The 57671-nt window shown below is 36.0% G+C and carries 58 protein-coding genes, 1 tRNA gene and 1 pseudogene (1 of these 60 running past the window's edge); 42 read left to right on the top strand and 18 right to left on the bottom strand.

What is annotated here, in order from left to right:
* The 5 genes from JML65_RS18575 to clpB all read right to left on the bottom strand — a co-directional run.
* On the bottom strand, nucleotides 1–252 hold the start of the coding sequence (locus JML65_RS18575; protein WP_047496813.1) for a hypothetical protein. The gene continues 393 nt to the left of window position 1, outside the view; the window shows 252 of its 645 coding nt (coding positions 1–252); its start codon is at nucleotides 250–252; its stop codon lies off the left edge, out of view.
* Nucleotides 253–277: 25 nt separating this feature from the next.
* On the bottom strand, nucleotides 278–796 hold the full coding sequence (locus JML65_RS18570) for a hypothetical protein (protein WP_202271681.1): 519 nt from the start codon (nucleotides 794–796) through the stop codon (nucleotides 278–280).
* 197 nt (nucleotides 797–993) lie between these two features.
* Nucleotides 994–1146 carry a hypothetical protein gene (locus JML65_RS18565; protein ID WP_156126151.1) on the bottom strand — a complete coding sequence of 51 codons (153 nt, stop codon included), beginning with the start codon at nucleotides 1144–1146 and terminating at the stop codon, nucleotides 994–996.
* A gap of 104 nt (nucleotides 1147–1250) precedes the next feature.
* Nucleotides 1251–1904, bottom strand: a complete 654-nt coding sequence (locus JML65_RS18560) for a hypothetical protein (protein ID WP_047496808.1) — start codon at nucleotides 1902–1904, stop codon at nucleotides 1251–1253.
* Nucleotides 1905–2073: 169 nt separating this feature from the next.
* Complete coding sequence (gene clpB, locus JML65_RS18555; RefSeq protein ID WP_084087792.1) at nucleotides 2074–4668, bottom strand: ATP-dependent chaperone ClpB; 2595 nt, start codon at nucleotides 4666–4668, stop codon at nucleotides 2074–2076.
* A 341-nt stretch (nucleotides 4669–5009) separates the two neighbouring features.
* Here clpB and JML65_RS18550 point away from each other — a divergent pair, with 341 nt between their 5' ends.
* The 22 genes from JML65_RS18550 to JML65_RS18445 all read left to right on the top strand — a co-directional run bounded on the left by JML65_RS18550 (nucleotide 5010) and on the right by JML65_RS18445 (nucleotide 26297).
* Nucleotides 5010–5618, top strand: coding sequence for a TetR/AcrR family transcriptional regulator (locus tag JML65_RS18550; RefSeq protein WP_228406277.1), 609 nt, complete (start codon nucleotides 5010–5012; stop codon nucleotides 5616–5618).
* A 347-nt stretch (nucleotides 5619–5965) separates the two neighbouring features.
* Nucleotides 5966–7282 carry a phenylacetate--CoA ligase family protein gene (locus JML65_RS18545; RefSeq protein WP_202271680.1) on the top strand — a complete coding sequence of 439 codons (1317 nt, stop codon included), beginning with the start codon at nucleotides 5966–5968 and terminating at the stop codon, nucleotides 7280–7282.
* Nucleotides 7282–8367 (top strand): 2Fe-2S iron-sulfur cluster-binding protein, encoded by a 1086-nt coding sequence (locus JML65_RS18540; protein ID WP_047496800.1) that lies wholly within the window; start codon nucleotides 7282–7284, stop codon nucleotides 8365–8367. The genes JML65_RS18545 and JML65_RS18540 overlap by 1 nt, the downstream gene beginning before the upstream one ends.
* Before the next feature lie 92 nt (nucleotides 8368–8459).
* Nucleotides 8460–9398: a 1,2-phenylacetyl-CoA epoxidase subunit PaaA gene (gene paaA / locus JML65_RS18535; protein ID WP_047496798.1), complete on the top strand. Its 939-nt coding sequence runs from the start codon at nucleotides 8460–8462 to the stop codon at nucleotides 9396–9398.
* Between the two features lie 87 nt (nucleotides 9399–9485).
* Nucleotides 9486–9767, top strand: coding sequence for a 1,2-phenylacetyl-CoA epoxidase subunit PaaB (paaB, locus tag JML65_RS18530; RefSeq protein ID WP_039364405.1), 282 nt, complete (start codon nucleotides 9486–9488; stop codon nucleotides 9765–9767).
* 73 nt (nucleotides 9768–9840) lie between these two features.
* The gene (gene paaC, locus JML65_RS18525) at nucleotides 9841–10590 is read left to right on the top strand and encodes a 1,2-phenylacetyl-CoA epoxidase subunit PaaC (protein ID WP_047496794.1); all 750 of its coding nucleotides are present in this window, start codon (nucleotides 9841–9843) and stop codon (nucleotides 10588–10590) included.
* Between the two features lie 30 nt (nucleotides 10591–10620).
* Complete coding sequence (gene paaD, locus JML65_RS18520) at nucleotides 10621–11085, top strand: 1,2-phenylacetyl-CoA epoxidase subunit PaaD (RefSeq protein WP_202271679.1); 465 nt, start codon at nucleotides 10621–10623, stop codon at nucleotides 11083–11085.
* Between the two features lie 194 nt (nucleotides 11086–11279).
* Nucleotides 11280–12080, top strand: a complete 801-nt coding sequence (locus JML65_RS18515; RefSeq protein ID WP_084087795.1) for an enoyl-CoA hydratase/isomerase family protein — start codon at nucleotides 11280–11282, stop codon at nucleotides 12078–12080.
* Between the two features lie 36 nt (nucleotides 12081–12116).
* Entirely contained in the window at nucleotides 12117–12470 is a 354-nt protein-coding gene (locus JML65_RS18510) for a four helix bundle protein (protein WP_202271678.1), read from the top strand.
* A gap of 40 nt (nucleotides 12471–12510) precedes the next feature.
* Nucleotides 12511–13641: a 3-hydroxyacyl-CoA dehydrogenase NAD-binding domain-containing protein gene (locus JML65_RS18505; protein ID WP_202271677.1), complete on the top strand. Its 1131-nt coding sequence runs from the start codon at nucleotides 12511–12513 to the stop codon at nucleotides 13639–13641.
* Between the two features lie 74 nt (nucleotides 13642–13715).
* Nucleotides 13716–14027, top strand: coding sequence for a hypothetical protein (locus tag JML65_RS18500; RefSeq protein ID WP_202271676.1), 312 nt, complete (start codon nucleotides 13716–13718; stop codon nucleotides 14025–14027).
* Between the two features lies 1 nt (nucleotide 14028).
* Nucleotides 14029–14442, top strand: a complete 414-nt coding sequence (locus tag JML65_RS18495) for a PaaI family thioesterase (protein WP_202271675.1) — start codon at nucleotides 14029–14031, stop codon at nucleotides 14440–14442.
* A 31-nt stretch (nucleotides 14443–14473) separates the two neighbouring features.
* Complete coding sequence (locus JML65_RS18490; RefSeq protein WP_202271674.1) at nucleotides 14474–15169, top strand: DUF6624 domain-containing protein; 696 nt, start codon at nucleotides 14474–14476, stop codon at nucleotides 15167–15169.
* Between the two features lie 51 nt (nucleotides 15170–15220).
* On the top strand, nucleotides 15221–16426 hold the full coding sequence (pcaF, locus tag JML65_RS18485; protein WP_202271673.1) for a 3-oxoadipyl-CoA thiolase: 1206 nt from the start codon (nucleotides 15221–15223) through the stop codon (nucleotides 16424–16426).
* Nucleotides 16427–16604: 178 nt separating this feature from the next.
* The gene (locus JML65_RS18480) at nucleotides 16605–17198 is read left to right on the top strand and encodes a transferase hexapeptide repeat family protein (protein WP_047496769.1); all 594 of its coding nucleotides are present in this window, start codon (nucleotides 16605–16607) and stop codon (nucleotides 17196–17198) included.
* Between the two features lie 19 nt (nucleotides 17199–17217).
* Nucleotides 17218–18045: an alpha/beta hydrolase gene (locus tag JML65_RS18475; protein WP_084087800.1), complete on the top strand. Its 828-nt coding sequence runs from the start codon at nucleotides 17218–17220 to the stop codon at nucleotides 18043–18045.
* Nucleotides 18046–18164: 119 nt separating this feature from the next.
* Complete coding sequence (paaZ, locus tag JML65_RS18470) at nucleotides 18165–20660, top strand: phenylacetic acid degradation bifunctional protein PaaZ (RefSeq protein ID WP_202271672.1); 2496 nt, start codon at nucleotides 18165–18167, stop codon at nucleotides 20658–20660.
* A gap of 136 nt (nucleotides 20661–20796) precedes the next feature.
* The gene (locus JML65_RS18465; RefSeq protein ID WP_202271671.1) at nucleotides 20797–21417 is read left to right on the top strand and encodes a transposase; all 621 of its coding nucleotides are present in this window, start codon (nucleotides 20797–20799) and stop codon (nucleotides 21415–21417) included.
* A gap of 81 nt (nucleotides 21418–21498) precedes the next feature.
* Entirely contained in the window at nucleotides 21499–22032 is a 534-nt protein-coding gene (locus JML65_RS18460) for an SMI1/KNR4 family protein (protein ID WP_047496754.1), read from the top strand.
* 51 nt (nucleotides 22033–22083) lie between these two features.
* A complete protein-coding gene (locus JML65_RS18455; protein WP_202271670.1) occupies nucleotides 22084–22860 on the top strand; it encodes a DUF4241 domain-containing protein in 777 nt (258 codons plus the stop codon).
* 7 nt (nucleotides 22861–22867) lie between these two features.
* Nucleotides 22868–23554 carry an SMUG2 DNA glycosylase family protein gene (locus tag JML65_RS18450; protein ID WP_202271669.1) on the top strand — a complete coding sequence of 229 codons (687 nt, stop codon included), beginning with the start codon at nucleotides 22868–22870 and terminating at the stop codon, nucleotides 23552–23554.
* 58 nt (nucleotides 23555–23612) lie between these two features.
* Nucleotides 23613–26297 (top strand): DEAD/DEAH box helicase family protein, encoded by a 2685-nt coding sequence (locus tag JML65_RS18445; RefSeq protein ID WP_202271668.1) that lies wholly within the window; start codon nucleotides 23613–23615, stop codon nucleotides 26295–26297.
* A 78-nt stretch (nucleotides 26298–26375) separates the two neighbouring features.
* Here JML65_RS18445 and JML65_RS18440 read toward each other — a convergent pair whose 3' ends face one another.
* Both JML65_RS18440 and JML65_RS18435 read right to left on the bottom strand, forming a co-directional pair.
* Nucleotides 26376–27203: a T9SS type A sorting domain-containing protein gene (locus JML65_RS18440; RefSeq protein ID WP_202271667.1), complete on the bottom strand. Its 828-nt coding sequence runs from the start codon at nucleotides 27201–27203 to the stop codon at nucleotides 26376–26378.
* Nucleotides 27204–27240: 37 nt separating this feature from the next.
* Nucleotides 27241–27783, bottom strand: a complete 543-nt coding sequence (locus JML65_RS18435; protein WP_115921003.1) for a phage tail protein — start codon at nucleotides 27781–27783, stop codon at nucleotides 27241–27243.
* A 281-nt stretch (nucleotides 27784–28064) separates the two neighbouring features.
* Here JML65_RS18435 and JML65_RS18430 point away from each other — a divergent pair, with 281 nt between their 5' ends.
* Entirely contained in the window at nucleotides 28065–28829 is a 765-nt protein-coding gene (locus JML65_RS18430) for an enoyl-CoA hydratase/isomerase family protein (RefSeq protein WP_202271666.1), read from the top strand.
* Between the two features lie 68 nt (nucleotides 28830–28897).
* Here the strand turns inward: JML65_RS18430 and JML65_RS18425 are convergent, their stop codons facing one another.
* Nucleotides 28898–29422, bottom strand: coding sequence for a hypothetical protein (locus tag JML65_RS18425; protein WP_202271665.1), 525 nt, complete (start codon nucleotides 29420–29422; stop codon nucleotides 28898–28900).
* Nucleotides 29423–29563: 141 nt separating this feature from the next.
* On the opposite strand from JML65_RS18425, the gene JML65_RS18420 reads away from it, so the two are divergent.
* The 9 genes from JML65_RS18420 to JML65_RS18380 all read left to right on the top strand — a co-directional run bounded on the left by JML65_RS18420 (nucleotide 29564) and on the right by JML65_RS18380 (nucleotide 35003).
* Complete coding sequence (locus tag JML65_RS18420) at nucleotides 29564–30181, top strand: hypothetical protein (RefSeq protein ID WP_202271664.1); 618 nt, start codon at nucleotides 29564–29566, stop codon at nucleotides 30179–30181.
* A 59-nt stretch (nucleotides 30182–30240) separates the two neighbouring features.
* Nucleotides 30241–30531 carry a winged helix-turn-helix domain-containing protein gene (locus JML65_RS18415; protein ID WP_047496737.1) on the top strand — a complete coding sequence of 97 codons (291 nt, stop codon included), beginning with the start codon at nucleotides 30241–30243 and terminating at the stop codon, nucleotides 30529–30531.
* 71 nt (nucleotides 30532–30602) lie between these two features.
* Nucleotides 30603–30899: a hypothetical protein gene (locus JML65_RS18410; RefSeq protein WP_202271663.1), complete on the top strand. Its 297-nt coding sequence runs from the start codon at nucleotides 30603–30605 to the stop codon at nucleotides 30897–30899.
* An 18-nt stretch (nucleotides 30900–30917) separates the two neighbouring features.
* Nucleotides 30918–31403 (top strand): Coq4 family protein, encoded by a 486-nt coding sequence (locus JML65_RS18405; RefSeq protein WP_202271662.1) that lies wholly within the window; start codon nucleotides 30918–30920, stop codon nucleotides 31401–31403.
* Nucleotides 31404–31414: 11 nt separating this feature from the next.
* Nucleotides 31415–31708 (top strand): hypothetical protein, encoded by a 294-nt coding sequence (locus JML65_RS18400; protein ID WP_202271661.1) that lies wholly within the window; start codon nucleotides 31415–31417, stop codon nucleotides 31706–31708.
* A 38-nt stretch (nucleotides 31709–31746) separates the two neighbouring features.
* Entirely contained in the window at nucleotides 31747–33117 is a 1371-nt protein-coding gene (locus tag JML65_RS18395; RefSeq protein ID WP_202271660.1) for a DUF4153 domain-containing protein, read from the top strand.
* Nucleotides 33118–33123: 6 nt separating this feature from the next.
* Nucleotides 33124–33813: a DUF1361 domain-containing protein gene (locus tag JML65_RS18390; protein WP_202271659.1), complete on the top strand. Its 690-nt coding sequence runs from the start codon at nucleotides 33124–33126 to the stop codon at nucleotides 33811–33813.
* A gap of 79 nt (nucleotides 33814–33892) precedes the next feature.
* Nucleotides 33893–34432 (top strand): hypothetical protein, encoded by a 540-nt coding sequence (locus JML65_RS18385; RefSeq protein ID WP_202271658.1) that lies wholly within the window; start codon nucleotides 33893–33895, stop codon nucleotides 34430–34432.
* A gap of 58 nt (nucleotides 34433–34490) precedes the next feature.
* The gene (locus JML65_RS18380; protein WP_047496711.1) at nucleotides 34491–35003 is read left to right on the top strand and encodes a hypothetical protein; all 513 of its coding nucleotides are present in this window, start codon (nucleotides 34491–34493) and stop codon (nucleotides 35001–35003) included.
* A gap of 60 nt (nucleotides 35004–35063) precedes the next feature.
* Here the strand turns inward: JML65_RS18380 and JML65_RS18375 are convergent, their stop codons facing one another.
* The 3 genes from JML65_RS18375 to dtd form a co-directional block, all read right to left on the bottom strand.
* Complete coding sequence (locus JML65_RS18375; protein ID WP_202271657.1) at nucleotides 35064–36716, bottom strand: S8 family peptidase; 1653 nt, start codon at nucleotides 36714–36716, stop codon at nucleotides 35064–35066.
* Nucleotides 36717–36977: 261 nt separating this feature from the next.
* Entirely contained in the window at nucleotides 36978–37574 is a 597-nt protein-coding gene (locus tag JML65_RS18370) for a hypothetical protein (protein ID WP_156126150.1), read from the bottom strand.
* A gap of 8 nt (nucleotides 37575–37582) precedes the next feature.
* Nucleotides 37583–38032 carry a D-aminoacyl-tRNA deacylase gene (gene dtd, locus JML65_RS18365; RefSeq protein ID WP_084087816.1) on the bottom strand — a complete coding sequence of 150 codons (450 nt, stop codon included), beginning with the start codon at nucleotides 38030–38032 and terminating at the stop codon, nucleotides 37583–37585.
* Nucleotides 38033–38342: 310 nt separating this feature from the next.
* On the opposite strand from dtd, the gene JML65_RS18360 reads away from it, so the two are divergent.
* Nucleotides 38343–39176: a GLPGLI family protein gene (locus tag JML65_RS18360; protein WP_047496703.1), complete on the top strand. Its 834-nt coding sequence runs from the start codon at nucleotides 38343–38345 to the stop codon at nucleotides 39174–39176.
* 34 nt (nucleotides 39177–39210) lie between these two features.
* Here JML65_RS18360 and JML65_RS18355 read toward each other — a convergent pair whose 3' ends face one another.
* Entirely contained in the window at nucleotides 39211–39666 is a 456-nt protein-coding gene (locus JML65_RS18355; RefSeq protein ID WP_047496701.1) for a hypothetical protein, read from the bottom strand.
* A 110-nt stretch (nucleotides 39667–39776) separates the two neighbouring features.
* On the opposite strand from JML65_RS18355, the gene greA reads away from it, so the two are divergent.
* The 9 genes from greA (at nucleotide 39777) to JML65_RS18310 (ending at nucleotide 49297) form a co-directional block, all read left to right on the top strand.
* Nucleotides 39777–40247, top strand: a complete 471-nt coding sequence (gene greA / locus JML65_RS18350; RefSeq protein WP_047496698.1) for a transcription elongation factor GreA — start codon at nucleotides 39777–39779, stop codon at nucleotides 40245–40247.
* A gap of 57 nt (nucleotides 40248–40304) precedes the next feature.
* Nucleotides 40305–40694, top strand: coding sequence for an HIT family protein (locus tag JML65_RS18345; RefSeq protein WP_047496696.1), 390 nt, complete (start codon nucleotides 40305–40307; stop codon nucleotides 40692–40694).
* Nucleotides 40695–40757: 63 nt separating this feature from the next.
* Entirely contained in the window at nucleotides 40758–41945 is a 1188-nt protein-coding gene (gene clpX, locus JML65_RS18340; protein ID WP_047496693.1) for an ATP-dependent Clp protease ATP-binding subunit ClpX, read from the top strand.
* A gap of 74 nt (nucleotides 41946–42019) precedes the next feature.
* Complete coding sequence (locus JML65_RS18335) at nucleotides 42020–43981, top strand: T9SS type A sorting domain-containing protein (protein ID WP_202271656.1); 1962 nt, start codon at nucleotides 42020–42022, stop codon at nucleotides 43979–43981.
* Nucleotides 43982–43986: 5 nt separating this feature from the next.
* The gene (locus tag JML65_RS18330; RefSeq protein ID WP_047496688.1) at nucleotides 43987–44199 is read left to right on the top strand and encodes a hypothetical protein; all 213 of its coding nucleotides are present in this window, start codon (nucleotides 43987–43989) and stop codon (nucleotides 44197–44199) included.
* Between the two features lie 61 nt (nucleotides 44200–44260).
* A complete protein-coding gene (locus JML65_RS18325; protein WP_202271655.1) occupies nucleotides 44261–45553 on the top strand; it encodes a TlpA family protein disulfide reductase in 1293 nt (430 codons plus the stop codon).
* A gap of 44 nt (nucleotides 45554–45597) precedes the next feature.
* Nucleotides 45598–45671: transfer RNA gene (locus JML65_RS18320), tRNA-Met, on the top strand.
* A 519-nt stretch (nucleotides 45672–46190) separates the two neighbouring features.
* On the top strand, nucleotides 46191–47927 hold the full coding sequence (locus tag JML65_RS18315; protein WP_202271654.1) for a hypothetical protein: 1737 nt from the start codon (nucleotides 46191–46193) through the stop codon (nucleotides 47925–47927).
* Nucleotides 47924–49297, top strand: a complete 1374-nt coding sequence (locus JML65_RS18310) for a hypothetical protein (RefSeq protein WP_202271653.1) — start codon at nucleotides 47924–47926, stop codon at nucleotides 49295–49297. The genes JML65_RS18315 and JML65_RS18310 overlap by 4 nt, the downstream gene beginning before the upstream one ends.
* 61 nt (nucleotides 49298–49358) lie before the next feature.
* Here the strand turns inward: JML65_RS18310 and JML65_RS18305 are convergent, their stop codons facing one another.
* From JML65_RS18305 to JML65_RS18280, 6 genes and pseudogenes are all read right to left on the bottom strand, one after another.
* On the bottom strand, nucleotides 49359–50657 hold the full coding sequence (locus JML65_RS18305; RefSeq protein WP_084087822.1) for an HlyD family secretion protein: 1299 nt from the start codon (nucleotides 50655–50657) through the stop codon (nucleotides 49359–49361).
* Nucleotides 50658–50711: 54 nt separating this feature from the next.
* Nucleotides 50712–52904, bottom strand: a complete 2193-nt coding sequence (locus JML65_RS18300) for a peptidase domain-containing ABC transporter (RefSeq protein ID WP_047496643.1) — start codon at nucleotides 52902–52904, stop codon at nucleotides 50712–50714.
* 83 nt (nucleotides 52905–52987) lie between these two features.
* The gene (locus JML65_RS18295; protein ID WP_156126149.1) at nucleotides 52988–53140 is read right to left on the bottom strand and encodes a hypothetical protein; all 153 of its coding nucleotides are present in this window, start codon (nucleotides 53138–53140) and stop codon (nucleotides 52988–52990) included.
* Nucleotides 53141–53238: 98 nt separating this feature from the next.
* Complete coding sequence (locus JML65_RS18290) at nucleotides 53239–54747, bottom strand: vitamin K epoxide reductase family protein (RefSeq protein ID WP_202271652.1); 1509 nt, start codon at nucleotides 54745–54747, stop codon at nucleotides 53239–53241.
* Nucleotides 54748–55502: 755 nt separating this feature from the next.
* On the bottom strand, nucleotides 55503–56546 hold the full coding sequence (locus tag JML65_RS18285) for a DUF3810 domain-containing protein (RefSeq protein ID WP_202271702.1): 1044 nt from the start codon (nucleotides 56544–56546) through the stop codon (nucleotides 55503–55505).
* 4 nt (nucleotides 56547–56550) lie between these two features.
* A pseudogene (locus JML65_RS18280) lies at nucleotides 56551–57671 on the bottom strand (MFS transporter); the annotation flags it as partial.

Below are 57671 nucleotides of genomic sequence, written 5' to 3'. Positions count from 1 at the left end.
TGCGGCGTATAACCAGTAAAAAAATATAAACTGGATAGGCATCAAAAAGTAATTATAATAGTAAGATTTGGAAAAATAGGGGAATTTTCCCCATCTGCCATAGGCTTCTCCAAGAAAAATAAAAACCAAATAGAATATGAAGAAAATCCAATACTGGTTTTTTACACGATTATAATACAAAAGCGATACAACCGCGGCAAGTCCTTCGGCCCAAAGCATACTTTTGCTTACAAATTCTTGGAAATCGGTCATATTCTATAAAATCATCAATTAAGTATTAAAAATATTCAGCTATTGGATTGGATGGAGGAATAAGTTGTCCGTTATTTTCTCCAATAGGATCTTCCTCTTTACCTCCTCTTCTGGCAGTTAATGCTAAATTGATAGATTGATCCAAGGTGTTGAAATCATAGTGGTGGACTTCTCCTTCTTCATCTGTTTTCTTTACCGTAGGAATCATGACCAGGGTATGTCTTCCGGCATACTCTTCAGATACGGGATGGGATTCCATTATATTCCAGTTTTCAAGCTTTGGATAAGCGGCATAATAAAATCTGATTCCTAAATCTTCCTCAGTTGCTTCGGGAGTCTTTTTCATGGCTTCTTCTTCTATCATCGCAATGAACTTTTTTAATTTAGGAAGGTCAAACCAGATTGAATGGGCATCTTGTATCCCCAAAGTCTCGTTAATTGCACTCAAATGATTCTGGCGGTAATTCTCTATTAAAGTCTTAATTAAACCATTTGACATTCTGCCGGATTTTGGTCCATATTCATTAGTAGATTCTGCTTCCATAACTTAGTATTTATAAAAAATGTTAGTGTATCTGCAAATTTCGGAAAAAATATGGTAGAAAAAATACTAATAAATAAGGGATTATACTGTTATTTTTACCGGGTTTTTACGGGTTGCATATGAATGATACTATGCGTAAATAATATCGAAGTCGTCATAAGGGTACAAAAAAACCGGAGATAATCTCCGGCTTAGATTTATATACAAGGATATTTCGTTCGGTCCTTGCAAACCAGTCCTGCCGTGCAGCATAAACCGGTAGGGCAATTCCAGAATTCGTCACACATGATGATGGAAGTAAGGACTCCACCGTCAATTTTCTTTAATTCATCTCTTTTTAATTTTTTCATGTTGATTTTGGTTTAGTTAGATTATTATGGTAAATGTAATGATAATTCACATTGTTTGGATAAAAATAAACAAAAAGATGGTTTTTTGATCTTTCCCTGTGATTTTACAAGAGGCCAGGTTTCTGTTTTCCCCGTATCAGCGAAACTGAAAACAGAATGTACATGATAATAAGAGAAATTTGAAAATAAGAATAATAAATATCCCAGATTTCTTTATACTGCCTTATCTGAGCATAAAAAGTCCAGAATGGCATGGTTCCGATGTAGAATAAAGTAACTCCCAGATTGATGTAAAACATTCTGTTTCTGCTAAAGTTGATAATCTCGGAAGAATTCACCTGATGATAATATTCCATAATCACAAGAATCATTAAAATAAGACATCCCAGCGTATAATTGATGGAAAATATTTCCTTCTTGGTATCAAGAAAAATTTCATTGGGGATAAATGACAGCAGGTAGAGCAGAGATAGGATATAAAAAAGTTTGGGCTTTCCAAAAGTCTTTGCAGCATAGAGCCAATAAAAAAATATAAACTCCAGGGGAATCACAAAATAATTATAAAATTTTGGACTGTCGTAGTCTATAAAACGTGGACTGTATTTTCCGAACACCTCACACAGGAAAATGATGATAAGATAGAGGCAAAAATACTTCCAATGCTGCTCTTTTTCACGATGATAATAGAATAGTGCGATGAGTGCCGTGGCTCCTTCTACCCAAAGGATGGTTTCATAAAGTATTTGGGGAATTGTCATGTATGATGTGAAAATATTTTACAGATTCTTAGATTGGGCTTAAGTTAATCATTAGTATTTGGTTGTTGAAGATAATAAAATTAGATCAAAACCAGGATAAAAAAATAAGTGCTGCAGAGAATTCTACAGCACTTACTTACAAAAATAATGTATATGAAAAAAAACTATTTTATTGTTCGGTAGGTCTGAAAACAAGACCTGTTTCTTCAAAGAAATCTAATGTGATTCTATCTCCGTCATTTACATTTCCGGCAAGGATCTCTTTAGATAGTTTATTCAGTACATCCTGTTGGATAACTCTTTTTAGAGGTCTTGCTCCGAAAGCAGGATCGTAACCTTTCTCCATCAGATAATCTACCGCATCCTGAGTAAATGTCATGATGATGTTGCGTTTTGCCAACATGTCATTGAATCCTCTCAGCTGATACTGAACGATTTTTCCGATCTCTTTTTTTCTTAGAGGCTGGAAGAGTACAATCTCATCAATTCTGTTCAGGAATTCCGGGCGTAAAGTTTGTTTCAGTAAATCAAAGACCTCGTCTTTCGTTTTATCTACAATTTCGTCCTGGTTTTCCTCTGTAATATTTTCAAAATTCTCCTGGATCAGATGTGAACCCAAATTGGAGGTCATGATGATAATAGAGTTTTTAAAATTCACTACACGGCCTTTATTATCTGTAAGACGCCCATCGTCCAAAACCTGTAACAGGGTATTGAAAACATCAGGATGTGCTTTTTCTATCTCATCCAGAAGTACTACAGAATAAGGTCTTCTTCTTACCGCTTCTGTCAGCTGTCCTCCTTCATCATAACCTACATATCCCGGAGGCGCTCCCACTAATCTTGAAACACTGTGACGTTCCTGATATTCACTCATATCAATTCTGGTCATGTTGTTTTCATCGTCGAATAAGAATTCCGCTAATGCTTTTGCCAGCTCAGTCTTACCAACACCTGTGGTTCCTAAGAATAAGAATGATCCGATAGGTTTTTTGTCATCGCTCAATCCTGCTCTGTTTCTTCTGATGGCATCCGCTACAGCCTGGATCGCTTCATCCTGACCTACAACTCTATGGTGAAGTTCAGCTTCAAGATTCAATAATTTAGCTCTTTCCGATTGTAACAGCTTGGTGACAGGGATTCCTGTCCATTTTCCAATGACTTCAGAAATATTTTCAGCGGTAACTTCTTCTTTGATCAGCTCATTCTGATGGTTCTGCATTTCAAGTTCCAGTTTTTCCAGCTGCTCTTCTTTTTCACGGAGTTTTCCATATTGTATTTCCGCTACTTTTGCATAGTCTCCAGTTCTGGATGCTCTTTCCGCTTCTAATTTTAAAGATTCAATCTCTTTTTTAACCTGAGTTAAATCCTCACTTTTCTGCTTCTCTTTCAGCCATTTGGCATTGATTTCATTTCTCTGTTCAGAAATTTTAGCAATATCCTCTTTCAAATGATTGATTTTGGTCTCATTGCCTTCTCTTGAGATGGCTGCCAATTCAATTTCCATCTGCATTAATTTTCTGTCCAGTACATCCAGTTCTTCCGGTTTGGAATTGATCTCCATCCTCAATTTAGCAGAAGCCTCATCAATAAGGTCGATTGCTTTATCCGGTAAGAATCTGTCTGAAATATATCTTTGAGACATTTCCACAGCAGCAATAATCGCTTCATCTTTGATTCTTACCTTGTGATGCGCCTCATATTTATCTTTAATACCCCTAAGAATGGAAATTGCAGATTCTGTATCCGGTTCTTCTACCATTACCTTCTGGAAACGTCTTTCCAACGCTTTATCCTTCTCAAAATATTTCTGATATTCATTTAAGGTAGTGGCTCCGATAGCTCTCAATTCTCCTCTTGCCAAAGCCGGTTTCAGGATATTGGCAGCATCCATTGCACCTTCGCCACCTCCGGCACCTACCAATGTGTGGATCTCATCGATGAAAAGGATGATCTGTCCGTCAGATTTGCTGACTTCATTTACTACAGATTTTAAACGCTCTTCAAATTCACCTTTATATTTGGCCCCGGCGATCAATGCTCCCATGTCCAGTGAAAATAATGTTTTATCCATTAGATTTTCAGGGACATCACCACTGATAATTCTGTGAGCGATTCCTTCAGCAATGGCTGTTTTACCAACTCCCGGTTCACCGATAAGGATCGGGTTATTTTTTGTTCTTCTGGAAAGAATCTGTAAAACCCTTCTGATTTCTTCATCACGTCCGATCACTGGGTCGAGTTTTCCTTCAGCTGCTAATTCATTAAAGTTTTTAGCATATTTATTTAAGGACTGGTATGTTTCTTCCGAGCTGGCAGAAGTAGCTTTGCTCCCTTTTCTTAATTCTTTAATACCTCCTTCCAGCAATTTTTTGGTAACACCCATATCCTTCAACATTTTGGATACTTCCGAGCTCGTCTCTAAAAGAGAGAGCCATAAATGTTCAATGGTTACATATTCATCGTCCATTTTTTTGGCGATGTTGGGTGCGTCCAGCAATACTTTATTTGCAGATTGAGAAAGGTAAATGTTTCCTCCCTGTACTTTTGGAAGTTTTTCTAAATTTTCACGGTTACGCTCTCTTACCAGATTAGCATCTGCTTCAGATTTTTTTAGTAAGAAAGGTGATATATTTTCATCTACCTGAAAGATCCCTTCAAGTATATGTTGAGGTTCGATACTTTGATTGCCTAATTCCAGAGCAACTTGTTGAGCTGCCTGAATGGCTTCCTGTGATTTTACAGTATATTGGTTTAAGTTCATATTCTATCTATATTTTTGGTTGATTCGTTTAAAGTTAAGTTCTAAAAAACATCAAGAAACCAAATTTTAAGGCTTGGCTTCTTAATGCCATCAATTATTTAATCATTTATTCGATGACTGTATCACAAAAATCGTTCAATTATTAAATTTACAAAAAAATAGGACAAAATTTCCGAATTTGGTATTTTTAACGTAAAATTAACTTGACAAAATTTCCGATTCTTCATATTTTTCTTTGGAATGGTGAACAATACGTCATACCGGGAGTGGAATATCTTTGAAGATCGATGGGGAAATCTACTTATTTATCCGATGTCTGTGTTAAATTCCGGCGTATTATTTTGAGAATAACTACTTTTGCATTTTACCAGATGGAGCTTAAAGAAAAACAAAGAAGAATATTAAACGTAGCTGTAGAACTTTTCAAAGAGAAAGGATATATGGGCAGTTCAGTAAGAGATCTGGCTACAAAACTCAATATTAAGGCCGCATCACTGTATGCACATATCCGTTCAAAGGAAGAAATTTTGGAATGGATTTGCTTTGGCATTGCCCAAGAATTTTTCGACGAGCTTCAGGAAGTAAAAAATACAAATATTCCTCCTAAAGAAAAGCTTAACCTATTTCTGGATAAACATTTGTCGGTAGTCCTGGAGAACCGTGATGTGACCCATATTTATTCCAACGAATGGAGACATCTTGAAGAAAGACTTCCTGAGTTTGTGGAATTGAGAAGAAGCTATCAACAGGAAGTGGAGGAACTTATTTCTGAAATTTACCAGGCTGAAAACTGGGAGCTGAAATCTCCGTCTTTTACCACGAGATTTATTCTTCATACCCTCAACAATTCTTATTTCTGGTTCAAAAGAAACAGCGATTCTACCGATGCAATTATAGATGAAATCAGAGAGAAGATACTTTTTGGATTATTAGGTAACCAGAAACAATAGTTGTTCTTTATTTACATATTTGATCAACGGATCTTTGGAACTCTACAGGAGTTTAGAGCTGGAAAAAAATAGGCGATAAATTCCGTCTTTCTACTCGTCTCGCTCTGAATAGCAATATTTATTTTACTACTCCTTATTTTTTTAAAGCTTAAGTGTTCTTCTCAATAGTCCTATTTTGTCTTGGTAAGGCTTTAATATTCAAAACTTCTGTAATTTTTTGGTCTAAATAAAGGGAATCATTCGTGTGTTGTTATTTAGAATCATTCAAAATATGATAAAAATCATAAAAATTTTGTCAGCTGGCAAAATCTTTTTAAATTTACACCTAACAAATGTTAGTTAGTTTTATGGGTTTTTCAGTTGAATATCTGGAGCTGGGTCAGTTGAGACAGCTTCAATCCGACCGGTTAACAGGGTTAATGGGTTATCTTGAGGAGAAGTCAGAATTTTATAAAAGAAAATTCGATGAATTAAAAATATCTCCACAGGATATAAGGACAATAGAAGATATCACGAAACTTCCTATTACGTACAAACAGGACTTGAGAGATCATTATCCGTTTGGATTGTTTACGGTTCCTAAAAATGAACTGCAGAGAATCCACTGTTCAAGCGGAACTACAGGAAAACCTACTGTTGTGGGATATACCAAAGAAGATGTAGATCTTTTCAGTGAGGTCGTAGCAAGATCTCTGTATGCTGCAGGTGCCAGACCAGGGATGCAGTTGCATAATGCATATGGGTATGGGATTTTCACAGGAGGGCTTGGTCTCCATTATGGGGCTGAGAAACTGGGAATGAGTGTTCTTCCCATTTCAGGAGGAATGACAGCCAGACAGGTAGATCTGATTATGGATTTTAAACCGGAAGTAATCTGTTGCTCACCATCTTATGCACTCACTATTGCTGATGAATTTGCCAACAGGGGAATATCAGCCGAGGAGATCAGTCTTCAATATGCGGTGTTGGGTTCAGAGCCCTGGACAGAAATTATCAGAGGACATATTGAAGAGAGGTTAGGAGTTCATGCCACGAATATTTATGGATTAAGTGAAATTATAGGCCCCGGAGTTTCAATGGAAGATTTTGAAGAAAAAGGAGGTTCTTATATTTGGGAAGATCATTTTTATCCTGAAATTTTAGATCCGGTGACCAAACAACCGGTTCCATTCGGTGAAGAAGGAGTATTGGTGATTACAACGTTAACGAAAAAAGCAATGCCTCTTTTACGCTACTGGACCAATGATATTACAAGTCTTTACTATGATGAAAATGCCAAAAGAACAATGGTGAAAATGAAGCCTATTGTTGGCAGGGCAGATGATATGCTGATTGTAAGGGGGGTAAATGTTTATCCAAGCCAGATTGAAGATGCATTTTCATATGTAAAAGGAGTTGTTCCCAATTATTATCTGACCCCTATTGAAAAGGAACATATGTGCGTAGCACTGGATATTGATATAGAAATTGATGATGACTTTGTAAAAGATCAAAGATTAGAAACAAATACCGATGAATATTTTAAATTTGTCGGGACCTTTGGAAAAAATATAGAAAACGAAATAAAAAAACGGGTAGGGATTACTACAAAAGTAAAAGTTCATGCCCAGGACAGTTTGCCGAAGTGCGAAGGTGGAAAAATTAATAGAATACTAAAAAAATAATGAATTCATTTTATAAACTTAAAACAGTTAGAGTTCAGAAAGATACTCCGGAAGCCGTCAATGTGGCTGTGGAAATTCCTGAAGAACTGAAAGACAAGTTCAGATTCAAACAGGGACAGTACCTTAATTTCCGAATGGTGATCAACGGAAACGAAGAAAGACGTTCTTACTCTATCTGTAATGCTCCAAGTGAAAAAAGCAATACGCTGGAAGTTTTGGTGAAATTATTAGAAGGCGGAAAGGTATCAGGATATTTCAACGAACATCTTCATATGGATGAAATGCTGGAAGTAATGCCTCCGATGGGTGGTTTTAATACTTCTTATCATCCTACCAATGTGAAAACCTATGTAGGTCTTGCAGCGGGAAGCGGGATCACTCCTGTTTTATCCAATATTAAAGAAAGCCTTTATCAGGAGCCTAACAGTAATGCCTATTTGTTTTACAGTAACAGAAGCATGAATCATGTTTTGAGAAAAGGGGAAATAGATAAATTAGTTGAGCATTTTAACGGAAGACTTAAGGTCGTTTATCTGGTAAGCCGCGAGAAGCATGAAGATCCCGTTTTTGAAGGACGAATTTCTGCCGAAAAATTAGATCAGTTATTTGAGAGATACACCGATATTGATGTAAAAGAATCCACTTATTTTATTTGTGGACCCTCAGAAATGATCAAAGGGATTGCGGATTACCTTAAAAAAGATAAAAAAGTACCTGCTATCCAGGTTTTATTTGAATACTTCACGGCTCCTGACGAAGAAAATACGGAGGAGATGAGTGACGAATTTAAGGCTATTGCCAATATTGAAAGTATGGTAACGGTCATTATCGATGATGATGAATATTCGTTCCACTTAAATTCTAAAAAAGAGAGTATCTTAGATAAAGCATTGAAAGACAATCTTCCAGTACCTTTTGCTTGCAAAGGAGGAGTTTGTTGTACGTGTAAAGCGGAGGTTTTGGAAGGAGAAGTTTTCATGGAGAAAAACTACGCGCTTACCGAAGATGAAGTAGCCAGAGGTTACGTTCTTACCTGTCAATGTCACCCGACAACGAATGTGGTGATGCTTAATTATGATGTTTAATTTTTTGTAAAGTGTAAAATGTATAATGTAAAAAGTAGATCAAAAATACATTGTACAGCTGACATTTTACTTTAGTACAAAAAACAAAAGAAATGGACTTAGAAAAATTTGTTCAATACGTTCACGACGAAAATAAAGTAGAACCAAAAGATGTAATGCCTGATGACTACAGAAAATTATTGGTTCGTCAGATTTCACAGCACGCCCATTCTGAAATTGTAGGAATGTTGCCGGAAGCCAACTGGATTTCCAGAGCTCCTTCATTGAGAAGAAAAATGGCTCTTCTGGCTAAAGTCCAGGATGAGGCAGGGCACGGTTTATACCTGTATTCTGCCACTGAAACACTAGGAAACGGAACAATCCGAGCGGATAGAGATGCTACTTACGAAGATATGTTGGAAGGGAAAGCGAAATACTCAAGTATTTTTAATTATCCGACATTAAGCTGGGCAGATATCGGTGCTATTGGTTGGTTGGTAGATGGAGCAGCGATTATGAACCAGGTAATGCTGATGGGGAATTCTTATGGTCCTTATTCAAGAGCGATGGTGAAAATCTGTAAAGAAGAATCTTTCCACCAAAGACAGGGATATGAAATCTTGATGGCTCTTTGCCGTGGTACAAAACAACAGAAAGAAATGGCTCAGGCTTCGCTAAACCGTTTCTGGTGGCCGGCTTTAATGATGTTTGGACCGAATGATGACAGCTCACCAAATTCTAAGATTTCTATGAATTATAGAGTGAAAAGAGAAAGTAATGATAACCTTCGTCAGAGATTTATTGACGTTACCGTTTCTCAGGCTGAATTCTTAGGATTAACGATTCCGGATAAAGATCTGAAATGGAATGAGGAAAGACAACATTACGATTTCGGAGAGCTTCCCTGGGGTGAATTCATGGAAATCTTAAAAGGAAATGGTCCTTGCAACAGAAAGAGGCTGGATACCAAAGTAAAAGCTCAGCAGGAAAACCTTTGGGTAAAAGAAGCAGCGGCAGCTTTTGCAGAAAAACAGGAAAACAAAGTATTATAATATAATGAGAGAATTTGAAGATGTGCTAATTGAAAAATTAATTAACGCATTAACGAATTTTCAAATTTTCAAATTTTTTATTTGACTATGGCAAATTTAGATATGTGGGAAGTGTTTATTCAGACTAAACCGGGATTATCTCACAAACACGTTGGAATAGTACAGGCACCAACAGCAGAAATGGCTTTGCAGAATGCAAGAGACGTTTATACAAGAAGAAAAGAAGGAACTTCTGTTTGGGTAGTTCCAAGTAAATATATTGTGACTTCGGAAGGGGTGGATAAGGAAGCCTTCTTCGATCCGGCTGACGACAAATTATACCGTCATCCGACTTTTTACGACATTCCTAATGATGTAAAGAATATGTAATTTTCTGTAAAATGTCAGCTGTAAAAAGTACATTGTACAACCGACATTTTACATTTTACAAAAAGAAAAAACAATGAACCCATTATATAATTATTTATTAAAACTGGCAGACGACAGTTTCATCATGGGGCAGAGGTTGTCTGCATGGTGTGGTGAAGGTCCTTATTTAGAGGAAGATATTGCATTGACAAATATTGCATTGGATGAACTAGGTCAGGCCAATAACTTTTATGTTTACGCTTCAAGAGTGATTGATAACGGTAAAAGTGAAGATGATCTGGCATTCTTAAGATATGAACATGAATATCTGAATGCCCACTGGACTGAGCTTCCTAATGAAGATTATGCTCAGACCATTCTTAAAGTTTACGTGTTCGCCGTATATCAAAAACTGATGTATGAGGCTCTGTCTCATTCTGCAGATGAAGAGCTTTCTGCAATTGCTCAGAAATCTTTGAAAGAAGTAAGGTATCACTATACCCACGCTGCTTCATGGATGAAAATTTTTGCTCAGGGAACCGAAGAAAGTAAAACCCGTTTAGAAAAAGCGATTGGAAATATCTGGGAATATTCAAAAGGATTATTTGCAAAAGTGGAAGGAGAGGATGATTTAGTTATTTTAAATATTGTTCCCAATGTTGATGTACTTTATGATGAATTTCTTTCCATTACACAAAAAGATTTTGCAGAATATGGTTTAGAATATCCTACGAATCCTTTCATGCAGCCAAAATCAAGAACAGGATATCATACGGAATATTTCGGATATATTCTTTGTGAGCTTCAGTATATGCAGCGCGCGTATCCGGGATGTACGTGGTAGAAAACAATGAGGTAATTCTCAAAATTAATAATGAACGATTTATTACACTTATTAAAAACAATCCCCGATCCGGAAATTCCGGTCATTGATATTGTGGAATTAGGAATTGTGAGGGAGGCCAGCATCACAGGTGAAAATACTTGTGAAGTGACCATTACACCAACTTATTCTGCTTGCCCTGCAATGTTTACCATTGAAGAGGATATTATTAAAATGATGAAGGAAAACGGCTGGGATGCAAAGGTGGTTACCAAAATGTTTCCAATATGGACAACAGACTGGATAACAGATGAAGCGAGAGAAAAACTCCGGGTTTACGGAATCACACCTCCTGAAAAAGGAGCAGATGAACATCATATCGGAAAGCCTAAAAAATGTCCGCGTTGTGGCTCCGAGCATACCAAACAGATCAGCAGATTCGGGTCTACCCTGTGTAAGGCTTCTTACCAGTGTTTAGACTGTCTGGAACCTTTTGATTATTTTAAATGTCATTAATTAATGAATCAATTTAGCAATCAATCTACCCATAAAAATGCTTTGTGCATCGTAGTTTATAAGGTATGATCAGTTTTATCAGAACTATTTTATTTGTTGCATTGTTAAACTGTTAGATTGTTACGTTATACTAGATTGTTAGATTAATTTATATTGTTAAATTAGAGCATTGTTAAATAATAAATAAAAAAACTATGTATACACAACTTGATATTGAAACGCATTTTGACGGGAAGCTTAAAATCGCCTATCTTAATCAACCTGAAACAATGAATGCCCTTACAAAACCTTCTTTATCGGATTTGAAAGATTTCATTAAAGAATGTAATGAAGATCATACTGTAAGATGTGTAGCGATCTCAGGTAGAGGAAGAGCGTTCTGCTCAGGTCAAAATTTAGATGATGCCTTTGTACAAGGTAATGAACACCATGATAACGACATCATCAGAAAAATTGTGGTAGATTACTATAATCCTTTGGTTACAGAAATTACACATTGCAAAAAACCGGTGGTAGCATTGGTAAATGGTCCTGCAGTAGGAGCCGGAGCAATGCTGGCCCTAATTTGTGACTTTGTGTTGGCTGTAGATAAATCATATTTTGCTCAGGCATTCTCCAATATCGGATTGATTCCTGATACAGGAGGAACTTATTTCTTACCGAAACTTTTAGGTAGACAATTAGCTAACTATTTAGCATTCACAGGTAAAAAACTATCTGCTGAAGAATCTAAATCGTACGGTCTTGTTGCTGAGGTTTTCAATGAAGAAGAATTTGCTCCAAAATCTATGGAAATTCTTGAAAAAATGTCAAATATGCCAACAGCAGCACTTAAACTGACTAAAAAAGCTTTTGCACAGTCTTACAATAATACTTTGAAAGAACAATTGGAGTTAGAAGGAGATTTACAGCAGGAAGCTGCAGAAACCGAAGACTTCATTGAAGGAGTAAATGCCTTTTTACAGAAAAGAAAACCTAATTATAAAGGAAAATAAATCAATTTGAAAATGGGTTAATTTGAGAATTTGAAAATGAGAAATGACAAAGAAAATATTATAGTAAATAAAACTTTTGATTTTGCATTGAACATTATTGAATTTTCAGAAAAACTGTATAAGGCTAATAAGTTTTCACTGGCGAATCAGATTTTTAAATCAGGAACTTCAATCGGAGCTAATGTAAGAGAAGCTCAAAATGCAGAAAGCAGGGCCGATTTTATTCATAAAGTAAAAATTGCAGCTAAAGAAGCAGATGAAACAGAATATTGGTTATCATTGTGTTTGCAATCAGAATTTTTGTGCTCACCTGATGAGAAGTTATTTAAAGATTTAAGAGAAATCATATTAATTCTGTCTAAAATTATTTCTACGTCAAAATTTAAATAATTTTCAAATTAACTCATTTTCAAATTTTCAAATTAAAACTATGAATATTGGAATTATTGGGGCGGGAACCATGGGCGTAGGAATAGCTCAGGTAGCTGCCACAGCAGGATGCAAAGTTGTTTTATTCGACGCTAATGCCCCACAAATAGATAAAGCTCTTTCAGGCTTAGAAAAGACACTTCAAAAACTGGTTGAAAAAGGTAAAATTTCTCAGGAAAAAGCCTCTGAAATCAGAAACAACATCGTAAAAGGTGAAGTGCTTCAGGATTTAAAAGATTCAAACCTGGTTATTGAAGCAATTATTGAAAACAAAGAGATTAAAACCAAGGTTTTTACAGAGCTTGAAAACTATGTTTCAGAAGACTGTATCATCGGTTCCAATACTTCATCCATTTCCATCACTTCCCTTGGAGCAGAGCTCAAGAAACCGGAGCGTTTCATCGGAATTCACTTTTTCAATCCGGCTCCCTTGATGCCTTTAGTGGAAGTTATCCCTTCTCTATTAACAGAACAAACATTAGCGGAAAAAATATATACCCTCATGAAAGATTGGGGCAAAACACCTGTTATTGCTAAAGATATTCCGGGGTTTATTGTGAACAGAATTGCCCGTCCCTATTATGGGGAAGGGTTAAGAATCGTTGAAGAAAATATAGCCACACCGGAACAGGTAGATGAGGCAATGAAAACATTGGGTAACTTCAAAATGGGACCTTTTGAACTCATGGATCTTATAGGTGTTGATGTTAATTTTTCAGTAACGACAACGGTTTACAAAGATTATTTCTATGATCCGAAATATAAGCCTTCTTTACTTCAGCAAAGAATGTCTGAAGCCAAACTCCATGGCCGAAAAACCGGAAAAGGGTTCTATGATTATACTGAGGGGGCGCAAAAACCGGTTGCGCAAAAAGATGAGGCATTGTATGAGCAGATCTTCTTAAGAATTATTTCAATGCTGATCAATGAGGCTGTTGAAGCAAAAAGATTAGGTGTTGCCAATGATGATGATCTTGAATTAGCTATGCAGAAAGGAGTTAATTATCCGAAAGGACTGTTAAGCTGGGGGAAAGAAATTGGATATGCAAAAGTTTCAGAAATCCTACAGAACCTTTACGAAGAATACCAGGAAGAAAGGTACAGACAGAGTCCTTTGCTTCGTAAAATATAAAGAAATACGGCAAAGTATCGGTTGTATCTAAAGGGACAACCGATACTTTGTTCAATTATGATAGTAATGAATTAATGAATATAGATGAATTCAGAGCCGAATTGGAAGTGAGGCTTTCAATCGAGAAAGACTATTTGATCCAGGAAGCTTCTTCTATTGAAGATCAGGAAAGGCTGGAATTATTGGGGAAGTTTAATGAGAAATATAAAGAACTGATCAAAAGATTGGCCAATGAAAACGGAATTGATTTAAATGCTTCTTATCAAAATGAAAATTCATCAGATCCATCAAATCTCTCATATGAACAAATAATTCTTGGTAGAACGATGAGTGTTTACGATAAATTATCTGACGAATTATATGAAGAAATAACAAATGTACAGTAAAATGAATCCAAGACAGATAGCAGATTATATGTTCAATCAGGATTATTTTTCCCAGTGGATGAATATCAAGATGATTGAGGTAAAAGAAAATTATTGTTTAATAGAAATGCCTATTAAGAAAGATATGATCAATGGGCTTAAAACAGTTCATGGTGGGGTTACATTTGCTTTTGCCGATTCAGCGCTGGCATTTTCGTCCAATAATACGGGGGATGCTGCTGTAGCTTTGAATTGTATCATCAATTTTACCAAAGCTGGAAAAGAAGGCGACATTTTCAGAGCCGAAAGTATCTTGGTAAACGATACCAGAAAAACAGCTGTTTATGATATTAAGATTACCAATCAAAATCAGGAGCTGATAGCAAAATTTGTAGGAACAGTTTACAAAATCGGGAAAAAAGTAACCGACTTATAAAAAACTAAAACCAGGCACCAGATTAAACAGAATGAGAAAAATAGTTGCACTGCTTTTCGGGATTTCAACTCTTCTGATCAACGCTCAGCAGAAATTGAACGAAGCTTTGAAAAAAGAACTTGATGATATCATGAAGGTGGATCAGGGATACAGAATGCTTTTTGACTCTGAAATAACCCAGGATAAGAAAAAACAGATTCTGAGAGATCTGAATATCGACAGTGACGAGTTTGAAAAGAAAAGATGGGAGTTGGTAGCTGAGCATGATACTCTGAACATAAAGAGAATAGAAAATATTATTTCTCAATATGGTTATCCAGGAAAAACACTGGTGGGTGAGCCTACCAATCATGCTGCCTGGTATGTGATTCAGCATTCAACCAAGATTGCAAAATATTTTCCGCTCATCAAAGAAGCAGGGGAAAAGAAGGAAATTCCTTTTACATGGGTTGCTATGATGGAAGACCGATACCTGATGAATGAAAACAAAGAACAGATCTACGGAACACAGGGAAAAGGAGAAATGACAAAAGATACAGACGGAACCCCAATCTTCGTGAACTTTGTATGGCCGGTCAAAGATCTTAAGAATGTTAATAAAAGAAGAAAAAAAGCAGGGTTTGATACCACCTTTGAAGAAAGCATCAAAAGAATGTATGGAAAGGACTTTAAATATGAGCCCTATACTTTAGAAAAAGTTTTAGAACTAAGAAATAAAAACAAATAAATCTGGTATTGTTAGCCTGTTACATTACTGGATTATTACATTAAAATAATTATGAACAACGTATACATCATAGACTATGTCAGAACTCCCATCTCAAAACTGCAGGGAGGATTATCAGAAGTAAGAGCCGATGACCTGGCTGCTATTGTTATTAAAGAAGTCGTAGCAAGAAACCCTGAAATTCCTGTGGAGGAAATTGAAGACGTTATTTTCGGATGCGCCAATCAGGCGGGAGAAGATAACAGAAATGTGGCAAGAATGGGACTTTTACTAGCAGGTCTTCCTTACAAAATTGGAGGGGAAACCGTTAACAGGCTATGTGCTTCAGGGATGTCTGCTGTAGCAAATGCATTCCGTTCCATTGCAGCAGGAGAGGGTGAAATCTATATTGCAGGAGGAGTAGAACATATGACACGTTCTCCTTATGTGATGTCAAAGCCAAGTGCGGCTTTCGGAAGAGATAGCCAGATGTTTGATACTACTTTCGGATGGCGTTTCATCAATCCTAAAATGAAAGAATTATACGGGGTTGACGGAATGGGAGAAACTGCAGAAAATTTAGCAGATATGCATCAGATCAGCAGAGAAGATCAGGATAAATTTGCTCTTTGGTCTCAGCAGAAAGCTACGAAAGCTCAGGAAAACGGTAGACTGGCAGAAGAAATTGTAAAAGTTGAAATTCCTCAGAGAAAAGGAGATCCAATCGTTTTTGAAAAAGATGAATTCATTAAGCCTACATCATCCATGGAAGGGTTGGCAAAACTTCGTCCGGCTTTCAGGAAAGAAGGAACAGTAACGGCAGGAAACGCTTCAGGAATGAATGACGGGGCTGCTGCACTTATTTTGGCAAGCGAAGAAGCTGTTAAAAAATATGGATTAAAACCAAAAGCAAAAATATTGGGATCTTCTGTAGCAGGTGTTGAACCAAGAATTATGGGAATAGGACCGGTAGAAGCTACTCAGAAACTATTGAAAAGACTGAATCTTTCTTTGGAGGATATAGATATCATTGAGCTGAATGAAGCATTTGCTGCACAGGCCCTGGCGGTGACAAGAAGTTTAGGATTACAAGATGATGATGCAAGGATAAACCCTAATGGTGGAGCAATCGCTATTGGACATCCACTGGGAGTTTCCGGAGCAAGAATTATTGGTTCTGCAGCGATGGAACTTCACAAACAAGATAAAAAATATGCATTGTGTACCCTTTGTATCGGTGTTGGACAAGGCTATGCAATGATCATTGAAAAAGTATAATCAATTTGAAAATAGGATAATCTGAGAATGTGAAAATGTTTATTGGAAAATACTCCGGAAAGAGTAGCTGATTTGTAGGACTTTAGATAGTATAGTCAAAAGACAGACATCGAAAAACAGAAACATTATTTAATTCATTTTCAAATTATCCCATTTTCAAATTTTCAAATTAATAAATATGAACATCTACTCATACCATGGTATCCGTCCCATTATAAAAGCTTCTGCTTATATCCATCCACAGGCGGTGATTATTGGGAACGTGGAAATCGGTGAAGAAGTATATATCGGTCCTAATGCGGTCATTCGAGGTGACTGGGGAAAAATTATCATTAAAGATGGGGCTAATGTACAGGAAAACTGTACCCTTCATGTTTTCCCAAATATAGAAACCATCTTAGAAGAATCTGCACATATCGGCCATGGTGCTATTGTTCATTCCGGACATATCGGAAAGAATTGTTTAATAGGGATGAATTCTGTGATCATGGATAAAGCTTATATCGGTGACGAAAGTATTGTTGGTGCTTTAGCTTTTGTGCCTGCCAATTTCAGATGTGAACCCAGAAAACTGATTGTCGGAAGCCCCGCAAAGATCATCCGTGATGTTTCTGATGAAATGATCCACTGGAAAACAGAAGGAACAAAACTGTATCAGGAACTGGCAAGGGAGGGGAAAGAAGCCATTTTACCTTGTGAACCTTTTACAGAATATGTACAGCAAATCCCTACAAAAATTGTTGATTACAGCATTTGGGATGATGTAAAATAATAACTATTCGAAATTAAATATGATTAAAAAAGCTTTTATTATCTGCAGTATCCTGCTTGCTGCCAACTTTACGGTATCAGCACAGACTGCAACAGTAAAACCGCTTACTGTGGGAGAGGTAAGGACCATTAAGTCTAAAACTCTAAATGAAGAAAGAACTTTAAATATCTACCTGCCTCAAGGTTTTGATAAAACTAAATCCTACCCGGTGATCTATCTGCTGGATGGAAGTATGAATGAAGACTTTATTCACGTTTCAGGATTAGTACAGTTCTTTAATCAAATGTATTCCATGCCGGAAACAATTGTAATAGGAATTGCTAATATTGACAGAAAAAGAGATTTTACCTTTCATACGGATTTAAAGGATTTACAGAAAGATTATCCTACAACAGGACATTCTGATAAGTTTATTGCTTTCCTTGAAAAAGAACTAAAGCCTTATGTTGAAAGTCAGTTTAAAACTACGGACAAATATTTGTTTGGTCAATCTTTGGGAGGGCTTCTGGCAACAGAAATACTTCTGAAAAAGCCGGAAATGTTCAACAATTATTTTATTATCAGTCCAAGTTTATGGTGGGATGATGAAAGCCTTTTAAAACAGGCTCCACAACTACTTTCAAAATCTCCGGATACTAAAAAGTTCGTTTATGTTTCTGTAGGAAAAGGAGAGCATCCGGTGATGATAAAAGATGCTGAAGCTTTCTATGATGTTTTGAAAAAAGCAGGAAAGAAAAACTGGACATTGGAATATAAAATGATGGAAACAGATAATCACGCAACTATTCTTCACCGAAGTTTATATGAAGGATTAGTGAAAATGTTTCCGTACCAGGAACCGAAGTAATGCATTCATAAAATCCAGTATGTCATGGGCTTGTAAACCAAATAAAGAAATATTGGATTCTCAAACCTATAAGGTTTCAAGAGGTTTCAACAGAAGTAAAAAATAAAGGTAAAATAAATATGGAAAAACTAAAAAACTATATCTACGGAGAATGGGTAGAAGGATCCGGAAACGGAGTCCCTTTATACAATGCCGTTACAGGAGAGCAGGTGGCTGTTTCAGATACAGAAGGGCTTAATTTTGAGCAGGCTCTTGATTATGGAAGAACAGTAGGATACAAAAACCTTTCTTCTATGACTTTCTATGATCGTGGGGAAATGCTGAAAAAAGTGGCACTGTATCTATTGGAGAGAAAGAAAAAATACTACGACTTATCATATAAAACAGGAGCTACACATGTTGATTCATGGGTAGATATTGAAGGAGGTTTCGGTACTTTCTTTACCTATTCGGGATTGGCCAAAAGAATGCTTCCCAATACTCCATTTTGGGTAGACGGAGATACACAGAAAATTTCTGCAAACGGAACTTTCCTGGGAACTCATATTCTGACTCCAAGTGAAGGGGTTTCCGTACAGATCAATGCTTATAACTTTCCTGTTTGGGGAATGCTGGAGAAATTATCAACGTCATTATTGGCAGGTGTTCCTTCCATTGTAAAACCTTCTCCTTTTGGTTCTTATTTGACAAACGCTGTTTTTCAGGATATGATTGAAAGCGGAGTACTGCCTGAAGGAGCCATTCAGCTGGTATGTGGGGAACCGGGAAATATCCTGGACTATATTAAAGATGGCGATTCTGTATTGTTTACAGGCTCAGCTCATACAGGCCGAAAATTAAAATCCCTCCCTTCAATTGCCGGAAATGCAGTGCGTTTCAATATGGAGGCGGATTCTCTGAACTGTTCAATCCTTGGATTGGAAGCAAAACCAGGAACTCCTGAATTTGATTTATTTATCAAAGAAGTCCGTAATGAAATGACAACGAAAGCAGGACAGAAATGTACGGCGATCAGAAGAATTATTGTTCCTGAGCATTTGATGGGTGACGTTCAGAGTGCTTTGTCTAAAGCTTTGGATCAGACAAAAATAGGAAATCCTTTAAGCAGGGAAACCAAAATGGGTTCTTTGGTAGGAAGACAGCAATACGAAGAAGTCGTAAGAAAAGTAAATATTTTAAAAACAGAAACGGAGCTTGTGTATGACGGAAAGCATGAACTGGTAGATGCAGATTATGAAAAAGGTGCATTTATGAGTCCTAAACTATTCCTGAATGATAAGCCTTTCGAAAAAAATATCTCTCATGATGTAGAAGCTTTCGGGCCGGTATCTACGTTAATGCCATACAAAGATGCTGAAGAAGCAGCTGCACTGGCAAAGAGAGGAAAAGGAAGTTTAGTGGGATCCATTATTTCTCATGATGAGAACTTTATTGCGGAAACGTCATGGAAAATGGCTTCTCAGCATGGAAGAATCTTTGTCCTGAACAGGGATAATGCCAAAGAAAGCACAGGACACGGTTCACCACTTCCTACATTGATGCACGGAGGACCTGGTAGAGCAGGTGGAGGTGAGGAAATGGGAGGTCTGAGCGGTCTTCATTTCTTCTTACAGAAAACAGCAATTCAGGGATCTCCGGATGTATTGAAAGCAATTACCAAGATTTATCAACAAGGTGCAGAGAAGAAATTCTCGGACAAACATCCTTTCCAGAAATATTTTGAGGAAGTTGAGGTTGGTGATTCTTTAGAAACAGCAGGAAGAACTGTTACGGATGCAGATATCGTTAACTTCTCTAACGTTTCATGGGATCATTTCTATGCTCATACGGATGCAACGAGCTTAACGGGAACTATTTTTGATAAAACTGTTGCTCATGGATATTTTATCCTTTCAGCAGCTGCGGGATTGTTTGTATCCGGTAAAAAAGGTCCTGTGATTGCCAACTATGGATTAGAAGAATGCAGCTTCTTTAAACCTGTATATGCCGGTGATACCATTACCGTATATTTAACAGCAAAAGAAAAAATCAACAGAGGAGTAAAAGGCAGAAACATTCCTTCAGGTGTTGTTAAATGGCTGGTTGAGGTCGTAAACCAAAGAGATGAGATCGTATGTGTTGCTACAATTTTGACATTAGTAGCGAAACAATCTCCTTTCATCGACCTGAATGTGAAAAATGTTCAGAAAATATTAAATGGCTTAACCGAAACTACTCCATCCCAATGGGGGAAAATGTCTCCACAACAGATGATTGAACATCTCGAACAAGGAGTCTTAGTAAGCCTTGGAGAACCGGAAGCTGAAAAATGCTATACTCCGGAAGAGAATATTGAGAAATATCAGGACTCTCTTTACAATCACAGAGCAATGCCAAAAGAATTTATTGCTCCATTTTTACCACAGGATGGATCACTTCCTGCACCAATACACAAGAATCTGGATGCAGCAAAACAGTCATTCATTGATAACCTGAAGCGATTTGTAATTTATTATAAAGAAAATCCACAGGCAGAGCACATGAACTTTGTATTCGGAAAACTGAACAAGGAAATGTGGGAACTGATGCATAAGAAGCATTTTACCCATCATTTTGAACAGTTTGGATTAATTTAATTCAAAATATAAATTTATAGTCCCTTTAGGTTTTTACTTAAAGGGATTTTTTTAACCGTGTCAAGGTTCAAAACCTTGACACGGTTAAATTTAAAAGTTTTTTTTATCTTTCTAAGAGTAAATTAAAAACACAAAGATGGCAGATATCAGAACTACTTCAATTGAAGCAGACTGTTTTTACCATATTTATAATCGTGGTATTAACGGAGAACATATTTTTAAATCAGATCGAAATTATTCATTCTTTTTAAATAAAGTAGTTGAATTTCTTATTCCCGTCTGTGATGTATATGCATATTGCCTTATGCCTAATCATTTCCATCTTTTAGTTAAGATTAAATCTGATCTTGAATTGAGTAGCCTTGTCAAGGTTTTGAACCTTGACAAGGCTACTCAAACAGGACTTCATTCTCCTCAGAATATTTTCTCAAAACAATTTGCCCGACTTTTCAATTCTTACTCCCAATCTTTTAATAAGGAATACAAAAGACATGGTGCTCTTATTGAATCTCCATTTAAAAGAAAATTGATTACTTCGGATAAATATTTAATTAATATGATAATTTATATTCATCAAAATCCGCAAAATCACTCTATCGCGCATCAGTTTTCAAAATATAATTTTTCCTCTTATCAATCCATTTTGAGTAAGTCACGCACTCTTTTAAAAAGGGATGAGGTTATTGAATTATTTGGTGGTGTAGAAAATTTTAAACTGTCTCATCTAAGGACAATTAACCTTAAAGAAGAGTTTTAGTTTTTTATCCGTGTCAAAGTTTTAAATCTTTACACGGATAATACCTTACCTTTATATTACAATATCATTTATTGAAACAATATGGAATTACAATTTTTCAAAGACTTTGACTTTACAGGTTTCTGGGATCAGAGTACTTATTCACAAAGAGATTATATCGAAGATTTTCCAAAAGACGAAATGATTGCTTCAGTAGAAGAAGAACTTGGTTATAAACTTCCTGCTTCTTATATCGAATTGATGAAAATTCAGAATGGAGGCATGGTAGACAGATGTTGCTTTCCCACTACAGAGCCTAATTCCTGGGCTGATGATCATATCGCCCTTACCGGAATTATGGGAATTGGAAGAGAAAAGACCTATTCTGTATGTGGAGAATTGGGAAGTAGGTTTATGATGGAAGAATGGGGTTACCCTAATGATGGAGTTTATATCGGAGACTGCCCTTCGGCAGGACATGATATGATTCTTCTCGATTATACAAAGTGTGGAAAAACGGGGGAACCGGAAGTTGTACACGTTGATCAGGAAGATGATTACAGAAAAACATTTCTTGCTAAAGACTTTGAGACCTTTATTAAAGGGCTGAAAGATGAAGATGATTTTGACAATTGATGAAATAAAGGAGTACTTTTAAATCCTAATATAAACTATAAATATAAAATTATGAATGAGGCCTGGATGCAAAAATGGGAAGAGGTAAAAGACAGACTTATTTCTCCTGTAGATATTGAAACCTATTTCACTGCTGATGAAATTATGGATCAGAAAATGGAAGTGATGGAAATAGGAAATGTTTCCCTGCCTTCCGGAAAAGTAATTGTAAGAGATCCTTTAGTCTATTTAAATGCAAAGGAGAAACCCTATTTTGTTGAAGTGCCCAAAGGTACTTTTCCTGTTAAGATTGCTGTTGCAAAACTAGAAGATTGGGGAGATCGTTATGCTGCTGTAAAAGTAGAATTTACAAAAGAAGAGGCTGTTGTATACAGAGAGGCATTAATAGGAGAAGAGGAACTTGGAGATTCTGAGGAAGAAGATTATTTTGGCTTTGTAGTAGACGCGGGGTTGGCATGTATTACGGATTCACAGGTCGTACCTTACGTGGATAAGTTTATTTCAGAACTTGACGTGGAGAATATTTATGATGATTATTTTGCAGAGCTTTTTGCCAAAAATTACAAGGAAAACCCAACAAATCAGAGAGATTTAGGAGATTGGATCAATTGGAAAGTGCCCAATACAGAATATCAGATTCCAATATTTGCAAGTGGTTTAGGAGATGGGGTATATCCTGTTTACTTTGGGTATGATGCTAAAGAAGAGATCTGCAGTCTTTATATTCACTTTATAGATATCGAAATGGAATTATCCGAAGTAGAAGAGGATGAGGACGATGATGATGAAATTTCAGAGCAGCCAGATAATTTCGTGTTTTTAAAATAATTTTCCAATGAATAAAACTTTTGCAGAGCAGGTTATTACATTCAATGAACACCTTACTTATTCCGGAGAACTTCCGGAAGGGTTTGTAGTTTTGAATCCGTATCTTGATAATCCTGAAACTATGGAGGTCATGCAAAAGTTTTACCACAAATATTATAATGACTCCCATAAAAGAAAGTTTATCATAGGGATTAATCCCAGTCGTTACGGAGCAGGAGTGACAGGAGTTCCATTTACAGATACCAAACGTCTGGAGGCTGTATGCGGAATAAAAATGGAATCGGCCCGTACTCATGAAGTATCTTCAGTTTTTATATATGATATGATTGAAGACTACGGCGGAGCAGATATATTCTATAAAGAGATGTATATCAATTCCCCATTTCCGCTGGCTATCGTAAGGAAGGCCAAAAAAGGATGGGTTAATGCCAATTATTATGATGATAAAAAACTGTTTGAAGCAGTAAAAGACTTTATGATAGACTCACTGAAGAAGCATATGAGTCTGAATCTTGATCCCTCAGAGGTTTTTATCTTAGGAAAAAAGAATGCCGATTTTATTTCAACATTAAATAAAGAAGCAAAGCTGTTTGATAGAATGACTGTCCTGGAACATCCCAGGTATATCCAACAGTATAAATCAAAAGAGAAACAACTGTATATTGACAAATACGTCCTGGCTTTGAAAAAGTAAAAATTGCAGTCATTAAATTTTCTGTTATTCTATTGACTGGTTTTATTAAATTGTACCTATGAATGTTTTTCCTAAAGACACAACCTTCAAATATAAGTGGCGGACCTACCAGAAAAAATTTCTGGACAATCTGGATGAATATCTGATAAATAATCATTTACATGTTTCGGCACCTCCTGGTTCTGGAAAAACAGTCCTTGGATTGGAGGTTATGGTAAGACTGGGAAAGCCAACTTTAATTGTAGCACCTACTTTAGCAATTAAGAATCAGTGGATTCACAGGTTTAGCGAACTTTTCCTTGATACAGATACTATTCCGGAATGGATATCTTCAGATATTAAAAATCCAAGAATTATTACAGTTACTACCTACCAGGGACTTCATTCCGTTTCTGAAACCCATGAAGATGATAATTCATCCGGAAAATCTTCAATTATTTCTGCCTCAGAAATGATAAAAAGATTGAAGAAACAAAAAGTAGGTACCCTTATCCTTGATGAAGCACACCATCTGAAAAATGCTTGGTGGAGAAGCTTAATGGAACTTAAAAGCAGTATAAATCCTACCATAGTATCGCTTACTGCTACACCTCCTTTTGATGTTTCAGGATTTGAATGGCAAAAATATATCCAGTTGAACGGACCCATTGATGCAGAAATATCAGTGCCTGAACTCATGATTGAAGGTGATCTTTGCCCGCATCAGGATTTAGTGTATTTTACATTGCCTTCACAGGAGGAACAGAAAAAAATTGAATATTATCATACACAAGCATTACGCTTTTTTGAAGAAATTAAGAATGATGATATTCTCTTGGATGTAATTGAAAAACATCCGGTTTATAAAAATCCTACAGAACACTTAGATTGGATCTATGAGAATATGTCATCCTATACTTCCGGATTGATATATCTTAATTTTAGAAGCAGAGAAATCCCGGATATTCATTTTGATATCATTGGTGATCAGCAAAAATATATTCCGGAATTTGATTTTCTCTGGATGGAAGAACTTCTTGATTTCTATCTTTTAGTTGATGAGGTGAATTTTATAGATCATGAAAAGCACCGTACAGATTTAGGAAATAAATTAAAAAGAGAAGGCTTTCTTGAACAGAGAATAGTGAGCTTCTTTAATAATAAAAATTTAAATCAGGTTCTTAATTCAAGTATCGGCAAGCTTCAGGGAATAAAAGAAATTGCGGATTTTGAATTTTCTGTTCTAAATGAAGAACTCAGGATGGTTATCCTTACCGATTTTATTAAAAAAGAATACCTGAACAATAATGAATTACAGAATAAGCTTGTTCTTGACAAAATAGGTGCTGTGCCAATTTTTGAAAAATTAAGAAGAGAAAATTTTCAAAACAAAAAAATCGGGGTTCTTACAGGAAGTCTGGTCATCATTCCTGCAAGTGCAAAAGACCTGTTTACTGAGTTTTGCACAAAAAAGAATTTGTCAGGGATCTCCCTTTCTTTACTTACTTATGATCCGAATTATATAATGATCAATTTATCAGAACAGATAAAACATGATATTGTACATATTATTACTGAAATTTTTCAATATGGTGGAATTCATATTTTAATAGGAACAAAATCTTTGTTAGGCGAAGGCTGGGACGCTCCCAAAATGAATTCTTTGATTCTTGCGAGTTTTGTAAGTTCATTTGTTCTATCAAACCAAATGAGAGGTAGAGTAATAAGGACAGATAAAGATAACAAGAGCAAAACCGGAAATATTTGGCATTTGGTATGTTTTGATTCTAACGATGTAAATGGTGGACAAGATCTGAATATTATGAAAAGGAGGTTCAAAACCTTCGTAGGAATCTCTAATATGGCTAACCCCACCATTGAAAATAATTTTGAACGGTTGAACGTTAAGACAATAGAGAATAAAGAAGAGGTTTCAAAAATCAATCAAATATTTTTTTCGCTGGCTAAAGGTAGAGAGAGTCTTACCAAACGCTGGAAGGCAGCTTTGGATAAAGGAAATGTTTTAGTTGAGGAAATTCAGGTTCCCATAGAGAATATGGACGCTATGAAATCAATGAAGATGGAATATCTGGGGAAGATGACAAGCAATCTGGCAAAGATGATTGCCTCTTCGGTGCTATTATTCTGGCAGGATATTTTATTTGGAATGCTTAGGAATATACAATCTATCAATTCTGTAAAAAGCTTTTCTTTATTTGTTGTTCTGTTTGGTGCTGTAGGTTTTCTGGTATATGGAGGTAAACTCTATCGATCTGCTAAACAATACTGGAGATGTAAAGATGTGGCAAAACAGATTGGATCACTTGCTGAGATCGTTTTACATGGCTTGGTCCGGGAGAAAGTAATTCGAACCTCTCTTGAGGAGATGAGGATTGTAAGTTCATCTGATAAGGCTAAAAATGCATTTTGTTATTTAGAGGGGGGAAGTCAATATGAAAATTCACAATTTATTTTAACATTGCAGGAACTGATTTCTCCCATAGACAACCCCAGATATTTACTGAAACAACAGAGAATTTTTTTCTTTTTGAAGAAAGATCAGTATTATCCTATACCGGAAATATTTGCGAAAAATAAAAGGAATGCTGAACTCTTTAAAAATGACTGGAACAAAATGATAGGAGCATCCGATTTGATTTTTACAAGAACCATAGATGGACGCAAGATTTTATTAAAATTGAGATTCCAGTCATTATTAAAGAGAAATGGGAGAATAGAACATCTTCATAAGTGGACAAGATAAAAATCCCTTAATCAATTGATCAAGGGATTGTCATTCATGTATTAGAATCTTTATCGGGGGATGACTGTGTCTGAGCTATTAATTTTTAATAATTTTAGAACTTTCCGTGGATGTTTTGAGTATATAAGTTCCTTTTGGAAGCTCTGAAATATCGATGTTATTAATTCCTTTTGTGATAGGGAGTGTTTTTACCAGTTTCCCGTCCATACCATAAACCTGAGCATCTGTGGCTTTCTCTGTTTTAATGGAAAGAGGACCACTTGTAGGATTAGGGTAAATACTGATTTCTTTTTTAGAGGACTTGACCTCGCTGGCAGCAAGTACAATACCACTATCTTTTACCCAGGTGAAAGCATCGAGGGCTATATATTGGTAAGATCCTCCTAAAGTCAGCTGAATCTCATCAACAATAATATTGCTGTAATTCTGCCCGTTGAGGTTCGTAAGGTCAATCAACGTATATCCGTTTGTTGGGGAAATAGAAGTTGTGAAACCTGAACTTTTAGTCTGAGTAAATTTTGTTACACCACTTAATTTCCCTGTAACAGTTAATGTTCCTGCAACGGTCAGGTCTAAATTTGCAGCAGAAACATATACCCAAAATTTGTTTGCTTTAAATAAATTGGATGTTGTTTTTATGCTGAATGATGCAGCTTCCGACTGATTTCCTGTTCCTGAATTGTCAATATATCGATTGTCATTGGCCGTACCATTCCATCCTGTTTGCGGATAATTGGCCTGAATATCAAAAATCATAGTGTGGGAAATGATATTGAAAATCACACCGTTATCGGTAAAGCTGGAGCTTCCATGTGATTCTGTTTCAAACTGTTCTGTACTCGTCTGTCCAAATGAAGTAATCGCTATGAAAAGACTGCAGATCGCAAAAAGTATAGTCCTTTTCATGATGTAATTTTTTAAGTTTGTTTATAATGTCAAAGTATTAATCTCTTGGAGGGTAAATTCCTGCAACGCAGATAATGTAGTTTAAAGCCGAAAAAGGCGGCATATTGTTTACAGGAAGGTTCTGTCCTATATAAGAGATCGATTGTGTATTGATCACTGTGTCCGGAGCTGCATTTATATAGCTGGGAACCGCTGTAAAGTCTCTTCCGCTTTGTGTACCAGTGACAGCAAATGAAGATGCTGAACTAGGTACAGAAGTAGTAGCGTTTGATTTGGATACCTTGAGCTGAAGGCCTCCAAAGCTTGGTAAATTGGATTGGAGAAGTGTATTTTGATCCGTTCCTGCCACCATACCTATCGGATATGATTTTCCGGTTTGTGTTCCTGCTCCCAAAGCCATACGCCCAATGAGGTTAGGCAATGCAAAAGTGCTAATCCCATCACCGCCGTATATTGTTCCCAATAAAGAAAACAGAGCTGAATTCTGAGCGATACTCAGGAGTCTGCCATCACAAAGCATCCAGCCTCTAGGCACAAAACTTCCTGCAAATAGTTTTACAATTCCCATGTATTCTTCCATAATAATAGTTTTTCAGTTTTAAATTTTCCTACTCTCTTCCCGGCTTTTCGGATTCGGCCTTTGATTGTTTATTTTCTTAAGCCAAAGGAACAACTAATGATAAGGCAAGACTAGAGTATAAAATACCAAATTTCACAGTCCGTATTTATACGTAATTTGGGTTGGTTGCTATAGAGAAACTTTATAATTTAAAATGAGGATTTAATGCAGAATTTCTATCATTTAATTTTCTTTAAAAGCCTTCTATTTAGTATTTTTGTAAGAATCCAATAAAAGTAAAAATGAACGAATTCGTAGCATCAGAAATTAAAAACAATATTGCCGAAATTACATTCGGAACTCCAAAAAGTAACGCACTTCCCGGTGCTATTTTAGAAAAGCTGGCTCAAACTATTTTAGAGGAAGCCGCAAAAGATGAGGTTAAGGCTATTTTAGTAAAGAGTGAAGGAGAAAAAGCATTTTGTGCGGGGGCAAGCTTTGATGAATTATTGGCTATTGAAGAACTGGAAGCTTCTACGCAATTTTTTGGTGGGTTTGCTAAGGTTTTAAATGCAATGAGAAACTGCGGTAAAATTGTTGTGGTAAGAGTTCAGGGAAAAACAACAGGCGGTGGAGTAGGAATTGCATGCGGAGCAGATTATTGTTTTGCCACAAAAGATTCTGCATTGGCTCTCACCGAAATTAATTTAGGAATAGGACCTTTTGTGATAGGCCCCTATGTAGAAAGAAAAATAGGGAAGTCACAGTTCTCTGCTATGGCAATTGATGCAGATTTCAGGTCTGCTGACTGGGCAGAACAGCATAATGTTTACCATTCTGTTTCCAATACTATTCAGGAAATGGACGAAAAACTGGAGCAATTTTTACAGACATTAGCTTCAAGAAGCAGCGATGCCTTAGCTTTAATCAAAAAGGTTTCCTGGGAAGGAACAGATCATTTTAATGAATTGATGCCAGCAAGAATCCATATGAGTGCAAGCCTTATTTTGGAAGATTCTGCAAAGAAAAATATTGAAACCATTAAAGAAAGATTAAGAGCAAAATAAATAAACAAAACAAAAAGCCATTGATTAATTCAGTGGCTTTTTTGTACTCGTGAATTGTTTCCCGGATCTTATGTATCCAGCTTGTGAATCGAAAGAATCACTTTACTGTATTTTAAATAGGTTACCACTACTTTTGTCCCAGCCTCATACCGGTGGTAATCTTCTCTTTCGGCCGGGAGCCTTATTTTCTCATGCTTGTTACGCCCGGCAAAAGTCATAATGTATTCATCATTTTCAGTTTTATGGTGGGATGTAACAATACTGGTCAGCTGATTTTTCCCATTTTCAATATCTTTTTTCCAGTTTCGAAGAAAATACTGATAGATCAGCCAGATGAGAGCATACAAGAAAGCGTATAATGCTACTACAACGCCGATAAATAAAATATAATGGTAGTACTTGAAATTCTTAAAATCATTCTGTAGAAAGTAGCAGGCAATAAGCACAAGCATAATGAGAGCTACTAATAGGGAAGCTGGGACATTTTTGAAAAAATCTTTTTTTTGACTTGCTATATTGCTGATCTCGTCCTCATGTAATGGAATGTTCTCCTGTAAATGAATCTGTGAATAATCAACTACTACTTTTTCCATAAGGATTCAATATTATTAAGTTTATCTCAGCTTTTTTAAAGATAAGGTATTAAATGACCTGATTAGAAAAAGGTATTAATTTTTAAAAATTATTTTGCACATTCAAAATAAATTATAACTTTGTAATTCAAAGTTCTTTTTATGGAGACAAAAAACTATCACGAAGACTTATCTCATATCCGTTCCATGATGGAGCGGTCTTCCAGATTCATTTCACTAAGCGGGCTTTCTGGTGTTGTAGCAGGGCTTGCTGCTCTTATTGGTGCAGCGTATGTTTACTTTGTTTTTAAAAGAGAAGGGATTGATTACTTTGAGGGAGAGAGAAACTTTTTTGCTCCGGCACTGGTGAAAGAACTGACCATTATTGGAACAGTTATTTTATTGGTAGCGGTTTTTAGTGGCTATATTTTTACAGCTCATAAAAGCAAAAAGAAAGGGCTGAAGATCTGGGATGCTACGACCAAAAGGCTTTTAATTACTTTTGCAGTACCATTATTGGCTGGCGGAGTTTTCTGTTTAGCACTGCTTTTTCACCATCTTTTTGTTTGGATTGCTCCTACTACGCTTATCTTTTATGGTTTGGCATTGGTAAGTGCAGAAAGATATACTTTGACAGATGTGAAATACCTGGGATACTGTGAAATCATTTTAGGTTTGTTTTCATTATTTTTTCTAGGCTGGGGATTAGTCTTCTGGTCTGTGGGCTTTGGTATTCTACATATTGTTTATGGCCTTATTATGCACAAAAAATATAAATAAAAACTAAATTTGCAGCTCGTCGGATGTGAGTTCTGCCATCTGCAACCTATTACCGTATTATGATAAAAATAAATCAACTCAATAAAGAATTTGAAAGTCGTGTAAGATTGGGCATTATGTCTGTTCTTATGGTTAATGACTGGGTTGATTTTTCTGAAATGAAAGGTTTACTGGAGATTACAGACGGTAATCTGGCCAGTCATAGTAGTGCTTTGGAAAAAAGCGGTTACATTGAAGTGAAAAAAGAATTTGTAGGAAAAAAACCGAAAACATCTTACCGTGTTACACAGAATGGCAGACAGGCTTTTACCGAACATCTGGACGCACTGGAAAAATTATTGGGACGTTGATCCTATATTTTTTTGAAATTTCACTTTGCAATTCAAAGTTCTTTGTGTGAAATTTTAACTCAAAATAAATAATGGAAGATCAAAACATTTTAAACCTTGGAAAAATAGTATTCGGAATGTCTTTTCTGGCAGGTAATATCTGTCTGTTCGGATATGTGATTACGAAGAATTTCTGGTTTGCCGATTCAGGATTCTTGTTGCTGGTTTATGGAACCCTTATTAACCTCATTATCGTATTGGGATTATTGATCTATGGAGGTATCAGGAAAGCTAAACGTAAAACGTGCTTCCAATCTGCCGGCATCCTTCTGATCAATATCCCGTTTGCCATTATCTATACTATGATAGGAATTACCCATTTAAAATAAATAAACAAACAATATATTATGAAAAAAATACGTGTCCAATTTCTGCTTTTTGTATATAATAAAACCCAAAAGCTGTACAGGAAATATTTTAAAAAGAAAAAAAGACAGTGGCAGTTTACGGAAAAACAACTGCTGGAATTTCAAGAAGATTCTTTGGGGAGAAAACTTGGAGAATTTTATAAAAAATATGGGTTTTCTATGATCCCTAAAATGGAGAATCACGATGTTCATCATCTGATCACAGGCTGCGGAACCAATTTCGAGGATGAAATCGCCATGCAGTATCTTTTGCTGGGAAATGGTAAACTCAATGCCCATCTTTTGGCAGCAATCGTATTAGGAACATTTATTTTGCCGGAATATGTGAAAATTTATATCAAAGCCTATAAGAAGGGACAGGATATGAGAGCCTTTCATGAATGGGACTTTGAAGGCCTCCTATGGCAAAATTTTGACCATCTGAAAGATTTTATTCACCAGAAAGATCATGTTGTTCTTCACTAAAAATTATTCTTATGAAAAACAGAGTATTCAGTCAGCTGGGAAGACGAACATTCCTTATATCCTTCCTTTGTGGCACCTTTTTACTCCTATCTTTTCTGCTCACCAGATTAGATTTTCTGCTCATAACAGGCTTTTATTATGTGATCGGTGCAGCAATCATCAACCTGCTTATTCTTCTGTATGAATTGATAGAATATGCCAATAATGCATCTGAAAATAAAAATTCCGGAAACGCTGTACTGCTATTATTGGTCAATATCCCAGTTGCGATAGTATATTTTTTTATAGTCTGCGAATCCTTGTAATTATTGATGACCCCTTTAACCCTTATATATTTATTATCATGAAAACACATCATTATATATTTCTTACAACGGCCTTATTTGTCTTTGTATTTTACGATCAGGACATGGGGCTGAACCTCGGAATTCTGGGAGCAGTATATGCTGTCTTAACTTTGTTTAAAACTGCAGAAAAAAATAAAACCAGAACTTTGTATCTTCTGTTCGGAACAAGTATTCTCTCAAGTATAGCTTTTGCATGGTATGGAGATTTTCCGTCTTTCCTGGCAGTTGTAAGTTCACTGCTTCTGTTATCATATAAGTCAAAAAACAGAACTATGAAAATCCTTTTTCTCATTCCTGTTTTTATTGTGAACAGCTGTACCTCATTCTGCCGGTTTTTCAGTTTTGACGCCTGGCTGCCTCAAAGAAATATTTCCGGTTTATGGCAGAAGATATTGTCTTTTGTTCTGATTCCTCTTATATTACTTTCTGTATTTTTTGGAATTTACTCTGCTGGAAGTGATCATTTTGCTGCTCTTTTTACAGACTATGAATTGGATATTAACCTTTGGCAGATATTCTGTCTTTCAGTTTTAGGTTTTTTTATAGCCTTTAATTACTGGAACTATGCCGTGGAAAGATTGATCTATAAAAACCATCATATCCTGAATGATGAATTTCAGAAAGACTCTCAGGTTCCAACATCTACCTATTCTTTCCTGGATCTTAATTCCGAAAGGATAAGCGGCGTGATGTCTTTCCTTTTGCTTAATATCTTACTGGTCTTTTTTATCATTACTTACAATTACGAGCAATTTTATGAAGTTACCAAAACACCCGTACAGCTTTCAGAAGAAACCCATGAAAGGGTGAATGCGGTGATCATGTCCATTGTTATGGCTATTTTGGTGATTATGTTTTACTTTAAAGGTGGTTTTAATTTTGATCCTAAAGCCGGTCTGTTGAAGATTTTGGCCAAAATATGGATCTTCCTCAATGCTGTTCTGGTACTGTCTGCTGCGGTAAAAAACTATGAATATATTGTGAATTATGCCTTTACCTATAAAAGATTGGGGGTCTTTGCCTTTCTGCTTTTGTCACTAATTGGGCTGGCTTTGACCTTTATCAAAATCCAGAAGAAAAAAAGAAATGCTTTCCTGTTCAATACCATGGTTTGGTATATGTACGGAACCATTCTGGTGTGCAGTTATATCAATTGGGGAGGTTTTATCACTTCTCAGAATATGAAGCGCAAAGATTTTGCCGTTAATTACCACTTGGGGTCTGTCAATTTCAGTGAGAAAGGATTATGGAAATATGCAAAAGACAAGAATGATAGCCAGCTTAAAAAAAAGCTGGAGGAAAAAACGAAAAATGAAAGGTCAAAAACTTTTCTTTCAAAGATCATGTATTATCAAACTATAGAATAATCCTGTATGAAACAATTGATTGAGTCTCCACGATTTAAAATGAATATGTTGCTTATACTCATGACTTTGTTTTGTGTTAGTCTGTCTGTTTTCAGATATTACATCACCGAAACTAAAGTGTTTTTTTTCCTGAACTGGAACTTATTCCTGGCATGGATTCCTTTAGCACTAAGTACCTTTCTTGTCGCCTTTACGGTTAGAAGTAAAGTTTCTTTATCCGTGATTATAGTGGTATGGATCTTATTTTTCCCCAATTCTCCATATATTCTGACCGATCTTTTTCATTTAAAAGCGAGAAATGCAGTTCCTATCTGGTATGATCTTATTGTTATTCTGTCATATGCCTGGACCGGGTTGGTTTGTGGTTTTATAAGCCTTAACGATATTGAAAAACGACTTTCAGAGTACTGTCAGGGAACTATGCTCAATGCTATTGTTATCAGCTTTCTTTTTATGAGCAGTTTTGGGGTTTACCTGGGAAGATTTCTCAGATGGAACAGTTGGGATGTTCTCCATAATCCTTTTGGATTATTCAATGATATTGTGGTAAGATTTATTTACCCGCTGGAGTATACAAAAACCTGGGGTGTTACCATTTTAATGGGTGTTCTGCTTAATTTTATGTACTTCACCTTTAAACTGGTGAGAAACAATAATGAAAGAATTATACAACCGGGAAATGTGAACAATTTATAAGAGTTGGAACAATTTTAGCATTTATAATGGACAATATCAAACAGAATGTTGATTTTATACATTCGTAAAATTAATTATTATGAAAAAAAGCTTATTGTTAATACCATTGATTATTATTTCCTGTAAAAAAGAAGCTAACGTACCGGCAGTATCCGATAAAGATTCTGCGGTGGTAACAGAGATGCCGGATTCTGTGATGAAACCGGATTCTGCAGCATTGAGAAAAAAAGATTCAATCATTAACAATGCTCCTGCTACAAAAGAAGTTCTACGTAAAGGTGTCATGAGAGATGAGAAAGACGGACGGATCATTAGAACAGCAGATGCTTCCCAGCTTCCTTTTACATTGGGAGAAGAGTTTACAAAAGAGGGGCAGGAACTGGTCTTAAAAATTACTAATTATGAGAAGCCTTCTATCAAAGCTGCAATTACAACCAAGCAAAAAGATTTTAATATCCGCTTTAACCAGATTAAGCTTCCAAACGGAGATTATGACGGACCTTTCGGAAGAGAAATTACTCATGAAGTTTCCGGGAAAGGTGAAGTTTGGCTGATCATTGGAAAAAGTAATATGGCTTCTGGAAATACGAAAGGAAATTTTACAGTAAGTATTGACTAAGGTAAACGAATTTGGTACAGTTTCTGCAAACTAAACTTTAAAATTTAAATTTAATATTATGAAAAATATAGTTCTAACCGCAATGGCTGCTTCGGCTGTACTTGTAAGCTGCGGAACCGTACAATCGCTGGTTCAGAATACCTTCCCATACACAACGAATGTTTTAGTTTCTACAGGAGTGCCTGCAGATAAAGAAGTTTCTTCTACAGCGACAGCTACCAATGTTCAAACCTGGTTTGGAGGAAATAATAATGCCAAGATTAAAGATGTAAGGATTTCTGACGCTAAAGTATCTATAGTATCTCCTGCCGGAGGTAATTTAAGTGCATTCAAATCCGTGAAGATATATGTTTCTTCTACAGGAACCAATGAAAGGCTTATTGCTTCTCGTTCCAATATATCCACAAACTCATCCAGCTTAAATTTAGATCTGAATGATACGGGGTTTCTTGACGAAATAGTAAAAAGTTCGGGACTTACCGTAAGAACTGTTTATGAGCTGAAAAATCAAACCACTTCAGACATGAACATCAAAGTAGCTCTAAATTTCAGCAGCGTTCCTGCAAAATAAGAGTATAATAACAGAGTAAAAAACGTCTTTCAAAATTCTTGAAAGACGTTTTTGTTTACATTATAATTTTGAAAATTTTTCTACTGCTCTCCGTTGGCCATCATTGAAATTGATGATATACTGACCTTGTGGAAGTTGTGAAACATTGATTTTTTCATCAGGAACAATGGACCCTTTGTTCACAGTTCGTCCATTCATATTGATAATTTCAAAATCAAGCTTTTTATTTTCTTTGCTTTGAACTGCTATATAGCTTGTTGTTGGATTTGGATAAATTTTAATTTCTAAAGGAAGCTGGCTTTTAATTGTGCCCCGAAGGGTACTTTCCAATTGCAGTATAGCATTTTTTACATTGGGTAAAGGACCTATTTTTTGGTTGACAACTGTCCCTCCCTGAGGAATTCCTGTGCTTATTAAAAGGTTTTTCATAGCCGCAGGGCTTAGGTACTGACCCGTATTCTGGTAGTAATAAGACTGGATCAGTGTTGCTGCCGAAGCCACTACAGGAGTTGCGGAACTTGTTCCATTAAAATAAGTATAAGTCCTGTTATTGTCGTTGTCATATTTTTGATAAGAGCCATATCCTGCTGCCAGTACATTGCTTCCCCAACCCTGTACATCCACTCTGTTTCCGTAGGTACTGAAACTTAGTTTCGAGTGGGTAGTATTAGGAGAGCCTGCACCTACAATAATGGCCCCACTGTTTCCTCTTGCATTATAAGCTGTATAGAAGGGATCATCAAGGTTTTGATTTCCATTTCCTGCTGCTGCAATAATGATAATTCCGGAATCGGTCGCTGCTTTTGTCAGATCCCAGATAACGCTATCATATTCTGCAGGGCAATATTGATTATCTTTTCCTCCTGTCTGCATTTCATATAAAATAATATCACCGGCCTGAGACGCATTGATCGATCTGCTTACTGCCGAAGCTCTGTTGTAGCCTACAGTAGTCCATTCCATGTATCCCTTTATTTCAGAGGCGCTGTAGGCCGCTCCGGAAAGTCCGATATTATCTTTTACAGATCCTAAAATACTTACCACAGCCGTTCCGTGATCACGGTAGTTATTATTTGATAAACCGGAGTTGGGACTGTATCCGGGCTCCAGTTGTATAGCGTTTTGATTAGCCAGCATTTCGTGTGTTTTATAAAAACCATATTCAACATCACGAATTCGGATGTTTTGCCCTGTAATTCCTCTGGACCATGCATAGGTGGCGTTGATGCCCGGATTATCGGTCAGATAAGTCTGCAAGCTTTCTAAATTGGGAGTGGTTACAAATGTATTAACCAATGGGGGCTCAATAGGCTCACTACTCATTACCGATACATATTCTATTTCAGGGAACCTTTCAAGAATCTGAATGAGCTTTTTAGCTGTATCTCCATTTTGAACCGGAACATCGGCTTTAAAAATCCTTTTCAGTTTTTCCACAGACTCCCCGGAAAAACCATTCATTCTGCTGTTTTTTGCCATTTCATCCAATTTCGTATCGCTGAAACCAAGATCATACGTAAAGGAAATTTTATTTTCAGTGATGAATTTTTCCAAATCCGGATTCTTATCAAATGCCACTTTCTCTGAGGTTATACCTTTTGAAAAGCATACATAAATATTTGAATTAAGATGAGTACCCCGATCTGAAGAATGCTGACCGAAAGAAAGAGAACAGGAGAGCAGTAATGCTAAAAGACTAATTTTTGTTTTCATAAAATATTTGTTAAATGGTTGTGAATTAAGTTTATTTACAGTAAAAATAATAATAAAATCAAAACAAAATCACAATATTGTGAATTTATTTAAAAGGAAATTTTCTTTTAAATAGATGATTAGGCTCTTCAGGCTATACTAGAGTCTATAACAGGGTTTATAAAAATTATATAATAAAAAAAACACCTTTCGGCTAGGTCGAAAGGTGTTTTTTAGATTGGTAAATCAAAGCAAAATACTCAGATTCCTGATATAATGTGATCAATTATAAAACTCATCGTCTTCTTGATTTTTATGATAAAATAGGTGCTTTTTACCCATAATCTGATACTCAATTCCAATACTGTCTTTATTGCTGCTGATTAATTTTGCCTGTTGAATCTGAGGATCTTTTTGGCCGGGTTCACGTTTGAGAGGGTTTTGAATAACATGTTCTACAACTTCTAAATATGGGGTTTTGTAGATTTTTTTTTCAAGGATACCTTCTTTTTTGTAAATATAAATTTGGGGCTTGTTTAAAGCTCCAGGCCTTGTTCTCTCAATTCTGTAGCTGTCATTAAGCTCAATCTGTTGATAATCATCGATAGTTGAAAAATAATAGACGATCCCGAAGAAAGGAATCATCATAGGAAGTATGCTTAAAATAATGACAGAAACGAGCAGTGTAAAATAAGCTTTTGCTGTTTTTCTCTTCCAGAATCTTATGATCATAAATACAGTCATCGCAAGCCAGGCCCAATTAATCAATTTATCAGTGTAATAACCAGCGAAACTATATTGCTTCCAGCTTAAAATGATTTCAATGACAAATAAAACAGTAATGGCCAGGTAAATAATAGGTAGGTGTTTACTTTTCATCCAGGGCATTAGTTTTTTGTGATTGAATCCATAACAATGGTAACGGGGCCATCGTTGATCAGTGAAACTTTCATATCAGCACCAAAGATTCCGCTTTCCGTTTTTAATCCTGATTTTGCTATTTCTTCTTTAAAATAATCAAATAGAGGAATGGCCTTATCCGGTTTGGCTGCTTTGATAAAAGAAGGGCGGTTTCCTTTTTTATAATCTGCGATCAGTGTAAACTGGCTGATGCAGAGGATTTCTCCTGAAATATCTTTTACAGAAAGATTAAGTTTGTCTTCTTCATCACCAAAGATCCTGAGATTTAGGATTTTTTGTACAAGCCAGTCGGCATCTTTTTTTTCATCATTTTCATCAATACCCACCAAAAGCATTAATCCTTTTCCTATTTCTCCAACGGTTTTTCCATCTACTTTTACACGGGCCTCAGAAACTCTTTGTATAACGATCTTCATTTTTAATTATAATTGTGTTTTGCTAAAAAAGATAGGAATGAAATATTCCCGATCTTAATCACTTTTTTTGTAAAATCCTAAATTACAGATTTAACTTCAGTATGTCAAAATCTTCTCTGTTCTTTTTTTAATATGATCTGTAAAAATACTGGATTTTATTCATATCATTGCCTTTCATTATCAATTTAAGGAACATATTCCTGTGGGAAGCAAGAGGGGACTCAATAAAACAAGCACCAGATGACAGGTGGCCTTATAAGATAAAAAAACTATTGACAAAGGTGAATTTTTTTAAACATTTGAATTATTTATGAAAAAGATTATTGCATTACTGTTATTCGGTACTCAATGTTGGTTGTATGCCCAGAATGATCGGTTTATTTATGCGGTTGACTACAAAAAAGACTCCACCTCTCAGGAAATGACCCGAGAGAATTATATTTTAGATATTACCAAAGAAGATCTTGCTTATTATAACCGGATTGATTATATCAATGATTCAGTATTCGCAAGTACCGGAAAAGATGGTTTTAAAGGATATAAGCTGACTCCATTTTTTACTAAAAAACTAAATAATCCTTTGTATGAAAATTATGAATACATAGGAGACGTCAATTTTTATAAAATAGAAGAGGCTGTTACCCTTGACTGGAAAATTACCGATCATACAAAACAGATCAATGAATTAAAGGTACAACAGGCAGAAACCAACTTTGGCGGAAGAAAATGGATTGCCTGGTTTACTCCGGAAATCCCATTGTCCTATGGGCCTTATAAATTCAATGGTTTACCGGGGCTGATTATAGAAATATATGATACCCGTAAAAATTATTTTTTTCAACTGATTAAAAGTGAAAAAATTGCGGATAATTACCAAAGCCATACATTGAAAGGACGTAAGAGTAACGCTATAAAAACAAATTACAAAAAACTGGGTCATTTAAAATTAGAATTGTATCAGGATCCTTTTAAATATGTTTTTAACGGAAAACTAAGCATTCCGGAAGGGAAAAAGCTGTTACTCGATGACGGAACGATCTTAAGCAAAGAAGAATTAAAACCTGCCGAGAAAAGAGAAAGAGAAAAGATGAGGTCTTTTAATAATCCGGTAGAATTGGATAAAGCCGTGAAATATCCGGATTAAATAAAAAACCGCAACAAGAGATTGCGGTTTTTATTTAGTAGTAAATATTTAAAACTTTAGTGGCAGTATCATAATTAAAAGGATACGTTTTGGGAGGAAGTGAGGTTTTAGAACCCGATTCAGGTTGACCGTTTCTTAAGATCCATCTGCTATTATCTTTTGGACATACAATAGCAATATTGTCTTTTACCTCAAGAGTGGTGTTATTATCCGGGCATATATGAGGGGCATTTCTATCATATGCTTTGAAGGAATTTCCCACACGAACAACGATGAGTCCTCTGGTTCCGGATTGTTGTTCATTTACATAAATCCAGCCATTATCGTAGTTCAAATTATTATAAGCCGGCAGGTTTAAATTCAAACTGACATTGATTGGATTATTGGGAAAGCAGCTTACTGTATCTTCTCTGCTTCCGCATGAGTTTATAGATAAAATACTGAAAATCAATAAGGTGAAAATAGATATTATTGAGAAAGTTTTTTTCATTTCAATTTAAATTTTTATATATTTGTAAAAGTTAAACGATTATAACACGTAAAACATTGTCCGGCAAATGTCGGATTATTTTTTTATACTAAAACTAAATTTCGAAAATTATGGCAAGCTATGTAACCAAGGAGGGACTAGGGAAAATGAAAGCTGAGCTGGAACAGTTGGAAACTGTGGAAAGACCAAAAATAACTCAGCAGATCGCAGAAGCAAGAGATAAAGGAGATTTGTCTGAAAATGCTGAATATGATGCGGCTAAAGAGGCGCAAGGAATGCTTGAAATGAGAATTTCAAAGCTGAAAGATGCTGTTGCAACTTCTAAAATTATAGACGAAAGTCAACTAGATACATCAAAAGTTTCCATTTTAACAACAGTGAAGCTTAAGAACAACGCTACAAAACAAGAGCAGGTATTTAAATTAGTGCCTGATAATGAAAGCGATCTTAAAACAGGAAAAATCTCTGTAAACACACCTATCGCAAAAGGTCTGTTAGGAAAAGTAATAGGCGAAACGGCAGAAATTACTTTACCAAACGGAAACAAACTGTCTTTTGAAGTATTAGACATTTCTCTATAGTCTGATATAAAATTTCTATTTCTAAACTTCTAATATCTAACGCTAACTTCATACAAAATGAGCACTATATTCACAAAAATCATCAACGGCGAAATTCCCTCTTATAAAATTGCAGAGGATGAAAATTTTATAGCATTCTTAGACGCAATGCCTTTGGTGAAGGGACATACTTTAGTAGTTCCTAAAAAAGAAGTGGATTTGATTTTTGATCTTGAAAGTGAAGAATACAAAAACCTATGGGGATTTGCCCAGGAGGTAGCCAAGAAGATCAAAACTGCAGTTCCATGTGTAAGAGTAGGAGTAGCGGTAGTAGGATTAGAAGTACCTCATGCCCACATCCATCTCATCCCTTTAAATAAGATGGAGGATATGAACTTTAGAAATGAGAGATTAAAATTAACGAACGAAGAATATACAGAGATTCAAAACTCAATTATTAATTCTTAAAAACATAAAATCGTAAAAAAGAAATTTTTTACGATTTTCTTTAACATATACATTATATATATTATGAATTCAAACCAATGTTCTTTCTGCGGTAGAAAAAGAAATGAAGTACAGATGCTGATTTCTGGGCAGAACGGTTTTATTTGTGAAAATTGTATAGAGCAGGCGCACACTATCGTAAAAGACGGTGCTTCCAAAACAGAATATTCACCTGCAGATAATATGGAGGAGCTTAAAAAGCCGAAAGAAATCAAAGTATTTCTGGATCAGTATGTAATTGGACAGGATCAGGCAAAAAAACAGCTTTCCATAGCAGTATACAACCATTATAAGAGACTCCTTCATGCTAAGGATGAAAACAGAGAAGTAGAGCTTGAAAAGTCCAATATTATTATGATAGGGGAGACGGGTACAGGAAAGACGCTTCTTGCAAAAACCATTGCAAGAGAACTTAATGTTCCGTTTTGTATCGTAGATGCTACCATTCTTACAGAAGCAGGATATGTAGGGGAAGATGTGGAAAGCATCTTATCAAGACTGCTGATGGTGGCAGATTATGATGTGGAAAAGGCAGAAAAAGGAATTGTATTTATCGATGAGATTGATAAAATTGCAAGAAAATCAGATAACCCTAGTATCACAAGAGATGTTTCAGGAGAAGGAGTACAGCAGGGATTACTGAAGCTGCTGGAGGGAAGCATTGTCAATGTTCCGCCACAGGGAGGAAGAAAGCATCCTGACCAGAAATATATCCAGGTGAATACCCAGAATATATTATTTATTGCCGGAGGAGCTTTTGACGGGATCAAAGAGATCATCGAAAGAAGAATGAATAAGCAGGCCATAGGTTTCAGCTCTGAAAAAATCAATAAGGTAGATGAAGATGAGTATGTATTAACAAATATTAATGCTGTCGATCTTCGATCTTTCGGATTAATTCCCGAACTTTTAGGAAGATTTCCAATCATCACTTATCTCGATAAACTCACAAAAGAGACGTTGGTAAGAATTATGAATGAGCCAAAAAATTCAATTGTGAATCAATTTGTGGAGCTTTTTAAGATGGATGGCACGGATTTGGTTTTCACAGAAGGCGCAATTGAAAAAATTGTAGAGGAAACCATGGAAAAAGGGTTGGGAGCGAGAGGGCTTCGAGGAACAACTGAAAAGGTTTTGGAGGACTATATGTTCTCGATTGGAGAAGAGAAAAATATTGTGTTAACAGGAGATAATATTTTGATTAATAGATAAAATGTTTTTTTTTTTAAGAAAAAAAATATACCTTTGCGGGTGAAGATTGTATTAACACACAAATAATTTATACAATGAGAAAAAGTTTATTTGCTATAGGTCTTTTAGCCGTTAGCTATTCTGTTCAGGCGCAGAATGTTTTATGTCACGTAGACACTAACGCTAATATGTATGTGAGCGAAGGCACCCTAGTATATAGCGGTGGTGGTGTACAAACCAGGGGTAATGGCCTTTTGGATGTACACGGGAATATTATGGTTGTAGGAGCAACCGGAGACGCTTTTAAAACAATTGATGCTGCCGGCGGAGCTAAAACCGATGGTGGAAATATTGTTTTAAGATTGAACACTCCAGCTTCCTTTGCAACTTCTACTTATGGACAGCTGTACATTGATGGACTATCCCAATCCAATATTACAGGTGTTGTAAGTAAAGAGTATAGAACAACAAATCATGGTGGTTCTACAAATCCAAATTATTTTCAACAAGTAGCATTACCTTTCTATGGTAAAGCGTTGAGTACATTATCTACTGAACTTGGTAAAACCTTTAATACAGCAAGATATGGTAATCCTATTCTTAAATGGGATAACACAACGGCTGTATCCAATCATTTCACCAACTTAGCAACTACTACCACTGACGGTTTGGGTTACTATATGTTGAAAGTGACCAACAATGACTGGAGTGCAAGTGCTCCTGCAACAGGGAATGTGTACACCATCAACGGAGTACCTTATGCCCAGTTTGCAAGTGCTACAACGCTTCAAAATGCAGGAAATGTGAACTTCGGACCAAACGGAAGTAATAACAACGCGTATAACGAAAAGTACTATACGTATTTGGACGATTCATTTGAATTTACTACTTCTGCATGGACGGGAACATTTGGAAAAAATTTCTACCAGTTCGGAAATCCATTCTTAACTAATATCGATTTATCTAAAATAGGATATACCGAGAGCACTACGGGATCTGACGGGAATGCGGTGACAAATATCTGGGGTGTTGAATATAACCCGGGTACAATTAACACACTTCCGAATGGTTCAACTTATGCTACCAATTCCAGAGTGGTTACCTTCTTCCCTACAGGTGACGGTGTAGCTCCGGCAGTTGGAGACGTAGATTTGGTGGTTATCAAACCTATGCAGTCATTCAAAATGAAGTTAAGAAACAACACTGCTCAGACTTTAAACTTTAATACTTTAAGAAGATTTAAAGAAACAGCAAGAGCAGCGGGTACTGATTATAGTGTAGGAGCTGCAAGACATGCTAATGACAGAGGAACTATTAAACAACTTGGAGTTATCGGTCTTGATGCGAATCAAAATGAAATTGCAAGAACGTATTATGTAGTTTCTCCGGAATTTACAACAGGTCATCAGGTTTCTACAGCAACTACAGTACAGGCTTCAGCCGGTAAGAATATCATCGGTACTTTTGAAGAAGCATTAACTGGAGGGTATGATAATAACAATACAAACTATTGGTTATATATCAATGAAGCGAACGAAGATACTTTTAAAGGTAAAAATGTTAAGTTAGTAAACTACTATCAGGATAAAGTTAAGTATTATAAATTTGAGGTAAGAGAAAATGCAGAATTAATTCCTGCAGGAGCTCACCAGTTATCTTCAGGTATCGGTTTCTACTATAAAGCAGAAAACGGAAGTATACTACAGGCTAAGCAGGGAGATATTGTTCCTGTTACCAACGAAGAAGCAAATTTATATTACGGGCAGCCTAACGATGCTACTTTAGCTATAGATAAAGATAAGAAAGCGGTATCAACATCAAGAACGTTGGTGGTATACGATCCGTCAATTACAAATTATATTGTTAGATTTGATCCACAGTGGAAAAAAGCAGATATTGAAGTTTATGATATGAGCGGTAAACTGGTAATCTCTAAAAAAGCGGTTGATGCATCTAGGGATTTTGTAATCGAGCTTAATAACTCTATTAAAAATTCTTACATAGTAAAAATTGTCTCTGACAAGGGTGAAACTGTTAACACAAAAATCTTAAAATAATCAATATGAAAACTATTAGTAAACTAGCATCCGCTTTTTTTCTCTTCGCCATACTATTGGTGAATGCTGCTCCCCCGATACCAGGAGGAGGAGGAAATGGAGGAAATGGTACAGGAGCGCCATCCTCACCAATTGATATGTATGTATATGTACTTTCTGCTATAGCAATTACATTTATTGTATTCTTTACAAAGAAGTACAAAAATCAAAAAGCATAAAATTTTATTAAAATAATATTAAACTCTCTGATTAGTCAGAGAGTTTTTTTATTTTTACTATATGAAAAAGGTTTATATATTATCTGCGGTATTAGCCGCATTTTCTCTGCAGGCTCAATTTACTGTTACAGTACAGGCATCGGCAGATTTTAAAGATCAGGATGCTATTCTATATACATTAAACGGTTCAAAGGATATTATTGTTACCAAAGAACAAAGTAAGAATAATACATGGACCTTTAAATATCCAAGTAACTATATGGGGATGATGAAAGTTTATTTCCCAGGTAGTAATAATACAGTCAATTTCATTTCTGAAAATAAAAATATCAGTGTAAAACTGGATATCCAGAATAATAAAATCAAAGATGTTTTCTATCTGGATGAAGCCAATGAGTTGATGAGTAAACAACAGGAAGGTTCACAAAAGAAAGAGCTTATTCTTCCTGCTTTAACTCAGATTAAAGAATATTATAAGGATAATACTGAGTTTGGAAAAGCTTTAAATGCAGAGATCGGTAGACTTACGGGTACTTCATCTTCTATTGATGCAGCAAATCACCCGTTTATTTCTTATTACAACAGTAATTATAGTAAGTTCTTATCCAACTCATCTGATCCTGCTAAAAAGGTTAATCCGGATGATATTATCAATTTCCTGGATAAATCCAATGATATGCTTGAAAGTTCTTCTTTACTGAGACCTGTATTGGTTGCCTATCTGAACTCAGGAGGTAATACAAATGTTGGTGGATCTGTAGACAAGCTTTTAGACCGTTTAAAGGTTGAAACTCCAAGAGGGCAGACTGTTTTATCAGAATTGATAGATATCTTCGATGTATACCAAATGGATGAGTTTAAGGATAAGTACCTGGGACTTGCCAAAAATCTTAAATGTACCATCAATGACAGGCTGGCTTCTACATTAAAATCTAATGCGAATGTTCAAATAGGAGCTGCTTTCCCTAACTATAAATTCCAGGCACCGGCCAATACCAATGCTAAGTCACTTTATGATGTAAAAGCTGATAAGAAAATTATTATCTTCTGGTCTTCCACATGTTCTCACTGTGAAAGTGAACTTCCAAAGCTATTGGAAAAATACAATGATCTGAAATCAAAAAACATTCAGGTTGTAGCATTATCTTTAGATGTTGATAAGAATTCTTATTCCACAAAGATTGCTGCTTTTCCTTGGATCAATGATACAGAATTGAGAGGATGGAACAGTACTTATGTAGATACTTACAATATTCATGCAACACCAACGTATTTTATTTTAGATGCTAACAATAAGATAATCAACAAACCAGACCATGTTGGCGATGTTTTAGAATATTTTAAGCTAAAATAATTTTGGAGGTAAAGAAATATTTTCTATATTTGCACCACCAAAAAGGCGAGGTAGCTCAGTCGGTTAGAGCGCAGGATTCATAACCCTGAGGTCACGGGTTCAATTCCCGTCTTCGCTACAATAAACGGAAAAGTAATCATTACTTTTCCGTTTTTCTTTTATATATACTTTCTTCTTTTTTTCCTCAGTAATTGAGATCAGACACAAAAGTTGGGGATAGCGCAAAATGTTACTGTATGGAGATGCTTTATATTTTTAAAGGCAGAGCATATACAAACGAAATCCAATTTGCTTACTGATTAATTCATCATTTCACCGAATACTTTTACATACAACTTTCAGGAATCTTATCACTGCCACTTCGGCTGCCAGTCTCAATTATTTCAAACATGTTTTTCAGGGCTCGTAAAATAGTAAACTGATTTATTTTTTCGGACATCGTATTTTTCACGGATTGGAGAAAATGGGTAGAAATACGTAATCTATTTCCACAGATAATTTCTAGCTTTGAAATATCAATAATCATTTTTATTGATCCTCCGAAAACCAATCTAAGGTTTTACTCATCATGTACTATCTGCATATTTTAGATTAAAATAATTTATTCAAGATAAAAACTATAATAAAACTTAACACCATGAAAACATTTGACACCCCAGCCTATCAGGCAGAAAAAGATTTTAAAGACAATCCGGCTTTGAGAGAAAAGCTTCATAATGCATGGAGTAATTACGTTAAATACTGTACAGTAAATTCGATAATGGGAAATCCATGGTCAAGCACGTATGATCATCCCAGAAGCTGGTACTACAATCCATTGGTCACTCCTTCGATACCTAATGAAAGTAATACGGTTCCTATACAATGGAATGCTTTCCCAAACAGAATCAATCACTATTTTACCACTCTCTTTACCGATAAATTTGGAAAGCAGGATTATGAGGATAAATTACATGAACTGGCAGATATTGGCCCCATTGCTTTTGGGCAAAAATATAATATGACGCTTACGGTTCCGAGAAACCCGTGTGATCCTACAGATACAGGAACTAAAGCTTTCGGACCTTCAGGACCCAGAGGATGGCAGGATGAATATTGCGAATGGTCTGTAACAAGAGACGAGAATGGAGATATCATTGCTGTTAATTTTACACATGAGAATCCGGAATATTGGTTCCACATGTGGAAAATCTCTCCGGATACGGTAGTGTCCCTGTATCAGGAAATTCTTAATAATGAAAATGTTCAGAAAGAAGATCTCTATCTGCTGGACAGTCATGGAAATCCTGTTATTGTAAGAGAAACCGGGCTTCCAGCCTATAATCCGATCAATAAATGGAATAATGGACCGGATGCTACTTCTTCAGGAGGTGGGGCAGTGCATCTTACAAGTCCTCCCAATTCATTAGGAGCAGAAATATATCTTGGGGCAGCAGCTACCATACTTAGAGTGGTAAATGGAAAGGTAATAACGGATGCGAATACATTGATTTGTGCGGCTCAGTATGGACAGATCTACAGAAACAGTGATCCCCGTATCGGGCAGAACGTAAACTCATTGGTGTATAACCATAATGTGCAGGTATCTTTAACGAACCCAATTGCATTGTATGGACAGATCCCTCATTTTGATCAATTTGAAATGCCGGCTACAGCCAATTATAAAATTGAAGACTGTTACACTGTAGTAAGAGGTGCTTTGAAGAATAAAGGAATTACTTATTATCCTCACAATATGTTGCTTCATACAAGGTTTTCTGTACCTGCTGATGCGAACTTTAAACTGAGTGATATATTGGTGAATAAGAAACCGCTAAAATGGGGCTCCCAGATTGCAGATACTTTTTTTGTTCAGCTTGCTGGTACAGGATTGAGTCCTGCACAGGGGCAACAGCCTGAAAAATTTCCTCCGGTGGGAATACCAGCCACCACACTTCCGAGTGTACAATATCTGTTGGATAATAATTTGCTACAGGCCAGCCTTTACAATAAACTGAATACTTTCTCAAACCTGACTTCCTGTATTACTCAGGTTGAGGCAGGAACGACCACAGAAGGAATTGCAGTCCTGGCTAACGGAGCTATTCAGCAAACCAGTTTTGATTTTGGCCCCGGGGTTACAGTTGCAGTAACGGATTTCCAGAATCTGGATGAAGATACACAGCTTTTCCTCATTAGTATAACAACAGATGGTGGGGTGGCTTTGGGAGAAAAACCGCTTACCCTGTATAATAATGCTTCAGATCCTGGATTTGCGTTATCAGGAGTATTGGAAGTGGTGGCAGCAGGCTCGTTACCTAAAACAGATAGTACTCCAAACCGTACATTACTTTCCAGCCAGCAAATAGAACAGGTTAAAAAGATATTAAAATGAAAGCTTTAATTTTAATATGGTCACTTGCCATGGTGAGTATAGTCTCGTGTGAATCCAGTAAAAAGGATAAAAAGCTAAACTCTGCAACGGGTTTTTCGAAAAAAGTAACCGGTGAAACGATTTTCTGTGGAGCTTATTGTAATCCACCTGCAATTAATTATGAACTGGCTGCAGATTCTACTTGTGCCCACAGTTCCCAGGAAGTGCTGAATTGTTTTGCCTGGAAAAATTTTATAGCATTAAACTGGATCGCTTCTGCCCAACGCGGTATTCCGGATACTACAGCAACAGCTGCCAATTATGGGATGCCTGGGGATTACAGCCCTACAGTATGGGAAAGTTTTTTAAGTATTGATGATGTATTTGCTCCTAAGCCGCCTTTAGCATGGAATCTTAAAAGTAAAACAGGCTATATAAAGAGAATTAATGAGATCAATAAATTTACGGATATCATTTCAAGTCTTCCTAAGGCTACCCTCAGAGCAGCAGTAGGCAGTAGCAATGTAGATGAAATCATGCAGGCTGAAGGAGCTTGGCTTACTGATCAGAATGGAAATATAGTCTGGTATGAAATTAAAATAAATAACCTTGAAAGTGATTTTATCCGGCAAAATAAACTCTATGATTATGATAATCTGAAAGCTTTTGGTACAAAAAATAATGGAGTCTGGCTGCCTAATGAATCTATAGAATTAAAAGCAGCATGGCGCGTAATTCCCGACGATCAATTGGACTCCCTGAAAAATTACTATAAAATATCCAAAGCTATGGTACCGGAAATTAAAGGGTTTAACGGGAAGAAACCTATCTATGGGAAATATACACAAAAGTATCTCGGATTGGTCGGTTTACATATTATCCGTAAAACTCCACAGTCTCCACAGCTGAACTGGATGACTTTTGAACACGTCAATAATGCTCCCGGCCCCGGCCCTGCTGATCCTTCTGTAAAGTACAGCTTTTACAATCCAAACAGTAAAGATCCGGCCAATCAGTCTCCGGTTCCCGGAAAAGACAGTTTAAATAAACCGGTTCAGGTGGTAAGGGTCAATAGAATAAGTCAGAGTGTTCAAAAACTGAATGCCCAGATGCAACAGCTGATCAGGGACAGTAACCCGAAATCGGTATGGCAATACTATCAGCTTGTCAATATCCAATGGCCGGAAAATCCGGTTGCGGATAAAGATAATAACACGCAGACTCCACTTATGGAAGGAGGGGTAAAACCCAACCAAATCTCAAATACAACTATGGAAACCTACGCCCAGAGCAAACAATGTATGGACTGTCATAAAAATGCTCCTGTGATTGGTACCAGTATACCGACAGATTACAGTTTCATCTTTTTAAAAGTGAAGCCTAAGAAATAAATTTAATATTTACACAGTCTATAAAAATTAAACCCGCACATCTGCGGGTTTAGTTGTATGGTTAGCTTTGATAGCCAAGTAATTTTCTAATCTGGTAGAAGAACCTTTCAATAAGTCTTAAATCCTGAGTTACAATTTCAGCACTTCCTCTAAGCTCTTTATCAAAAGTAAGCGTTTTGTTATAGCTTGTTTTTAATCCTTTGGGCAAAACCACATCTACGTAGTAATTACCTTTATCATCAGGGATCAGGGAAATATTCTGAACTTTACCTTCTATAATACCATATTCCTGGAAACGGTAATTATCAAGTTTAATGAGAACTTTCTCCCCAGGAATGATTTTTCCGGAGTTTACTGTAGGAACAGACATTCTACCGACTAATTTTTCCTTATTCTCCGGAAGAATAGATAGGATAGGGTCTCCTACTTTTACAAACTGATTTTCTCCGAAAAACTGCTGGAAGCTGGCGATACCATCCGTAGAAGAGATCACAAGAAAATTTTGTTCCCATTGTTTTAAAGATTTACGCAGTTGTTCAAACAATTGTAGGGTTTGAGAAGAATAGGTGATCTTATCTTTTTCCGTATTGATGGCAGTACCGCTTTTGGTCTTATTAAGATTGGAGATGCCTTCTTCCATCTGAGATATGGAAATGTTAAGGTTTTCAATGTTCTGCTGGGCCTGAATATATTTTATTTTTTCATTTTCAAGCTCCAAAGAAGAAATTACCCCTTGGTTAAAAAGCTCCTGAGATCTCTGGAAGTTTTTCTTAGTAAGGTCATATTTAGCTAGCTCCAGATTTTTTTGTTGCTTCAGGGTAGATATTCTTCCTCTGTTTTCAAGAATGCTCTGATTAGCGGCCAGGTTCTCCGGTGCATAAGGCTGAAGTCTTGTAAAAAGCTCCTCATCCTGAAATGCTTTTGCAAAATTATTATAATCTCCCTGAAGTTCTCCAAGTTTAAACCTTGAAGTTACAGAAAGAGGAAAAGAGTAGAGTTGATTAGGGGCAGTAGAATCTACCAGCTTTTTCAGCTCCAGTACATCTTTATAATTAGCAGCTGACTGCATCACCATCAGAAGATCATTTTTCTTTACTTCCTGATGATCTTTAATAAAGATTTTTTCAATTTTGGAACTGGTCCTTGCCTCTAATTTTTCCGGAGGATTTTGAGAAGTTACAATAATGGGAGCCGGAACAAATTCCGGGTATTTTATAATGTAGCTCATCACAAGAATGAGCAGGAGAATAACAAAAATAATGGTATTACCCCAACGTATCATCCAATGTGGCGGCTGGGTCAGGATATCCTGTACGCTTTCTGAGCGGAGTTCTATATTGTCTAAAATGTCTTCTTTCATGTTTTAAAGTAAAATTTCATCAATGTTCCGGGAGAAACAATTTTTACGGTTTTATTAATTTCCTAATTCCAGTTGGTTTTTAACAAGTCTGTAATATTCTCCCCGCATATCTACAAGCTCGGCATGGCTGCCTTCTTCTACTACCTTTCCTTTATCCAGAACAATGATATTGTCGGCATGTTTTACGGTTGACAGTCGGTGGGCTATCACTACTGCAGTTTTACCTTTGAAGAACTGCTCAAGATTTTCCATAATAATCTTCTCATTATTGGCATCAAGTGCTGATGTTGCTTCATCAAATAAAATATATTCAGGTGACTTGTATACTGCCCTTGCGATAAAGAGCCTTTGCTTTTGGCCACCACTTACTCCAACTCCTTCATTTCCTATCTTTGTATTGTAGCTAAGAGGAAGGCTTTCTATAAAGTCTTTGATATTTGCAATTTCTACAGCACGCCTTAGTTTTTTCTTGTCAATATGATCTTCTCCTACAGCAATATTGTTGGCAATGGTATCATTGAAAACATATCCCTCCTGCATTACCACTCCGCAATGGTCTCTCCAATGTCTTGGTGAGATATTTTTCAAACTGGTACTTCCTATTCTGATTTCTCCCTGGTCAGGATCATAAAACTTCATTAATAGTTTAAGCAGGGTTGTTTTTCCGCTTCCACTGGCTCCTACGATGGCAGTCGTCTTCTGAAAGGGGATGCGAAGGCTTAAATTTTCAAAAACAGGAACATCAGAACCAATATATCTGAAGGAAATATCTTTTACCTCAATATCCTTATGGGGAATTTCTGTAGCATACTGCTCATTTTTATCCTCTTCATCGTCTTTATCATGAATTTCACCCAATCTTTCCAGAGAGATCTTGGCGTCCTGGGTTTGTTTTATAAAATCAATCAACTGAAGCAGGGGGCTGTTAAGCTGTCCTATGATATATTGTACAGAAAGCATCATCCCTAAAGTAAGGTTTCCACTCAAAACCAATTTTGCAGACAGGAAGCTCACCAGGATATCCTTTATCTGATTGATAAAGTTACCTCCTACAGACTGCCACTGTTCCAGACTCAGAGATTTTATTCTTATTTTAAAGAGTTTTACCTGTAAAAACTCCCAATCCCATCTTTTCTGTTTTTCGGCATTATGCATTTTAATCTCCTGCATACCGTTGATAAGCTCAATTACTTTACTCTGTTCCTGAGAAACCTGAGAAAATCTTTTGTAATCAAGCTCTTTTCTCTTTTTAAGGAAGAAGCTGATCCAGCCAATGTATAATATTGCTCCTACAAAATAAACCAGAAATAATCTGTAGTCATACAAAAGTAAAACTATACTGAAGATGATAAGATTCACTAATGAGAACAGGGTATTTAATGAAGAACTTGTAAGAAGTTGTTCTATCCTGTGATGGTCATTAATTCTCTGCATAATATCTCCAGTCATTCTCGTATCGAAGAAACTTATAGGAAGCCTCATCAGTTTGATAAAGAAATCTGAGATAATGGAGATGTTAATTCTGGCTGAGAGATGGAGCAGGATCCAGCTTCGGATCATCTCTATTCCCATTCTTCCGAGGAAAAGCATGATCTGGGCGGTAAGTACAAGATAAATAAAATTAATATCCTGATTTTGAATCCCAACATCTACAATACTTTGGGTAAGAAACGGGAAAATCAGTGATAATAAACTTCCCGCGAGAAGCCCTACTGCCAGCTGAATAACCAGTGATTTATATTTAAGTAGATACCTGGAAAGAAAAGAAAAGCTGGCCTTACTTTGATCAATATCAAATTCAGTCTGGAAAAAAGTAGGTGTTGTTTCTAGAATAAGAATAATACCTTCTTCTGTATTTTCATTCGCATTTTCACCAATCCAGAATTTGATAAACTCATCACGCTCATAGGTGATGAGCCCATAGCTGGGATCGGATATATAAACCTTGTTATTTTTATCAATTTTATAAATAACAACGAAGTGATTTTTGTTCCAATGGGCAATACAGGGAAATGGAACTTCCTGTGTAAGGGTATTGAAATCTATTTGTACACCTAAGGAACGGAATCCTAAGTTTTCTGCGGCATCGCTTAGCCCCAGAAGGCTACTTCCTTCACGGGTGGTTTCAGAAAGGGCGCGAATTTGCTGTAACGATATGCTTTTGCCATAATATTTGCTTACAATCCTGAGGCAGGTAGGGCCGCAGTCTTTGGCATCTGGTTGCTTATAAAAAGGAAATTTCTTCAAAACTAATACTCATTATAAAATGCCGTCATAAGGTGACGACATTTTTTACTTTATTCAATGTTTTAACTCAATAAAATGGATCACTAGAAATAGCACCATTTGTTGCACGTATCTGTAGCAGCTTCTTTGGATGGGTCTGTTTTCGATCCGTTATAGCATGCCAAAACCTGTGTTAATGCACAGTCCAGGGCAATTCCTCGTTCTGGAGGTATTAGATTCTTCTTTATATGTTTCATATTATTAGTTTTAGTTTTGCAGCTCTCATGTAGCTTTTAGAACGTTATTTTTCTTTTCCTAAGATAGTGAAATTTTTAATTCAATTGTATTTCTTAGTTTAAAAGTCTTCATCCTCTATTAATTCATCAATGAAAAACCAGATATCTTCACGATCATATTTGTCCGGGAACTGATAGCCATTGATAAGAAAAATAGGGGTAAAGTTCAACCCTGCATTATTATTTTCTGCAGACATCGCGATTAATGGATTCAGATTTTCAGAAGTAGGAACTCCTCCGGATAATAGATTGATCTTATTTTCATCTTTGCTTTCAAACCATTCTTCCACTGCATGAAGGAATTCTTTTTCCGGCTTGTTATGGTAGATATGGGTTAGGTCTGAAATTAACTGAGTGTATTTTTCGTTGGCTCTTTCAGGTGTATAATTGAACCTCATTTGTACGGAGATATCGTTTGGATATTTTTTCAGAAGGCTTTCCATTATTTTATGACCATCTTTACAGAAGCCACAATAAGGATTGGAAATTATGGAAATACGAAGTTTTGAATCTTTTTGTCCTACCGAGAAAGTTTGAGTATCCTGAAATGTTACTTTTTCATTTTCCAGCAGTTGGCTTTTAAACAGGTCATAATTTCTTTTGAACCTAAGGTTTTTAGCATTTGATTTTTGAAGATTTTCTTTTTGTTCAAGAAGGTTATTGAAGTATAAAACAGCAGAGAAAATAAGGACCCATAATATAACGGTCAATAAAAGTGCTCCAATTCCAAAAGACAGATTTTGGAAAAATATACTGCTGATCACCAATTGTCCAACCAGTACAGAAATAATCAATAAACAAACCCTACAAAATGTTTTCTCTACAAATGCTTGTATATACAGTGAATAAGCTATAGCAAGTACTGAAACAAAGGTAAATCCTTTTACAATATAGGCTGAGGCAGGTAGAAAAAGACCCAATACGGCAAGCCCCGCAAAATAGATTAATGAAAAATCAGAGAATTTTAGTCCTAAAATACTGGTTTTATCCTGTTTAATAATCTTATCACATGAATTTGCGGTCTGTACAGTAGACGCTCCACCACATATACTTCCAATAACAGCGGAGGTATTTCCGAATTTCTGGTTAAAGATTTCCAATGATATATATACCCCAGCAAGAGAAAGCAGGTTAAATAACGCCTCGTAGATGGTCTGACTTAAAAAAGAGTAAATAAGAACCGTTGCAAAAATAAAATAGAGGATAGGTTTGAAATTAAACGTAAGCTTATTTTCTGCAGCTACAGTTTTTTCAAATAAAAGTACAAAGTCAGTAGAGTTTTTGTAAAGCTCATCTTTATCAATTGTTTTTGATTTTTCTGAATAAACTGAATAACTATTTCCCGACTTTTTCACTAATGAAAAAGAATTTTCGACTATGGCAATAAATTCTTCAGGCAATTCGTCCCAATATTCTTTATCCAGCTCATAAGCATCATTTTTTACCCCCATGAAATTTAAAGTATCACTGAAAGCCAGTGCTGAAGGGTAGTTAGGGTGGGAATTGAACTGGAAAATAAACTCCTGTTTATCGAGTTTTAGATAGTTAATTAGTTTGTCAAAAATCATATTAATATTTTTATCTAAAATACATAGATGTTTTAAATAAACAAAAATATTTTTCTTTTATTAGTGAGATATAACCGAATGTTATAGGATTTAGTTTGACTTTCAATATTTTGTTGGCAGAAAAGCATACTATCTTATTTGTGGAAGTGGTTCTTCTCCTGTCAACACCCTGTTTTTGGTTCTAAATGCGTCTGCACGCTATCAGATCCGTTATTTTTTGTTTCATCCGTGCCTTCGGGCACTTATTTTTTATCATTATCATTTTAATTATACATACAGCAAAATATCTTTAATAATGACACGATTCCGGGGAATTAAACATCAAAATAGTTAAATTTCCGTTTAAGATTTTCGAGGATAAATAGCGTTATTTTTTTTGAAATACTTCCAGTTTTTGAATAATAACTCTAATTTTTTAGGCATGAAAAATAGGCAATAAGTCGAATATTTTATCTTTAAACAAATGTTTAATTTTGTAGATTTTTTACAGTCTGTGGCTGCTTTTAATGGCGTTTTGCTATCGGATAAGGGGATTATTTATAATTAATAATAAGTGGGGTTGGACTCAAAAAAACTTAAAAAATCATAAAGTTTTCATAAAGTTTTAAAAAAGGGAGTAAATGTTTTTGTATTTATAAAATATATTGTACTTTTACATCGCCTTGAATGAGGGAACAAGTCAAGGTAATAAATTTTTTTTCATCATTTGTGTTTTTAGAATCGTATCGCCTGATACGATTCTTTTTTTTATGTAATTATTTTTCGTAATTTAAGAGGAGATCTATGAAATAAGAATAGGTAACCGAACCTTCCTGTTGATTACTTTTCAGGAATAAATTGTTGGTAAATCCAAAAAAATCATCCAACAAACCCTGGTGATGGGTGATAAAAGCCTTTTCATAAGCCCGATCTCTTTTCATCGCCGGAGAATAGCCTTGAAGAGCAGATTTTACAAAATCAGGATCTTGTTCTACAATGAATCTTAAGAGGCTTTTTAACGTGAAATATTCGGTGCTATAGCGCAAATCGGTATTGTCTGACTGTGTTCCTATTAAATACCCCACAAAATTGGCTTCCTGCTCTCTGGCAAACCCAAGTTGATGAGAGCTTTCATGGGCGGTTGTAAAGGGGATGAATGTAGAGGGCAATTCAGAATTATACTGAGCTTCGGCTGTAAAAGGATTATAGTAGCCCAGAATTCCTGTAAAACTCATTATATTTTTAAACAGACTCGGTTTAATATCGAGGATCTGAGGAGCTTTTTTATCTGAAATATAGGTAGGAAGTTTCGTTTGCTGAAAGAGGATTTCCTGCTGCAGAGATTTCAGATCGGTAATTATGAATACTCCTTTATGATCTTCTTTTACCTGTTGCCGGGTTGCTTTACACTTCTCAAGGTATTTTAAAGCCAGTATTTTAGCTTTATTCAGTTGCGGAGTATCCTGGCTTGATAGCTTTTTAATAATAGGGGTTTGGAAGTATAGCATTCCCCAGAATATTTGATAGGTAAAATAAAAGATATTGATGATTCCCAGAATTTTGATCATGGAATTATTCCGGGTTTTCTTCCTGAAGAGTGAGCCGAAGTAGTACAGAAGAAATATACCCAGCATTCCATAAATAACATCTCCTGCAGAGAAAGGAAGCCAGCTGAAAAGGGCCTGATGAAGTGGCTTTTGAAGTTCAAAAAATCTTTCAAAAAAAGAAATCATCAGTTTTGATTTTGAAAAACAGTAAAACAAAAGAAATTGGGCAAGTAATAAACCTGCCCAAAATCTCTTTTTCTTATATGTATGTATATTTTTAATGACCACCTTCGGATTCTAAAACGTCAACATTAATTCCTTGTCTAAATAAAGATTTTTTAGCCAAATAAGCAAATATTGTAATGTAAACAAAACATAATACTGGAATAATATACGAGCTGTGAATACCGATAATATCAGCAAGCTTCCCTTGTAATGGAGGAATAATACCTCCACCTAAAATCATCATGACCAGGAATGCTGAACCCTGAGCCGTGTATTTTCCTAAACCGGTAATGGCTAAGGTGAAAATAGAAGGCCACATAATACTGCAGGCAAGTCCTCCGGAAAGGAATGCATAGATCGCAAAATTACCTGTTGTAAGTAACCCGGTAATCATTGCTGCAGTTCCGAATAACCCGAAAATAATCAGGGTCACAGCAGGCTTGTTTTTGCTGATCAGGAATAATACAACCTGAATGGCTACGCAAACTGCATAATAATATAAATGCGACATATCTTTCTGTGCAATCGTATTAATTCCGATAATCACTGAAAATGCAATAAAAGGAACAATGATTGTCGCAATAGTCTGTTGCTGTTTATTAAGGTTGAAAACAGCAATGGCACCAGTCCATCGTCCGATCATTAAACTTCCCCAGTACATAGAAATATAAGGAGCAAGATCAGAAGATTGGTGTCCGCCAAACTCAGGCATGCTTAAAAGTTCTCCAAGGTTACTTCCTATGGCAACTTCTACACCCACATAGGCCAGAATAGCAATCATTCCTAATAAAAGCTGTGGATACTTCATAGCACCCCAGCCTTCAGCATTTTTCTTGGCACTGCTGTTAGCAAATAAAAGAGAAACCACAACGGCAAGTAAAGCCCCTCCAAGATAAAGCATTCTCTTCTTTTCTAATGGGTGTTTGATGGTTTCCAGTTCTATTTTTTTATCACTGATCTGTTTTTTGAATACTGTGATTTTTGCAGCATCGGTTTCTTTTGCTACAGTCTGATCCAATACCGTGATTTCATTACCCAGTATTTCAATGTTTTTAGCTTCTTCAGAATTGTAGCTGCTGAACACAGGAATGAAGAAAAGAATGACCAGTATAGTCATTACAACCAATGTTTTTCTAGCTTTTCCTGCTTTTTCCATAGGTTCTGTAGAGATTC

The organism is Chryseobacterium sp. KMC2, from assembly GCF_016756935.1.
In the GTDB taxonomy this organism is placed as follows: domain Bacteria; phylum Bacteroidota; class Bacteroidia; order Flavobacteriales; family Weeksellaceae; genus Chryseobacterium; species Chryseobacterium rhizosphaerae.
The sequence above is the reverse complement of the archived record's forward strand: the minus strand, read 5'-3'. Positions and strand labels throughout refer to the sequence as shown.

Bases quoted from the DNA above. Each gene is read 5' to 3' on its own strand.
- JML65_RS18460 (WP_047496754.1), top strand. From the start codon at position 21,499: ATGGAATTACAATTTTTCAAAGACTTTGACTTTACAGGTTTCTGGGAT.
- JML65_RS18310 (WP_202271653.1), top strand. From the start codon at position 47,924: ATGAAAGCTTTAATTTTAATATGGTCACTTGCCATGGTGAGTATAGTC.
- JML65_RS18315 (WP_202271654.1), top strand. From the start codon at position 46,191: ATGAAAACATTTGACACCCCAGCCTATCAGGCAGAAAAAGATTTTAAA.
- JML65_RS18375 (WP_202271657.1), bottom strand. From the start codon at position 36,716: ATGAAAACAAAAATTAGTCTTTTAGCATTACTGCTCTCCTGTTCTCTT.
- JML65_RS18450 (WP_202271669.1), top strand. From the start codon at position 22,868: ATGAATAAAACTTTTGCAGAGCAGGTTATTACATTCAATGAACACCTT.
- JML65_RS18475 (WP_084087800.1), top strand. From the start codon at position 17,218: ATGATTAAAAAAGCTTTTATTATCTGCAGTATCCTGCTTGCTGCCAAC.
- JML65_RS18565 (WP_156126151.1), bottom strand. From the start codon at position 1,146: ATGAAAAAATTAAAAAGAGATGAATTAAAGAAAATTGACGGTGGAGTC.
- paaD (WP_202271679.1), top strand. From the start codon at position 10,621: ATGAACGATTTATTACACTTATTAAAAACAATCCCCGATCCGGAAATT.
- JML65_RS18560 (WP_047496808.1), bottom strand. From the start codon at position 1,904: ATGACAATTCCCCAAATACTTTATGAAACCATCCTTTGGGTAGAAGGA.
- JML65_RS18385 (WP_202271658.1), top strand. From the start codon at position 33,893: ATGAAAAAAAGCTTATTGTTAATACCATTGATTATTATTTCCTGTAAA.
- JML65_RS18355 (WP_047496701.1), bottom strand. From the start codon at position 39,666: ATGAAAAAAACTTTCTCAATAATATCTATTTTCACCTTATTGATTTTC.
- JML65_RS18515 (WP_084087795.1), top strand. From the start codon at position 11,280: ATGTATACACAACTTGATATTGAAACGCATTTTGACGGGAAGCTTAAA.
- JML65_RS18510 (WP_202271678.1), top strand. From the start codon at position 12,117: ATGAGAAATGACAAAGAAAATATTATAGTAAATAAAACTTTTGATTTT.
- JML65_RS18495 (WP_202271675.1), top strand. From the start codon at position 14,029: ATGAATCCAAGACAGATAGCAGATTATATGTTCAATCAGGATTATTTT.
- JML65_RS18305 (WP_084087822.1), bottom strand. From the start codon at position 50,657: ATGAAAGAAGACATTTTAGACAATATAGAACTCCGCTCAGAAAGCGTA.
- JML65_RS18440 (WP_202271667.1), bottom strand. From the start codon at position 27,203: ATGAAAAGGACTATACTTTTTGCGATCTGCAGTCTTTTCATAGCGATT.
- JML65_RS18465 (WP_202271671.1), top strand. From the start codon at position 20,797: ATGGCAGATATCAGAACTACTTCAATTGAAGCAGACTGTTTTTACCAT.
- JML65_RS18380 (WP_047496711.1), top strand. From the start codon at position 34,491: ATGAAAAATATAGTTCTAACCGCAATGGCTGCTTCGGCTGTACTTGTA.
- JML65_RS18325 (WP_202271655.1), top strand. From the start codon at position 44,261: ATGAAAAAGGTTTATATATTATCTGCGGTATTAGCCGCATTTTCTCTG.
- paaB (WP_039364405.1), top strand. From the start codon at position 9,486: ATGGCAAATTTAGATATGTGGGAAGTGTTTATTCAGACTAAACCGGGA.
- JML65_RS18435 (WP_115921003.1), bottom strand. From the start codon at position 27,783: ATGGAAGAATACATGGGAATTGTAAAACTATTTGCAGGAAGTTTTGTG.
- JML65_RS18445 (WP_202271668.1), top strand. From the start codon at position 23,613: ATGAATGTTTTTCCTAAAGACACAACCTTCAAATATAAGTGGCGGACC.
- dtd (WP_084087816.1), bottom strand. From the start codon at position 38,032: ATGAAGATCGTTATACAAAGAGTTTCTGAGGCCCGTGTAAAAGTAGAT.
- JML65_RS18500 (WP_202271676.1), top strand. From the start codon at position 13,716: ATGAATATAGATGAATTCAGAGCCGAATTGGAAGTGAGGCTTTCAATC.
- paaA (WP_047496798.1), top strand. From the start codon at position 8,460: ATGGACTTAGAAAAATTTGTTCAATACGTTCACGACGAAAATAAAGTA.
- pcaF (WP_202271673.1), top strand. From the start codon at position 15,221: ATGAACAACGTATACATCATAGACTATGTCAGAACTCCCATCTCAAAA.
- JML65_RS18425 (WP_202271665.1), bottom strand. From the start codon at position 29,422: ATGGAAAAAGTAGTAGTTGATTATTCACAGATTCATTTACAGGAGAAC.
- JML65_RS18345 (WP_047496696.1), top strand. From the start codon at position 40,305: ATGAGCACTATATTCACAAAAATCATCAACGGCGAAATTCCCTCTTAT.
- JML65_RS18570 (WP_202271681.1), bottom strand. From the start codon at position 796: ATGGAAGCAGAATCTACTAATGAATATGGACCAAAATCCGGCAGAATG.
- paaZ (WP_202271672.1), top strand. From the start codon at position 18,165: ATGGAAAAACTAAAAAACTATATCTACGGAGAATGGGTAGAAGGATCC.
- JML65_RS18400 (WP_202271661.1), top strand. From the start codon at position 31,415: ATGAAAAACAGAGTATTCAGTCAGCTGGGAAGACGAACATTCCTTATA.
- JML65_RS18405 (WP_202271662.1), top strand. From the start codon at position 30,918: ATGAAAAAAATACGTGTCCAATTTCTGCTTTTTGTATATAATAAAACC.
- JML65_RS18410 (WP_202271663.1), top strand. From the start codon at position 30,603: ATGGAAGATCAAAACATTTTAAACCTTGGAAAAATAGTATTCGGAATG.
- JML65_RS18335 (WP_202271656.1), top strand. From the start codon at position 42,020: ATGAGAAAAAGTTTATTTGCTATAGGTCTTTTAGCCGTTAGCTATTCT.
- clpB (WP_084087792.1), bottom strand. From the start codon at position 4,668: ATGAACTTAAACCAATATACTGTAAAATCACAGGAAGCCATTCAGGCA.
- JML65_RS18540 (WP_047496800.1), top strand. From the start codon at position 7,282: ATGAATTCATTTTATAAACTTAAAACAGTTAGAGTTCAGAAAGATACT.
- JML65_RS18370 (WP_156126150.1), bottom strand. From the start codon at position 37,574: ATGAAAAGTAAACACCTACCTATTATTTACCTGGCCATTACTGTTTTA.
- JML65_RS18545 (WP_202271680.1), top strand. From the start codon at position 5,966: ATGGGTTTTTCAGTTGAATATCTGGAGCTGGGTCAGTTGAGACAGCTT.
- JML65_RS18505 (WP_202271677.1), top strand. From the start codon at position 12,511: ATGAATATTGGAATTATTGGGGCGGGAACCATGGGCGTAGGAATAGCT.
- clpX (WP_047496693.1), top strand. From the start codon at position 40,758: ATGAATTCAAACCAATGTTCTTTCTGCGGTAGAAAAAGAAATGAAGTA.
- JML65_RS18395 (WP_202271660.1), top strand. From the start codon at position 31,747: ATGAAAACACATCATTATATATTTCTTACAACGGCCTTATTTGTCTTT.
- JML65_RS18490 (WP_202271674.1), top strand. From the start codon at position 14,474: ATGAGAAAAATAGTTGCACTGCTTTTCGGGATTTCAACTCTTCTGATC.
- JML65_RS18430 (WP_202271666.1), top strand. From the start codon at position 28,065: ATGAACGAATTCGTAGCATCAGAAATTAAAAACAATATTGCCGAAATT.
- JML65_RS18420 (WP_202271664.1), top strand. From the start codon at position 29,564: ATGGAGACAAAAAACTATCACGAAGACTTATCTCATATCCGTTCCATG.
- greA (WP_047496698.1), top strand. From the start codon at position 39,777: ATGGCAAGCTATGTAACCAAGGAGGGACTAGGGAAAATGAAAGCTGAG.
- JML65_RS18390 (WP_202271659.1), top strand. From the start codon at position 33,124: ATGAAACAATTGATTGAGTCTCCACGATTTAAAATGAATATGTTGCTT.
- JML65_RS18415 (WP_047496737.1), top strand. From the start codon at position 30,241: ATGATAAAAATAAATCAACTCAATAAAGAATTTGAAAGTCGTGTAAGA.
- JML65_RS18360 (WP_047496703.1), top strand. From the start codon at position 38,343: ATGAAAAAGATTATTGCATTACTGTTATTCGGTACTCAATGTTGGTTG.
- JML65_RS18290 (WP_202271652.1), bottom strand. From the start codon at position 54,747: ATGATTTTTGACAAACTAATTAACTATCTAAAACTCGATAAACAGGAG.
- JML65_RS18330 (WP_047496688.1), top strand. From the start codon at position 43,987: ATGAAAACTATTAGTAAACTAGCATCCGCTTTTTTTCTCTTCGCCATA.
- JML65_RS18480 (WP_047496769.1), top strand. From the start codon at position 16,605: ATGAACATCTACTCATACCATGGTATCCGTCCCATTATAAAAGCTTCT.
- JML65_RS18455 (WP_202271670.1), top strand. From the start codon at position 22,084: ATGAATGAGGCCTGGATGCAAAAATGGGAAGAGGTAAAAGACAGACTT.
- JML65_RS18295 (WP_156126149.1), bottom strand. From the start codon at position 53,140: ATGAAACATATAAAGAAGAATCTAATACCTCCAGAACGAGGAATTGCC.
- paaC (WP_047496794.1), top strand. From the start codon at position 9,841: ATGAACCCATTATATAATTATTTATTAAAACTGGCAGACGACAGTTTC.